The organism is Wolbachia endosymbiont of Chrysomya megacephala (assembly GCF_008245065.1).
Classification (GTDB): Bacteria; Pseudomonadota; Alphaproteobacteria; order Rickettsiales; family Anaplasmataceae; genus Wolbachia.
Genome location: NZ_CP021120.1, coordinates 1,153,428 through 1,211,098, shown reverse-complemented (window position 1 = coordinate 1,211,098; position 57,671 = coordinate 1,153,428). Strand labels below are relative to the sequence as shown.

Sequence of the window (57,671 nt, the reverse complement as noted above, 5' to 3'; positions counted from 1 at the left end):
TTTTTCGTAAATAAAAATGTTTTATAATAATTAATTATTAGAATGAAAATATCATACTTGGCTCTCAAGAAATTTCCTGTTGTGCAGTGGTAAGGTTTGGAGAAAAAGATTGACTTGGCAACGATAATTTACTAGACTAAAGTTTATATTAAAATACAAAATGGGGTTGCGGGTATGGAATCTGGTTTGGATCACAATTACAATAAAATACTTGATATATTAAAAGGTGCTATTAAAGGCGACGATAATCAAGTTAAAGCAAGAAAACACCTTAGAGTAGAAAGATGGTTGAGGGCTTATATTCAATTAATTGAAGATTTTGATGAGGAAAAACTAATTTTTTTTTCTGATATATTCTCTGATAATTCTTGTTGGGATGGAATAAAATTAAAGAATAAAGCTGTTGGTGAAAGGCTAACTGAAGAAAAAAATAAAAATGGAAAAGAAAATCCGCTTGATCTTGCAGATAGATATTACTTGGCATGTAAATATTGTCTAGAAGATAAGATTCCTGGATTATTTGAACAAGTATTTATGAGATTTAAGAGAAGTGCCTTTGAAGAAGATGGATCTGATGATGATCTGAGAAGAGAATTATTGGAAAATATCGAAGAAACTAGCCCTATAGAAGCTTTCTGGTCTTTTCTTATTGATAAGCAGATTGGAAAACTAAACGAATATAAATCAGTTGAAGGTTTGCAAAAATCCATACAGATAAATTCTAATAAAAACTGGGAAGAAGGTATAGAGTTCTTCTATAATAAATTACACAATGATTCCAGTATTTCTAGTCAAGATAAAGATGATCTGTTAATTGAAGCAGCTTTATCTGCAGTAAAGGGTTACAAAGAAGTAGACACCATAGAGTTTTGCCTGTCTAAAATGGATGATGAGCAAAAGAAAAAATTACTAGATAGAGGTTATAAGGAAAATACTTATTATGCAGTGTTGAATGTGCTAGTAGGTCAGTATTACTTTGATTCTTTTATGGAATTAATCCGATTGTGTAGTCAGATTGAATGTGAACGTTACACAACTTTTTTATCTTCATTATCAGATCAAGTACTGAAGAATCCAGATCTGTCTGAAGAAACAAAAAAATGTATGATGAATGTTTGGGAACGTATAATAAAATTAAAAACTCAAGACCGCGGGGAGCAATCTATTTCCTCTATTTTTGTAGACTATTCAGTTACATATACAATAGCAAATTTAATTGTGGATCCAAGTAGACAAGGGGTAAGTAAAGAAGAAATATTAGGGAAGATATTAAAGCACGTAAAAGAAATGAGTGGTGAAGAGATGATAAAGGTTAAAGATTCTGTATTAAGTAAAATTCAGTTATTTCATGGGGGTAAAAAATTGCAGTTAGGAGAACAAGTATTTTCTAAATTAGCTCAAGAAGCTTCTAAAGAATCAATTTTGCGTGAAGCTGGTGATACTTTGCCACAGTCAAGTCTCAGTACGACTGATACCCCATATAATATAAAATCTTTAAGCCATAGCAAATAGGAGTAATATGCCAAGTAATGTCAAGCCGCTTGAGTTGGTACAGCTTCTGTTAATGAGAAATAAATCAAAAGACGAGTTCCTAGATTTTCAAAAAAGGTTCCAATCGTTTATCAATCAATCTCCTTCTTTTTTGCATTCAGTTGGAAAGCCAGGCTTTTTCCCTAGTTTCTTTTTTGGTATGTTTGCTACTGTATTAGACACAGAACTTGCTACTAAAATTGGTATTAAAAAACTTCATTTTCGTTTTGATGATAATAGAACTTTAAAAATAGCTATATTAACTAATGAGGGACTTAAGTGTATAACGATGTCTGATCAAGTTGATGGTAACATGCATCTAAAGTTCTCTCAAGGAGAGTTAGAAAAAATAGCACAGAAATGGAAAATGGGAGCAGAGTTTGATAAACTAGAAAAAGAAGAGCATGAAATAACAATTACAGGAAAAGAAGTAAAGTACGGAAAGGTTGATCCAGCTTTTAGTAAAAAGACTGATTATTCACAAAAAGGTTTTACAGAAATAGAAAAAGATCGTGACCAACAAGACCTAGAGAGCTTAATTTCAAAATTGAGTAATCAAGATTTCGAAGAAGTAAAAAAGAACGCTAGAAGAATGTTTAATTATATTACAAATGTCTATAAGAAATATGAAAAAGAAACTCTATTTAGCGGTAAAGAATCAAGTCATCATGGGTTTTTAGCTGGGTTTTTGATAAATTTTAAGTATCGTTTTCACCTAAAACTTTATCTCGAATTATTTGCTGGAAAAGGTTACGCAGACATTATTTTACTTGTGCGCGGTTCTGATAAGTCGCTAAGCTCTATTCCTATTATTATTGAGCTTAAAGCAGGTACTGGTGAGATAAGTACAGTGATAAAAGCATTGAAGCAAGCACAAGATTATGTTAAGGGCTCTTTTTCTAACTCTATAAGAATGATTACTATAGCTAATGAAGCTATTTGTGTAGGATTAAATTTTGACATGGTTCATCACGAAAATGTTAAAATTGATGTAGAAAATTTTCTTAGTCGAGAAGGTAATTCTGTAATAGAAAAGTTACTTGGCACTGAAGCAGCGAATGCTGAGGTGATAAGAACACAGCTAGAGTATCTTTACTATGGAATTGTTTGGAGCAATGGTGGAAGTGATAATATTAATTATGTCAGCAGAATGATCTTAGGTCAGCTAGTACTTATTTCTAATATTATTAAGCGTGAAAAGTTAGGTAAACATATTTTTATTTATGATCAAAATGATAAAATGGTTACTGGATCACAGAAACGCCCAGAAGCAGCAAAAGAAAGTATTGAGGATTGTGTTACAACTATAGTGCTAACTTTAGGTAAGAAGGTGCTTATACTCAACATAAATGAAAAAAATGAATTTGCATTGAGAGTGCCAGATAATAAAGGAATTCCTATTGAAAATATTAGGAGAATTCAAAACGTCAATGACATAAAGATACAAGAAATAACCTGTAACTTATACAGTACGCCTAGTAATAAGAATCCATTTGATCAGTACTGTAATAAGAATAAGGGAATTACAGTAAATACGTATGACTCATTGGACAAATACAAAAGAGGTAAAGAAATTTTACAAGGTAATTTTACTCGAATTGTGGAAAATAAAAAATTTAAAGCAGCTTTGAGCAAAGCTATAGAATCTGGTAAATATGATGATTACAAAAAACTATTTGAAGAAATTTCTCATATACTACATCCTTTCAAATCATTAATAAGCAATGAGGCTACATTTCAAGCTGTATTGCATGGTTTATTTAGTAGCTACGGAGAAGATAATATAAAAGTTATTACTGAATTTCAAATAGGTGGTGGAGAGAAGTTGGATGTTATTTTGGTTATAAATGCTACTGATCAAAAAAAAGAATACCCCCCAGTTGGAATAGAGCTAAAATTTGCTAAGAAAGGAGAATTGGATAAAAAAGAAAAAGATGCTAAGGACCAGTTGAAAAGATATAAAGAAGGTGAAGCGTATAAGGTAATTACTGATGCTGGCAAAGTGAAACTGATATATGCTGTTTTTAATAAAGGTGCAACAGATGAAGGTTCCCTTATAAAAATTGGTAATGAGTTTGTAGAGGTAGATGTAAGACATAGCTCTGTGGTTGCTTTTGGTCAACAGCCAGGTAGTCTCCAACAACCTTATGTTAAACAAGCAGGTCTATCTCGAGCAGTTAATCAGTGATCTAGTCTTAAGAAATAGTCATCTTAAGTAGGTTATGCTGTCGGGAAGTTTTGTGACAAAGTTATAGAAGGAAAACAAAATGATCCTGATACGAGTACATGGAGTGCTGTTAAAAGTTCGTTTTCCGATACATTTATTACTAAGCATAATATGAATTACATTTATAGTAATCAATCTCCAGTGAATTCCTTAGATAGCTAAGAGCTAAAAGTATGTATTGTGTAAATAGTTACCAAGGCTGGAAGGTTTTGAACTTTTTTTCACAACACTGATGTTCTTGCTAAAATATTTTTGAAAAAGTTAGTTGACTTATAAATAATTCTCTACTAATACTGGCATGTGTTTGTTTATTCTGCTGAAGTGGCTCCGCAGGTTACTGTATAAGCTTCAGCAGTTTCCGTGCTCCTTTAAAGCATCATGCTCTTATAGTAGTGATATCAAGTATAGGTCTTAACCATGTTGATTTATAGTAAAATTAGCTCAAATTTGGAGTCATAAGCAACTTTTAACCTCTCTATATACTCCATTGTTACTCACCATAAAAACTTAACAAAAGCTTAACGACGTGAGCAGTAAAAAGATTATGGTTATTGACTTAATGTTACATATCGCATACAATATATCATATATCTTAGCTTAAGGGGTAAGTATGAGTGAGTCTACTGGGATGGTAAAATCTATCATCAATCTACTAAAGCCAAAATCCAAATCAGAACTATATGATTTCGAATATGAGTCCATTATAGAACATCTATCATCTAAAGAGCATTTATTAAATGAGCTGATGAATGATATGTGGTACTCAGGAGACTTACCATCAGTCAGAAACTATAATGAACCATTATCTTTGATAGATAGCAAACTTGGATTAAGTGAACAAATTTGTGTTTGGTTTGCTCTGGACCATGATCTTACGCCAAGTCAAAAAATTTTAAACAAAAAGTTACTTAGTGCTCTAAAATGTTTAGCTTCTAACTGTGGTTCATTTGATAATACTGAGCCCCTTGAAGAATTTTTACATGATAATAAAAACAATAAAGATTTAAAAGTGATTCTTAACCTAAGAAGAGGAGAATCTCAATCAACAGTATTGCATGCAATTGCAGGAGCAAACATTGGTGGATTTCGTCGCACAGGAAATCAGGCTATAGATTTACTCTTAGAAGCAGGCGCAGATCCTAACATACAAGATAATAAAGGAAAAACACCATTATACCTTGCTGCTGCCAAAGGTCACCACGATAATGCAAACTCTCTTCTTTTGAAAGGAGCTAAACCTAATATAACAAGTAGAAAGGGCAAAACTCCACAACAAATAGCAACTAATAAACTCTGCTATAATATAGAAGAATTATTTTTAACTGATAAACAGAAAAAGTTGAATAAGGAATTGTATGACTTACTTGTACTCGATTCAGACTGCACTAAAAATTTAAAGGAGTTTTTAAGTAAGCATAAAAGAGATTCAGACCTAAAAGTAGTGCTAAATATTAGGCAAGGAATGGGTGAATCAAAAGTGTTTTCGTATGTTGATCGTTTTGCTTGGGATAATGAAGATCTTGCTCAAGAGTTAAGAAAAATATTTCTAGAAGCAGGAGCATTAGATTATGGTATAAATATTTATCGTCAGCAAAAGAAAGGACAGGTCAGTAAATTACTCGTTAATTTAACCTCAAATCAAAAGGAAAAGTTAAATGAGTTTTCTGATAAGGTGTTTCAGGCTCAAAACATGGCTGAACTTGAAGAGATTGTAAACGATGCTATAAAGTCTGGTGTACGATTAAACTATTCTCTTTCACAAGATTTCTTTTCAGGTAATGAGTACACTTTTACCGATTATGTGATGAAAAAAATCAGTGAGTTGGAAAAAAATCCTAAAGTTGCTAGTAATATAATATGTCAATTAGTATCAAAAGGGGCAGTGTTTGGTAATACAGTTGATGCTAACACACTGACATCAGAATTTAAAGAGCATAAAACTAACCTAAAAAAAGCTTATAGAGATTATATTAGCAATTCTCATAAGTTTATTGAAATCGCAAAAAGTGCAACCAATAGCGAGCTAAAAGATGCAAGAGTAGACAACTCCGTTTTTTACTTAGAATATTCTAAAGATAGTAAAATAGACATTATAAAGATAACAGATGGGGCAAGGGATTTAGGTCTAACAGATGGAGATGTAAAGTGTGGAAGAAATATAGTAAAGATCGGTAATAGTGAAGTAGAAATTAAAACTGAAGATGGCATAAGGAATTATACAGATCTTACAGAAGGCAGCAGTATAGTATTAACTTTCTATACTAGTTTGGGAGAATTGGAAGTTAGATTATATCCTGATGAGAACAATAAAAAATTGATAAGAGTAGAAGTGAGCGATGAAGATCTATTTGAAGAAATAGCAAGTCATGAAGAAATAGGGCAAAATTGCTTATTGGGAGGTTTATCGGTTATTGAAGCTATAGATCAAGGTGTTTTTGCTAGATCTGGTGGATTAATGCATCCTGAAGTAATAAGCGAGTCTAACAACAAATGGACAGAACGTGAAGAGTTAAGAAGAGTTTCTGACTCTAGGGGAGAAATTGCTAGGTAAATTATGCAGCTAACCACTTTTGCATCTAGAGTGATTATGCTTTAGTATATAATCAAGTTCTGTAACACTGTTCTAACCCCAACTATGAATTAGATTGTAGGTAAATTATTGAAAATCACTACTTTTTTAGTTAAGTTTGATCAAATTTAAAAGTAGCGTATGCATCATGCAGCTAATACCAACACTCATTGTTGGGAACGCAAATGATAAATTTGTTTAACTTCTCAATTATAGGCAAAAACAGCTCTTTTTCATGTGTTTCATAACTAACGGAAATTGGTATTAGAAAAATTATACTTGCATTAGCTTTTATTCATGCTAATTATGTACATAATATATCTATAGATTGAGGGATTATGATATTAGAATATATTTTAGGAACTAAGCAAGTTCATGCAAATGGTGGATTAGCTACTGAAGAACAGCACATGGAACGTTTTGGTCAGCAAACTCTGGAGCCTAGTCCATCATTGTTAGATCAAGAACAAACTGATGACTGGCATGAGTCCGTTGTTGAAGACAACAATACTGTTGTTGAAAGTTCTTTTATTCCAGAGAATTCAATTTTAATGAATTTAGCAAATCTGTTAACTGAAAGCGAAAAAGTTTCGATTGATGAATTTCATGACAAGATGGAAAGTATAATGAAAGAGTTTCATGAAAATAGATACGAAAGTTCTGCAAAGGTCACTCTAGAAAAGATGGAACGTTTAATAGATGAACATTTGAAAAGAAAAATAAAGCTAAATTTACGCTGTGATCACTATGAACGTAGTGTGTCGAATTTTATATTTAAAAAAATAATTGACATTGCTAATGCTAGCAGTGTTATGCGTATAACTCCTACTACTATATCACGTTATAAGGACAATGGGGAAGAGGCAATAGATGAGTGGGAAGAGGCTTTAGAACCTTTATTCAATATTGTCAATAAGCTACTATTAGCAGGTGCAAAAATAGAGTCTGATTTTTACAATGATAGAATGATAGGTGAAACTATGTGGGGAAGTGATGAGCCTATTTTTACAGAGTGTAAAAAAATTAAGGACAAACTGAAAAGTATCGCATATGAAGGTTTAATAAATAAGAATGAACAAGTTCAAGATGATGATCTGCAAGTAGAAGTAGATAACAATCTTGTTCTTTTTAGGTGGCCAAAAAACAGTATTGTTGAAGTTGGAAAGGTTATGAATAGTAAGGTGAATGAAAACTTTAGTATAGAAAGTAGCATCCTACAGATTGGAGAGAGTATAGTAAGAGTTGAAAATATAGGAGGAAAAAGAAATTATACAGATGTCTTAGGAGATAGCATTGAAATGTCCTTTACCACTGAAGTAGGCGAGATTAGTATTCATCTGTATCCTAGTGATAGTAATATAATAAAAGTAAAGCTTGATGGAGAGAACCAGGAGAAGTTTAACAAATTAAAAGATAAATCAAGTCTAGGAGAAAGCTGCTTTTTAGGAGGAAAAAGTGTTCTACAAGCTGTTAACGATAAAGGTTTTGAAAGAAACGGTAGAATACTTATAGAGTCAGCTGAAACTATTAAACAATCAAATTTTGTAGTGAAAGAATCAGGTGTCCCATCTACTCTTATGAGGCCAATCGATAGTTTAGACCAGCTGCAAAAGGTGGGAGCTTCGAAAGAAATAGTAGTGTGTTAATGAAGTCAACTAAAATTAGTAAACAAAAGAAAGGTCTTGGAGGGTAAAAAAATTGATGTATCTTCAAAGTAAGATTTTCTTAGGTATAAACTATACTCTCAAGGTGAGAAGAAATAGTAGGGGGATAAGTGTTGACTTAATAATTTAGAGATTCTTCTAAAGAAATTATTTTTCTCTCTTGATGTTTATTCTTTTATAGGTATAGCCTTTTGTGTTTGATTGAATTGACTTTTGTGATACCTACAGAATTTCCTTTATCACCCCAACTATGGATTAAATAAAGAGATAAAAGTGCAGCTAAGAAGAGGAAAACAGGGTAAGCTCAAGTATTTTATCAATAATTAAGAGGTTACCCATGAAGAAAGATATTACAGAACTTTACTGTTGCGTCGAGGATTTTTGTCGCACAGTCGATGATAATTTTGCTAATATGCTCCTATCAAAAGGAAGAAAACCCACTAGAATAACGGACTTCGGAAATTCTCACCATAATTCTATTATATCATCAATCCCCTTGCAAAAGTTTCAAAGCTTTTTACCTACTTTATCTGCCACTTTATAAATCTGAGTTTTCTAAATTGCCAACATATGACCGATTTATCGCTCTTAAATCACGGGTTTTATGGATTACTTTTGCAATGGTTCTGCAAACAAGCAAAAATGACAGGTATTGCCTACATAGACACTTCTACAATCGCTGTTTGCCACAAAAAAAGAATCTCCAAGAACAAAGTTTTTGATGGTTTGGCAGAAATTAGTAAGAGCACATATGGTTGGTTTTTTGGCTTTAAATTGCACTTGGTAATTAATGAAATTGGAATCACTTACTCTAACCAAAGGTAACGTTGATGACAGAAAACCTGTGCCAACTCTCACTAAAAGACTGACCGGACTTTTGTTTGGAGATAAGGGCTATATAAAGAAAGAGCTCTTTGAGAAACTCTTTGATAGAGGCCTAAAACTCGTCACTAAAGTAAAAAAAGGTATGAAAAACGTACTCATTTCACTTAAAGAGAAGATTTTACTAAGGAAAAGATCGATTGTTGAGACTGTTTTCGACTCCTTGAAAAACAAATTTGAGATTGAGCACACAAGACACAGATCGCCAACAAATTTCCTAATTCATGTTTTTTCTGTTCTGATTTCCTATTCCATGCAGTCGAAAAAGCCCTCTATTTCTATGCCTTTCTTTGCTGGCTAATCCATAGTTGGGGTTTTATCAGACCCACCACATGATTCAGCGGGAGAAGGGCTATCAGGTTCTTACGCAATAACTTTGGAGTTCTGGAATCGTTTCATATGTATGTTTAAGATTATCACTATTTTTATTACATAGTTAAGTATCAGTTCCTGTAAAACTAGTTTACCTTAATTCTTTGTTTTAAAGTATTGGTTTTCTGGCACATAGTCTTTTCCATTGCCTATTGCTTTTGTAAATTGAGATTCTAAGCCGTAAAACTTCTCCAATTGGTCACTCCATAACATTGGTACTTCTCTTAAATAAGCTAGCTTCAAATCTCTTGGCTGTCTCCCATTTACTATGTCTTCCTTTATTTTTGGAGCTAAATAATTTAATCTCAAAATTTGCTGTATACGTCTTGTACCTATATTAATTTTGGCACTCATCTCTTTAACACTTCTATACTTTCCCTCTTCTAGCTGACGTTTCCATAGGTGAGCTCTCACCACTGCTTTCAGTAGTGCATTATTTGTTTTCCCTTCTGGCTCTACTACTGTGCATTTATTTCCTTTCTTTTTTATTGGTATAAATGTTTCCTCTGACTCAGAATGTACCTCTATTCCATCTTCTCTTATCATTACTCCCTTTATTAACTTTTTCACTACTTCTTTCTGCTTTCCAAAACTTAAATTTTCCCATTTTTCTTCGGTCTTTTCTCTCCAATTTTCATATATCTGCTCCGCTTTCCTCATCACTTCTTTTTCTACTTCTCCTGCTATTACATTTCGGTTTTCTGATTCACAACCTTTTCCCCTTAAATGATTGTTGCATACGTAATATCGATATCTCTTATTCTCCTTTTTTGCATATGTCAGTGTCATATTCACATCACAGCTCTTGCACTTAATTATTCCCCTAAGCAGTGCTTCCTCATATTTTGCTTTTCTATATGGTTGATTCCTTATCAATTCCTGCGCTTTTTGCCACTTTTCTTCTTCTATTATTGCTTCATGCTTTCCCTCATACTCTTTTTCATAATGTTTGATTTTTCCCATATATATTGGATTTGTTATTATTCTCCTTACCGTCGCTTTTTTAAAGATATCTGATTTTGTCCGGTATCCTTGACTATTTAACTCCCTTGCCAATTCTGCCATTGATTTTAGCTCCAAATATCTTTCAAATATGTGCCCTACTATTTTTGCTTCTTTTTCATTTATTATTAATTCGGTTCTGTCGCATCTATAGAGCGAAGTCAGTTTCATTTGTAGGAAAATAGAAAAGAAGTAATATAATCATCTTTAAAAAAGCAAAGATGTTGCGTATTAGTCCAAAATTATTGCCCTATTTCAAAGGATTTAGCTTTTCAGCAGAGATAATAATGTTATCAGTATACATGAAGTGTCGATTTTCTTTGAGCTATCGAGATTTGGAAGAAATGATGAGTATAAGAGGAGCGAAAATTGATCATGCTACGCTACAAAGGTGGATTATCAGATTTGTGCCACTGATAGATGAAGAGTTGAGGAAAAGGAAGAAGCAGGTTGGCAGTAGCTGGAGAATGGACGAGACCTACATAAAATTAAACGGTAAATGGGTTTATCTATACAGAGCACTAGATAGTCTCGGCAATACTGTAGACTTTCTGCTGTGTACTCGTAGAGACAAGTCTGCAGCACTTGCATTCTTTCGTAAAGCCTTTAGAAGGAATAATCTTCCTGAGAAAGTAGTAATTGATAAAAGCGGCAGTAATATTGCTGCTCTTGATGACTTGAATACGGAAATTCCTGAACCTTATAGAATCACGGTTTTTCAAGTAAGATATCTAAATAATATTGTTGAACAAGATCATAGATTTATCAAAAAATTAATAAAACCAATGCTTGGGTTTAAAAGCTTCCATTCTGCAAAGATTACCATCACAGGCATAGAAAATATTCGTATGATTCAAAAAAGACAAATTATTAAAGCTAATGATAATGGTTCTACTTTTGAAAATTTTGCTATGTTAATGGCTCTATAACTCTCATAATTCCAGTTTTTACAATCTTCTTGTACTACAATTTATAGATGCGACAGAACCTACGCATCAAATTAAGAAAACACGCTCAATTTAGACCATTTTTGCCATATTTCTTAGTAAAATCACTGGCAGCTGACACCGAGGTTGAGAAAATTTTTGTAATATAGACTATCAATGATTTTTCAGTAATAATATAGTTTTAGGTGGATATAGTGAACGTTTCATACAGAGATATAGACATTAAGCTAATTAGAACAGGTTGAATTCAAATGTTGAATCTAGAATCTCTGCCAAAACATCTAGCAATTATTATGGATGGTAATGGTAGGTGGGCAAACAATCAAGGAAGGGTAAAAATTGATGGCTATAGAAAAGGCAGTGAGGTTGCATTTGATATTGCTAAGCATTGCACAGTCCTGGCCATACCTTACTTAACTTTGTATGCATTTTCCATGGAAAATTGGCTCAGATCTGAAAACGAAACAGACTACCTATTTAATTTATTTTACTACACTTTAACTAATGAAGATAAAATGAAATTCATTTACAATTGTAACATTAAGTTAAATTTTATTGGCAATTTAAGTCTATTGCCCAGTAAAATATTCGATCAAATCAAAAAAGCAGAAGAAGTGACACATAAGAACGATGGTCTATTACTCACTGTTGCAGTTAGTTATGGAGCAAAGCAGGAAATTATACATGCTATCAACAACGTCATAAAAGGAAATATTGATTGCGTATTGGAAGAGGAATTTGAAAAATTTCTGTATACTAAAGATTTGCCAAAATTGGATTTATTAATTCGCACTGGTGGCGAAAAAAGGTTAAGCAATTTTTTATTATGGCAAGCAGCTTATGCTGAATTGTATTTTTGTGATACTTTGTGGCCCGATTTTTCTTGTCAAGATTTGACCAAAGCACTAGAAGATTATACAAAAAGAGAAAAAAAATATGGTAGATAATAACTTTATGGTTAGAATATTGTCCTCAATAGTAATATTACTCATATTTTCTTTTGCTACATATTTCAGTGATTTATCATTTTATCTACTAATTTTTTCAATTGCAGTTTTATCTTCTTTTGAATGGTATAATCTAACTCAGGGCAATAGAATCTTATACATTTTCGCATTACTATTAATCGCACTACCAAATGCCTCGCTAATATGCCTATATAATCTACCACAGGGAAAATATGCATTAGTATGGCTTATCTTAACTATTTGGAGCATCGATATTGCTGCCTATTTTTTCGGCAAAAATTTTGGTAAAACTAGAATTTGTCCAATCATTAGCCCTGGGAAAACTTGGTTAGGACTTTTTGGTGCAGTCTTAGCTGGAATAGTGTGTACAATTTTTGGCTCAATATTTTTGAGTTTATTTCCAATTTTTTATTCTCCAATAATTGGTTTGATAGTTGCTATTCTAGCCCAACTTGGAGATTTCACTGAGTCACTCATCAAAAGAGTTTACAATGTTAAAGATAGTGGAGGTATTATACCAGGCCATGGAGGAGTACTCGACCGTATGGATAGTTTCATTTTTACTGCCCCTCTCATTGCTATTTACATAAGCTAAAAAAATGAAGTACTATTAACCTTTGGTTCTTTCCTTCTTGCTTATTACTTTCACCTCAACAGATTGAAATTCTTCGGCACTCACTATTTCATCCATTGACTTATTACAATAAGGACAATACATTTCTCCTTCTTTGTGTAAGTATACTATTGGATGACCAGAACCATCATCATTTTCATCACCACGGCAGCAAACTATTACATTATTATCCCTCACTTTTAACATGTCTCTCCTTTAGCTTACAATATTTTACACATCTAACATACTCGTTTGGAAATAAAAAAGACAACAAATACTTATTCTCCATTTTCTACCCTATTTAGATTAATCAATTCACTTTGGACACTTTTTGACACAAAGTTGCTAACATCTCCTCCTAATCTCGCTATTTCCTTTACAAAACTTGATGAGATAAATTGAGTATCCTCAGATGCAGGAAGAAATATAGTTTCGATTTCAGGAAAGAGCTTATAATTTACCCAACTCATTTGAAACTCGTAATCAAAATCCGATACTGCTCTCAGTCCTCTAATAATAACAGAAGCATTTTGCTCTTTGGCAAACTTCACTAGCAACCCATTAAAGGATATAATATCTGCATCAATTCCTGCTCCTTTCACTTCATTTTTAGCCATGCTTGTGCGCAGTCTTATGTCAAAATTAGTATGTTTATTAACATTCTCTGCAACACCAATTATCAACTTATCGACTAGCTTACATGCTCTTTTTATTATGTCAAGGTGCCCAAAAGTTATGGGGTCAAATGTACCAGGATAAATTCCTATTTTGTTACTAATGTTCATTCTTTGTTTCTATACTTCAAAAACTTTTGATGGACATGATAACGTTTTTTATCTAAAAATGAAAGTACGTAGTTGGCCTGATAGCTCAGTTGGTAGAGCAAAGGACTGAAAATCCTTGTGTCGCTGGTTCGATTCCTGCTCAGGCCACATTCTTTTTCTTAATGTTCTATAATATATTATAATATTAATATAATTATTTAGGAAATAATGTATAAATGTTACAATAGAATATTTAATATACTATTAATTACATTTCTACTATTAAGTAATATCGCTTATAGTGAAAAAGTAAACAAAGAATTACCTGCTTTGACAGTGGAAAATGCAGTAAATTATAATATAATTGTTGGTTTATTGCAAACAGATGAATCTCAAAATATCTATGAGATATTCAATAATTTTGGGGTTAAAACTATATTCATTGACTACGACAAAATAATTAATCTAAAAGAAATCCAAGAAGAGTTCGCAAAACAAGATGAAATATTGGCAAAAAAGCTGATACTAGATCGAATAAAAGTTGAAGTTGCAAAATTTATCAAAGAGCAAAAGATAAACAGAATATTTATTTCAGATAACTTTCATTCAGCTCTTAACCCTTACCGCCAGCTTGTGAATGAAGCAATTGTAAAAATAGTAGATGACAATCCTACAATTCATTTGCTTGCCATATGCGGTGGTTTACAAGACATTATGCATGCAAAAGAAATTGAAATAACAAATGTTGTTAATGATGAGAAGAATCATTTAAAATCAGCATCCTATCCACAAAAAGAGAATATACCTCTTCAGCAGATAAAAATTGTTCCAGGTAGTAGTTTGGAAAAAGTGGTAGCTAGATTTTTACTACCTAATCAAAATGGCTGGTTTTCAACTTATTTTCCGAATGCTCATTCAGGTACAGTAAGTAATACTACAGAGAATAGAAGAAGGCTAGAGCTACTTGGATATAAAATTGCAGCGTTTGCCAATGACGGATTAATAGAAGCTATCGAAGATAAGCATAGTAATATTTACTTTCAAAGTCATCTAGAAGCCCTTGTTGTCAAATCAGATAAAAACTCTCGTTTGTCAAGCCAAAAGGTACGTCAGGTTTCAACACTAGTTGCTATAGCGATTATAAATGATTTTCTTCATCGCGTTTAATGCTAAAATAAGGAGAATCATTTAATGTAATGCCAGTACTCTTTCTTCTTGTCATCCCAGTGCTTGACACTGGGATGGCTTTGTTGCACAGCTCTTCGGATAGTGGGTAATGTATAATAAATTCATGAAGCCATATCAAACTTAGCCATGCCTATTTCAGTAAATTTGTTAAGCAAATAACACTTGAGTAGCAGTTCCTTCTCACGATTAATCTCAGATTTATTCCTAAAACTAAATCCAAATATTTGCTTCAGTCGCGAGAAAAAACTTTCTATATAAGATCTCTTCCAATAATTTATCTCTTTTTTCCACCTCTTCATACCATCTTCATCATATGACTTTATGAGCTTGATTGTAGAATTTCTCTCATTCATATAATCCAACTTTGGATGCTCTACTGCATTATTTTGCGGAGGAATCCTTGTCTTTATGTCAAGCTCATCGCACAGTTTGTATAACTTCTTTCGATCTATCTGCATATATCGTGCTTATGTTATACTTGGTATCCACTCTTTCAATAAGATCACAGGCTCCATAGTGGTCGGAATAAACTCCACTACTGTATTTTGCAGCTATAACTTTTTTACTACCTATCTCTAGCATTACATCTTGTTTGCTCATAGCGGCGATACTTTCTATCTGTACCATTTGCCTTACTATGGCCTGGAATATTATTGTAGATGCTGATACCTGTACTATCTATAGCAATTTCAATATCTTCCATATCGTTCTTATCAACTCTGCAGTCGTTGATTTTGATATTAAGCTTTTTAAACCTTCTTGAAGCCTGCGAATAGCTGATAATTTGCAAAATTTTCCCTATTTGCTCAAGATATTTCTCTATAAATCCCACTGTTTGCCTAAGACCAATCCTGAATAGATAGGTTATTATGTGAATTAGAATCACTACTTTGTCGCTGTAGACATTGTTGCCACCTGCTACTTTTGGACTATTTTCGTACCAATTTTCAATGGCATCGTTGATATAATGAAAAACATTTCCCCTTTCTTGAAGAAATTTGTTATATTCATTGCAGTTACTGACTTTCATTCTTATTGGCATATTTTTCCTTTGTCGGCTAAATATCTATTTTATAACAAATTCCATCAGTAACTGCCTGTTCTTTCCTTGAGTGGTGCAACAAAGCCCACTGGAATCCAGTTTTTCGTTTCATCAAATTTAGCATAACTCAAGTTTGCTTATAAATTTTTCTGGATGCCAGTGTCTGGGCACTGGCATGACATTATGGAATTTGAGCTCCAGTGTCAACTACTCTAATGATACCTGATTATGATGAAAGAAATCTAATGATTTATATAAACCCCATAGCATGTCGAACGAAGCTTTTTTTAAGAAAATCTGAATTTTCAACTACCATTAAACCAAGATTTCTCAGAACTTGAGCGCAAAGTATTCTGTTGGAAAATATTCTATTTAGTCCATCAGTTGCAAGTGCCATAGTAAAATTATCAAAGTATCTGTCATATGAAATTTTCTTCAATAGATAATTACTGCCAACATCAATGCCAGAGGATTTTGCAGCAGTTATTTGTCTAATAACACTCTCTACATCTCTCATTCCAAGGTTAAGTCCTTGACCTGCAACCGGGTGGATTGAATGTGCTGCATCGCCAATCAGCAAAATTCTGCTTTTATGCAGCTTTCTTGCAAAAGAAAAACTCAAAGGATAGAATCTTCTTTCACCCTCTAATTCAATTTCTCCCAAATAAGAACCAAATCTTTTTTTGAGTTCTATGACAAATTCCTCTTCGGATAAGCTCATCAGCATTTTTGAAATTTCGCATTTTTCTGTCCAAACTATTGAAGAAGTATAGCCACCTTTCATTGGCAAAATTGCAAATGGACCACCAGGAAAAAACCGCTCTACAGCTAAGTTTTGGTGATGTAATTCATGTTTTACATTAAATACCATGCTATTTTGTTTATAATCAAATTTTATCATTGGTATAGAAAACAACTCTGGCAACCTAGAGTTTTTACCTTCAGCACAGATAAATAGTGACGATATCAATTTTTGATCATTATCAAGAGTAACTTCCATGTATCCTTCGTCACAAGAGATTGTTTTATAGGAACGTGGAGAATATATATTGAGTTTATGCAAAAAATTTTTATTGATTGCATTCCATATAATAGCGCTCTTGATTACATAGCCCATTGGCTCTTCACCAACCATTTTATGGTCATAATGCACAGTAAATGGACTATCTCCATCTAATATGCATATATCAAGTATTGGTTCAGTTTCGCCTTCTAAGAGCCGCCAAATCCCTAATTTTTCTAGTATTTTTTTTGATCCTTGAGAAATGGCAAATGCTCGATTATCATCAACTGCACGTGGTAAACTATTTTTCTCAATTACGGCTACAGATACAGAGTCATTACTCAGGCCAATAGCAGTAATAAGACCAATTAGCCCACTACCTGAAATGATTACATCGTAATTCATTTTATTAACCTAAAATTATATTATACCCATTTTGAAAATAGTTTAAACGAACTTTGTAGACACTGAACTTCTCATTACTATCTTAGTTATAACCAAAATAGTAATAAAATATTAATTATTTTACACTAAATTAGGTCTAATTTTATTAAAGGAGCTAGATTATGACTACAGATTGCAAAAAAGAATTACTAAATTGCATTAGCAAGTACAGAGAAGAACTTGCAGAAAATAAAGCAGCAATTAGACAAACTTTAACTAGCGATAAAATTAATATAAGCGATTACTTTTATAAGGGTGATAAAATCTGTAACAAAGAGCTGTTTAACATAGGAAGTGAGTGTAAAGATAAAAAATATGGTAGTCGACAAGAATATACGTATGATGAGTGGAAGGAAAAAATTGAAAAACCTCATGCTAAAGATTTGCTAAAGATGTTACAAAATGAAATCAAAGGTAAAATATTAAAAAGTTTTGAAGATTATGAAAAATATCATAAAAATTCTACTGAAGCTATAAAAAGAGAATTAGACATAGATTCAAAATTAAAGGCAATACTCAAAGAAAAGCAACAACCAGAAACTGATGAAACTCGAGCATATTATGACGTTATACGAGGTTTATATGAAAATAGAGACATGCGCTCTCAACTAAAGTGCAATGATCTTGATTGTTTTAATAGAACAATAGAAGATAATCTATCTCAAAAACAATCCGAGCTAGCTGCTATAAAGGATGACTTTTTGGATAATACGCAAAATATTTTTCAACATATTCAAGTTGAAGATAGTATTTTTTAGAGAAATAAGATTATGCTATTTTTTTTAATGAAATTTCTTAAGTGGTAGATTATTTTTTACAGCTACATCTGAGGTAGCTGTCACTACCTGAAATGTAACAAATAAAATACCAATCTTAAATATTGCTATATTTCACGATAGTTTCTCAATTTAACGCACATGCTTTTGGAACATTCTCATTTGTCAAATAGTTTCTGTCATGCTACACAATCTGTAATGCAGGTTTTAACTTACTTTTACGCAATATTGATCATTCTTGAAAAGCAATCTAACATTTTCTATTCCTTGATTACGAAGCTTTGATGCAGCTGATTTAGCTACCTGAGCGTTTACAAAAAATGCTACATATCCCTTACTTTCTGCATTGTTTTGTTTTGGGTGACGTTTCTGCATTTCTTTTTCATATTGCCTTTTGTAATGAGGAGTATTTTGTATCAATTGTTCTGACCTCTTTCTTAAGTACTCGACTTTTACCTTCGCAAGCCCAGACTTATGAAGTCCTAAAACTTGTGCTGCTTTTTCTGACAAGTCTATTATTCTACCTTCAACAAATGGCCCTCTATCATTAACTCTTATAACAAGCTTTCTTCCATTTTCTAAATTAGTAACACGAACAAAGCAGGGTAGGGGCAAGGTCTTATGTGCTGCAGAAATCAAGTGACGATTAAACACTTCACCGTTAGCTGTAATTGTGCCATGATCTTCTATTCCATACCACGATGCTATTCCTACTTCCTCATAACAGCTACAGTATTTTGGGTGGTAGGTGATACCATTTATTGTATAGCTATTGCCAATTTTATAATGACCTGCGGTGTGATTACACCTATTGCTAAAACTACAACTACTCATCAAAACGAATATTAGACATAGAAAGGCTAGTTTTTTTATCATTGTACTTAGTGAAATGGTTCGATACCATGAGGATTTTAAATTATACTATAATAAATTTAGTAATAAGTAAACGTCTACTGCCAAATATGCACAGCACTAAAAAAGAAGTAATACATATAATCGGTATAGGTGGAATTGGAATGAGCGCAATTGCTGAAATTCTTCATAATTCCAGTTATAAAGTTCAAGGCAGTGATACGCGATCAAACGACAATATAGATAGGTTACAAAAATTAGGTATAGAGGTCTATATTGGTCACGATGCAAGTAGTATTAGACAAGCTCAAATAGTTGTACATTCTTCCGCAATAAAACCTGATAATGTGGAGCTAGTTGCAGCAAGAAATAACAATAAAACCGTTTTGCATAGGTCAGACATGCTGGTTAAAATTATGAAAGGTAAATATGTGATAGCAGTTTCAGGTTCAAGTGGCAAGACGACGACGACAGCTATGATTGCTTCCATTTTTGATCATTCTGGTGCTGACGCCACTGTAATTGTTGGAGGAATATTAAATTCCTATCAGAGTAATGCAAAACTTGGCAAAAGTGACATTTTCTTAATTGAGGCTGATGAGTCTGATGGAACTATGTTAAAAATTCCTGCAGATATTGCTGTTGTAACAAGTATTAATGACGACCATATAGACCATTACGGTACATTTAACGACATCAAAAATGCGTTTTCTAGATTTGTAAACAACGCGAATTTTGCTATTTTGCCTGATTCTGCAGACATCAATCATGATGCGAGTAATTCTATAAAGTTTTGGTTTGGAAATGGTAAAATTAGAGCTAGCAACATCAAACAACACAATAATAGCATAGAATTTGACGTGCTGATTAGTATAAACGAAAGTAATCGTATTCCATTGTCCACTACTCGAGTAGTTGAGAGTGGTGGAATAAAAGCAGCTCTTGATTCGTCACTTCAATGCTTGAAACTGGATTCTCGTTTCAATGTTAAACAAGATACTATAGAATTTAAGAGGACAATCCCTAGAAAATCTCTACATTCAAAAAAAGTAAATCGTACTAATGCTATTTGAACAAGCTAGCGTAAAAGTAAGCTAAATTTTTTAAGGTACAAAAATAGCAAGAAACAGTTGTTTGAAAAAAATTGGAATTTGATTGGATTGCTGAAAATTGGCTCTCAAACTTTAGACGCATGAGCAAGATAATACTCTTTAACTAATATAGATTAGGTGATTTGGAAGAGATACATCTAGAGCAGCCAGCAAAGTTACAATACATATTACCGCAATAACTAGAAATGAGAAGGATCTATATGGTGATTATAGATTTTTCCAGACCTTGAAAACAATAAATAGACAGTAAATTAGAACTACTGCAAAAAAAACAAGAATAGCTACACTGGTTGCTTGACCATCGTAAACGTAGCTTGTTAAGCCGATAAAAATAGCCATGATAGAAGCTCTAATAAATGAAATTGCAGAAGAAGTTGTGCCTTTCATTTCAGGGAAAATATTTAATGATGCATTGAAAATGACTGCTTGACAAATTCCACAGCCAATACAAAAAATAACCATAGACAGCGTTACTAAGTAGTAAGCACTGGGCATGATTATACTGAATATTAAAAGTGATAGGGATCCAATAGCAATTACGCCTGTACCGGAAATTACACACCAAATTGCTCCAAGTTTCTTTAAGATCTTACTGGAAAACAGGCTAATTAGTGAGAAAGACCCAACCATTGCACCTTGATGTAGCGCATAAATAGTGCTGGATAAACCAAAAGTTTCCATATACAAAAAAGGGCCACAAGTAATGAATGACATATAAGCCGCAGAAAAAAGGCTCTGTGCCAAAGACAACACCATAAATTTTGAACTTGATAATAATTTTTTATAGTCTTTCGTCATTTTTTTTAGACTAAAAATATCACGGTCCTTTTTTGTTTCTGGTAACAGAAAAAGCAGCAAAACCCAAGAGATGAAACAAAGTATTGCAACACTTGCATAGTTACCACGCCACCCAACAATTTTGTTGATGAAACTGCCTAATACTGGTGCAATTGCTATGAGAACTGTGATAATAGAATTCATGATTCCAATAAATTTTACTGCTTCGTTGCCTTTATAGCTGTCTGCAATAATTGCAAACACAACTACAGATGTGCTAACACCAATGCCTTGAATAAAGCGAGAGATTAAAAGCCAAGAAACTGACAGCGCAAAAACACAGCCAACAGCACCGATGAGTAGCAAAGTGTTGCCTATGATCATCATCCTTCTTCTGCCATAGCATTCAGACAATGGACCAAAAAATAACCCTCCTATGCAAACGCCTAAAAAATTATAAGCAATAGTTAATTGAATTGTGCCTTCCGGTACGTTAAAATAGAGTACTATATCAGGAAAACTAGGTACAGAAATATCAATTTCAATGAACTTAGCAATTAGAGATAGAATTAATAAAAACGGTAGTAACACTTAAAATCTTTAATTAATGAATAAAAATATCACATTTAAAGCGTTGAAAGAAGAACATTTGGTTCTGTCGCATCTATAAATTGTAGTACAAGAAGATTGTAAAAACTGGAATTATGAGAGTTATAGAGCCATTAACATAGCAAAATTTTCAAAAGTAGAACCATTATCATTAGCTTTAATAATTTGTCTTTTTTGAATCATACGAATATTTTCTATGCCTGTGATGGTAATCTTTGCAGAATGGAAGCTTTTAAACCCAAGCATTGGTTTTATTAATTTTTTGATAAATCTATGATCTTGTTCAACAATATTATTTAGATATCTTACTTGAAAAACCGTGATTCTATAAGGTTCAGGAATTTCCGTATTCAAGTCATCAAGAGCAGCAATATTACTGCCGCTTTTATCAATTACTACTTTCTCAGGAAGATTATTCCTTCTAAAGGCTTTACGAAAGAATGCAAGTGCTGCAGACTTGTCTCTACGAGTACACAGCAGAAAGTCTACAGTATTGCCGAGACTATCTAGTGCTCTGTATAGATAAACCCATTTACCGTTTAATTTTATGTAGGTCTCGTCCATTCTCCAGCTACTGCCAACCTGCTTCTTCCTTTTCCTCAACTCTTCATCTATCAGTGGCACAAATCTGATAATCCACCTTTGTAGCGTAGCATGATCAATTTTCGCTCCTCTTATACTCATCATTTCTTCCAAATCTCGATAGCTCAAAGAAAATCGACACTTCATGTATACTGATAACATTATTATCTCTGCTGAAAAGCTAAATCCTTTGAAATAGGGCAATAATTTTGGACTAATACGCAACATCTTTGCTTTTTTAAAGATGATTATATTACTTCTTTTCTATTTTCCTACAAATGAAACTGACTTCGCTCTATAGATGCGACAGAACCGGTTTTCTGTCATCAACGTTACCTTTGGTTAGAGTAAGTGATTCCAATTTCATTAATTACCAAGTGCAATTTAAAGCCAAAAAACCAACCATATGTGCTCTTACTAATTTCTGCCAAACCATCAAAAACTTTGTTCTTGGAGATTCTTTTTTTGTGGCAAACAGCGATTGTAGAAGTGTCTATGTAGGCAATACCTGTCATTTTTGCTTGTTTGCAGAACCATTGCAAAAGTAATCCATAAAACCCGTGATTTAAGAGCGATAAATCGGTCATATGTTGGCAATTTAGAAAACTCAGATTTATAAAGTGGCAGATAAAGTAGGTAAAAAGCTTTGAAACTTTTGCAAGGGGATTGATGATATAATAGAATTATGGTGAGAATTTCCGAAGTCCGTTATTCTAGTGGGTTTTCTTCCTTTTGATAGGAGCATATTAGCAAAATTATCATCGACTGTGCGACAAAAATCCTCGACGCAACAGTAAAGTTCTGTAATATCTTTCTTCATGGGTAACCTCTTAATTATTGATAAAATACTTGAGCTTACCCTGTTTTCCTCTTCTTAGCTGCACTTTTATCTCTTTATTTAATCCATAGTTGGGGTGATAAAGGAAATTCTGTAGGTATCACAAAAGTCAATTCAATCAAACACAAAAGGCTATACCTATAAAAGAATAAACATCAAGAGAGAAAAATAATTTCTTTAGAAGAATCTCTAAATTATTAAGTCAACACTTATCCCCCTACTATTTCTTCTCACCTTGAGAGTATAGTTTATACCTAAGAAAATCTTACTTTGAAGATACATCAATTTTTTTACCCTCCAAGACCTTTCTTTTGTTTACTAATTTTAGTTGACTTCATTAACACACTACTATTTCTTTCGAAGCTCCCACCTTTTGCAGCTGGTCTAAACTATCGATTGGCCTCATAAGAGTAGATGGGACACCTGATTCTTTCACTACAAAATTTGATTGTTTAATAGTTTCAGCTGACTCTATAAGTATTCTACCGTTTCTTTCAAAACCTTTATCGTTAACAGCTTGTAGAACACTTTTTCCTCCTAAAAAGCAGCTTTCTCCTAGACTTGATTTATCTTTTAATTTGTTAAACTTCTCCTGGTTCTCTCCATCAAGCTTTACTTTTATTATATTACTATCACTAGGATACAGATGAATACTAATCTCGCCTACTTCAGTGGTAAAGGACATTTCAATGCTATCTCCTAAGACATCTGTATAATTTCTTTTTCCTCCTATATTTTCAACTCTTACTATACTCTCTCCAATCTGTAGGATGCTACTTTCTATACTAAAGTTTTCATTCACCTTACTATTCATAACCTTTCCAACTTCAACAATACTGTTTTTTGGCCACCTAAAAAGAACAAGATTGTTATCTACTTCTACTTGCAGATCATCATCTTGAACTTGTTCATTCTTATTTATTAAACCTTCATATGCGATACTTTTCAGTTTGTCCTTAATTTTTTTACACTCTGTAAAAATAGGCTCATCACTTCCCCACATAGTTTCACCTATCATTCTATCATTGTAAAAATCAGACTCTATTTTTGCACCTGCTAATAGTAGCTTATTGACAATATTGAATAAAGGTTCTAAAGCCTCTTCCCACTCATCTATTGCCTCTTCCCCATTGTCCTTATAACGTGATATAGTAGTAGGAGTTATACGCATAACACTGCTAGCATTAGCAATGTCAATTATTTTTTTAAATATAAAATTCGACACACTACGTTCATAGTGATCACAGCGTAAATTTAGCTTTATTTTTCTTTTCAAATGTTCATCTATTAAACGTTCCATCTTTTCTAGAGTGACCTTTGCAGAACTTTCGTATCTATTTTCATGAAACTCTTTCATTATACTTTCCATCTTGTCATGAAATTCATCAATCGAAACTTTTTCGCTTTCAGTTAACAGATTTGCTAAATTCATTAAAATTGAATTCTCTGGAATAAAAGAACTTTCAACAACAGTATTGTTGTCTTCAACAACGGACTCATGCCAGTCATCAGTTTGTTCTTGATCTAACAATGATGGACTAGGCTCCAGAGTTTGCTGACCAAAACGTTCCATGTGCTGTTCTTCAGTAGCTAATCCACCATTTGCATGAACTTGCTTAGTTCCTAAAATATATTCTAATATCATAATCCCTCAATCTATAGATATATTATGTACATAATTAGCATGAATAAAAGCTAATGCAAGTATAATTTTTCTAATACCAATTTCCGTTAGTTATGAAACACATGAAAAAGAGCTGTTTTTGCCTATAATTGAGAAGTTAAACAAATTTATCATTTGCGTTCCCAACAATGAGTGTTGGTATTAGCTGCATGATGCATACGCTACTTTTAAATTTGATCAAACTTAACTAAAAAAGTAGTGATTTTCAATAATTTACCTACAATCTAATTCATAGTTGGGGTTAGAACAGTGTTACAGAACTTGATTATATACTAAAGCATAATCACTCTAGATGCAAAAGTGGTTAGCTGCATAATTTACCTAGCAATTTCTCCCCTAGAGTCAGAAACTCTTCTTAACTCTTCACGTTCTGTCCATTTGTTGTTAGACTCGCTTATTACTTCAGGATGCATTAATCCACCAGATCTAGCAAAAACACCTTGATCTATAGCTTCAATAACCGATAAACCTCCCAATAAGCAATTTTGCCCTATTTCTTCATGACTTGCTATTTCTTCAAATAGATCTTCATCGCTCACTTCTACTCTTATCAATTTTTTATTGTTCTCATCAGGATATAATCTAACTTCCAATTCTCCCAAACTAGTATAGAAAGTTAATACTATACTGCTGCCTTCTGTAAGATCTGTATAATTCCTTATGCCATCTTCAGTTTTAATTTCTACTTCACTATTACCGATCTTTACTATATTTCTTCCACACTTTACATCTCCATCTGTTAGACCTAAATCCCTTGCCCCATCTGTTATCTTTATAATGTCTATTTTACTATCTTTAGAATATTCTAAGTAAAAAACGGAGTTGTCTACTCTTGCATCTTTTAGCTCGCTATTGGTTGCACTTTTTGCGATTTCAATAAACTTATGAGAATTGCTAATATAATCTCTATAAGCTTTTTTTAGGTTAGTTTTATGCTCTTTAAATTCTGATGTCAGTGTGTTAGCATCAACTGTATTACCAAACACTGCCCCTTTTGATACTAATTGACATATTATATTACTAGCAACTTTAGGATTTTTTTCCAACTCACTGATTTTTTTCATCACATAATCGGTAAAAGTGTACTCATTACCTGAAAAGAAATCTTGTGAAAGAGAATAGTTTAATCGTACACCAGACTTTATAGCATCGTTTACAATCTCTTCAAGTTCAGCCATGTTTTGAGCCTGAAACACCTTATCAGAAAACTCATTTAACTTTTCCTTTTGATTTGAGGTTAAATTAACGAGTAATTTACTGACCTGTCCTTTCTTTTGCTGACGATAAATATTTATACCATAATCTAATGCTCCTGCTTCTAGAAATATTTTTCTTAACTCTTGAGCAAGATCTTCATTATCCCAAGCAAAACGATCAACATACGAAAACACTTTTGATTCACCCATTCCTTGCCTAATATTTAGCACTACTTTTAGGTCTGAATCTCTTTTATGCTTACTTAAAAACTCCTTTAAATTTTTAGTGCAGTCTGAATCGAGTACAAGTAAGTCATACAATTCCTTATTCAACTTTTTCTGTTTATCAGTTAAAAATAATTCTTCTATATTATAGCAGAGTTTATTAGTTGCTATTTGTTGTGGAGTTTTGCCCTTTCTACTTGTTATATTAGGTTTAGCTCCTTTCAAAAGAAGAGAGTTTGCATTATCGTGGTGACCTTTGGCAGCAGCAAGGTATAATGGTGTTTTTCCTTTATTATCTTGTATGTTAGGATCTGCGCCTGCTTCTAAGAGTAAATCTATAGCCTGATTTCCTGTGCGACGAAATCCACCAATGTTTGCTCCTGCAATTGCATGCAATACTGTTGATTGAGATTCTCCTCTTCTTAGGTTAAGAATCACTTTTAAATCTTTATTGTTTTTATTATCATGTAAAAATTCTTCAAGGGGCTCAGTATTATCAAATGAACCACAGTTAGAAGCTAAACATTTTAGAGCACTAAGTAACTTTTTGTTTAAAATTTTTTGACTTGGCGTAAGATCATGGTCCAGAGCAAACCAAACACAAATTTGTTCACTTAATCCAAGTTTGCTATCTATCAAAGATAATGGTTCATTATAGTTTCTGACTGATGGTAAGTCTCCTGAGTACCACATATCATTCATCAGCTCATTTAATAAATGCTCTTTAGATGATAGATGTTCTATAATGGACTCATATTCGAAATCATATAGTTCTGATTTGGATTTTGGCTTTAGTAGATTGATGATAGATTTTACCATCCCAGTAGACTCACTCATACTTACCCCTTAAGCTAAGATATATGATATATTGTATGCGATATGTAACATTAAGTCAATAACCATAATCTTTTTACTGCTCACGTCGTTAAGCTTTTGTTAAGTTTTTATGGTGAGTAACAATGGAGTATATAGAGAGGTTAAAAGTTGCTTATGACTCCAAATTTGAGCTAATTTTACTATAAATCAACATGGTTAAGACCTATACTTGATATCACTACTATAAGAGCATGATGCTTTAAAGGAGCACGGAAACTGCTGAAGCTTATACAGTAACCTGCGGAGCCACTTCAGCAGAATAAACAAACACATGCCAGTATTAGTAGAGAATTATTTATAAGTCAACTAACTTTTTCAAAAATATTTTAGCAAGAACATCAGTGTTGTGAAAAAAAGTTCAAAACCTTCCAGCCTTGGTAACTATTTACACAATACATACTTTTAGCTCTTAGCTATCTAAGGAATTCACTGGAGATTGATTACTATAAATGTAATTCATATTATGCTTAGTAATAAATGTATCGGAAAACGAACTTTTAACAGCACTCCATGTACTCGTATCAGGATCATTTTGTTTTCCTTCTATAACTTTGTCACAAAACTTCCCGACAGCATAACCTACTTAAGATGACTATTTCTTAAGACTAGATCACTGATTAACTGCTCGAGATAGACCTGCTTGTTTAACATAAGGTTGTTGGAGACTACCTGGCTGTTGACCAAAAGCAACCACAGAGCTATGTCTTACATCTACCTCTACAAACTCATTACCAATTTTTATAAGGGAACCTTCATCTGTTGCACCTTTATTAAAAACAGCATATATCAGTTTCACTTTGCCAGCATCAGTAATTACCTTATACGCTTCACCTTCTTTATATCTTTTCAACTGGTCCTTAGCATCTTTTTCTTTTTTATCCAATTCTCCTTTCTTAGCAAATTTTAGCTCTATTCCAACTGGGGGTATTCTTTTTTTTGATCAGTAGCATTTATAACCAAAATAACATCCAACTTCTCTCCACCACCTATTTGAAATTCAGTAATAACTTTTATATTATCTTCTCCGTAGCTACTAAATAAACCATGCAATACAGCTTGAAATGTAGCCTCATTGCTTATTAATGATTTGAAAGGATGTAGTATATGAGAAATTTCTTCAAATAGTTTTTTGTAATCATCATATTTACCAGATTCTATAGCTTTGCTCAAAGCTGCTTTAAATTTTTTATTTTCCACAATTCGAGTAAAATTACCTTGTAAAATTTCTTTACCTCTTTTGTATTTGTCCAATGAGTCATACGTATTTACTGTAATTCCCTTATTCTTATTACAGTACTGATCAAATGGATTCTTATTACTAGGCGTACTGTATAAGTTACAGGTTATTTCTTGTATCTTTATGTCATTGACGTTTTGAATTCTCCTAATATTTTCAATAGGAATTCCTTTATTATCTGGCACTCTCAATGCAAATTCATTTTTTTCATTTATGTTGAGTATAAGCACCTTCTTACCTAAAGTTAGCACTATAGTTGTAACACAATCCTCAATACTTTCTTTTGCTGCTTCTGGGCGTTTCTGTGATCCAGTAACCATTTTATCATTTTGATCATAAATAAAAATATGTTTACCTAACTTTTCACGCTTAATAATATTAGAAATAAGTACTAGCTGACCTAAGATCATTCTGCTGACATAATTAATATTATCACTTCCACCATTGCTCCAAACAATTCCATAGTAAAGATACTCTAGCTGTGTTCTTATCACCTCAGCATTCGCTGCTTCAGTGCCAAGTAACTTTTCTATTACAGAATTACCTTCTCGACTAAGAAAATTTTCTACATCAATTTTAACATTTTCGTGATGAACCATGTCAAAATTTAATCCTACACAAATAGCTTCATTAGCTATAGTAATCATTCTTATAGAGTTAGAAAAAGAGCCCTTAACATAATCTTGTGCTTGCTTCAATGCTTTTATCACTGTACTTATCTCACCAGTACCTGCTTTAAGCTCAATAATAATAGGAATAGAGCTTAGCGACTTATCAGAACCGCGCACAAGTAAAATAATGTCTGCGTAACCTTTTCCAGCAAATAATTCGAGATAAAGTTTTAGGTGAAAACGATACTTAAAATTTATCAAAAACCCAGCTAAAAACCCATGATGACTTGATTCTTTACCGCTAAATAGAGTTTCTTTTTCATATTTCTTATAGACATTTGTAATATAATTAAACATTCTTCTAGCGTTCTTTTTTACTTCTTCGAAATCTTGATTACTCAATTTTGAAATTAAGCTCTCTAGGTCTTGTTGGTCACGATCTTTTTCTATTTCTGTAAAACCTTTTTGTGAATAATCAGTCTTTTTACTAAAAGCTGGATCAACCTTTCCGTACTTTACTTCTTTTCCTGTAATTGTTATTTCATGCTCTTCTTTTTCTAGTTTATCAAACTCTGCTCCCATTTTCCATTTCTGTGCTATTTTTTCTAACTCTCCTTGAGAGAACTTTAGATGCATGTTACCATCAACTTGATCAGACATCGTTATACACTTAAGTCCCTCATTAGTTAATATAGCTATTTTTAAAGTTCTATTATCATCAAAACGAAAATGAAGTTTTTTAATACCAATTTTAGTAGCAAGTTCTGTGTCTAATACAGTAGCAAACATACCAAAAAAGAAACTAGGGAAAAAGCCTGGCTTTCCAACTGAATGCAAAAAAGAAGGAGATTGATTGATAAACGATTGGAACCTTTTTTGAAAATCTAGGAACTCGTCTTTTGATTTATTTCTCATTAACAGAAGCTGTACCAACTCAAGCGGCTTGACATTACTTGGCATATTACTCCTATTTGCTATGGCTTAAAGATTTTATATTATATGGGGTATCAGTCGTACTGAGACTTGACTGTGGCAAAGTATCACCAGCTTCACGCAAAATTGATTCTTTAGAAGCTTCTTGAGCTAATTTAGAAAATACTTGTTCTCCTAACTGCAATTTTTTACCCCCATGAAATAACTGAATTTTACTTAATACAGAATCTTTAACCTTTATCATCTCTTCACCACTCATTTCTTTTACGTGCTTTAATATCTTCCCTAATATTTCTTCTTTACTTACCCCTTGTCTACTTGGATCCACAATTAAATTTGCTATTGTATATGTAACTGAATAGTCTACAAAAATAGAGGAAATAGATTGCTCCCCGCGGTCTTGAGTTTTTAATTTTATTATACGTTCCCAAACATTCATCATACATTTTTTTGTTTCTTCAGACAGATCTGGATTCTTCAGTACTTGATCTGATAATGAAGATAAAAAAGTTGTGTAACGTTCACATTCAATCTGACTACACAATCGGATTAATTCCATAAAAGAATCAAAGTAATACTGACCTACTAGCACATTCAACACTGCATAATAAGTATTTTCCTTATAACCTCTATCTAGTAATTTTTTCTTTTGCTCATCATCCATTTTAGACAGGCAAAACTCTATGGTGTCTACTTCTTTGTAACCCTTTACTGCAGATAAAGCTGCTTCAATTAACAGATCATCTTTATCTTGACTAGAAATACTGGAATCATTGTGTAATTTATTATAGAAGAACTCTATACCTTCTTCCCAGTTTTTATTAGAATTTATCTGTATGGATTTTTGCAAACCTTCAACTGATTTATATTCGTTTAGTTTTCCAATCTGCTTATCAATAAGAAAAGACCAGAAAGCTTCTATAGGGCTAGTTTCTTCGATATTTTCCAATAATTCTCTTCTCAGATCATCATCAGATCCATCTTCTTCAAAGGCACTTCTCTTAAATCTCATAAATACTTGTTCAAATAATCCAGGAATCTTATCTTCTAGACAATATTTACATGCCAAGTAATATCTATCTGCAAGATCAAGCGGATTTTCTTTTCCATTTTTATTTTTTTCTTCAGTTAGCCTTTCACCAACAGCTTTATTCTTTAATTTTATTCCATCCCAACAAGAATTATCAGAGAATATATCAGAAAAAAAAATTAGTTTTTCCTCATCAAAATCTTCAATTAATTGAATATAAGCCCTCAACCATCTTTCTACTCTAAGGTGTTTTCTTGCTTTAACTTGATTATCGTCGCCTTTAATAGCACCTTTTAATATATCAAGTATTTTATTGTAATTGTGATCCAAACCAGATTCCATACCCGCAACCCCATTTTGTATTTTAATATAAACTTTAGTCTAGTAAATTATCGTTGCCAAGTCAATCTTTTTCTCCAAACCTTACCACTGCACAACAGGAAATTTCTTGAGAGCCAAGTATGATATTTTCATTCTAATAATTAATTATTATAAAACATTTTTATTTACGAAAAAATAGACCTTGTTGTAACTAAAGAAACGTCTATTTTAGTGCTGCAAAAATTTGAATTATTGACTCTTTCTAAAATTGCAAAAAAGGTCGTATATTTGCGAGAACAAGCCGCATAGAAATAAGGTTATAAAAATAGAAGGTTTAAATTATTTTCATAAGCTTAGGCAAAACAGTTCGTACGTAGGTTTAGTAAAAGTGAGCCAATATAGCTGATTTCAGCGTATAATGAAATTATTATCTAGAAAAGTTCGTATGTATCGTTTGGTAGACCAATCCATTCCAAAACAAACTCTTCTCACGTCTCTTGATTTTGAGCACTGGAAATGGTTAATTTGCTTGAGATCTTAATCATATATCTTGCCAAATTAATAGTATTTTACTTGCGGAAGAATTAATAAGCGTATGATAAAAACAGAATTAAAAAAAAATGAAAGATCAGATTGACCTTATCAAGAGGCTCTTATTGAAAATTATTGCAAGTCTAAAATTTTCTATAATATTACTGGCCCTTTAATTTAATCAACAAGTAGTAAAATCTTTTATAGATATTAATCCATTTTTACCTTTTAGTGGACTTATTTATTAATATTAAATTTTGCATTTCTTATAATATTATTTACAGTCTCAATATCATTATTAAAAGAGCGATATGCATTTTCTACTGAAGTTTTATCATCAACGAAGTAGTGATAAGGATTTCGCATGGTTCTGTCGCATCTATAAATTGTAGTACAAGAAGATTGTAAAAACTGGAATTATGAGAGTTATAGAGCCATTAACATAGCAAAATTTTCAAAAGTAGAACCATTATCATTAGCTTTAATAATTTGTCTTTTTTGAATCATACGAATATTTTCTATGCCTGTGATGGTAATCTTTGCAGAATGGAAGCTTTTAAACCCAAGCATTGGTTTTATTAATTTTTTGATAAATCTATGATCTTGTTCAACAATATTATTTAGATATCTTACTTGAAAAACCGTGATTCTATAAGGTTCAGGAATTTCCGTATTCAAGTCATCAAGAGCAGCAATATTACTGCCGCTTTTATCAATTACTACTTTCTCAGGAAGATTATTCCTTCTAAAGGCTTTACGAAAGAATGCAAGTGCTGCAGACTTGTCTCTACGAGTACACAGCAGAAAGTCTACAGTATTGCCGAGACTATCTAGTGCTCTGTATAGATAAACCCATTTACCGTTTAATTTTATGTAGGTCTCGTCCATTCTCCAGCTACTGCCAACCTGCTTCTTCCTTTTCCTCAACTCTTCATCTATCAGTGGCACAAATCTGATAATCCACCTTTGTAGCGTAGCATGATCAATTTTCGCTCCTCTTATACTCATCATTTCTTCCAAATCTCGATAGCTCAAAGAAAATCGACACTTCATGTATACTGATAACATTATTATCTCTGCTGAAAAGCTAAATCCTTTGAAATAGGGCAATAATTTTGGACTAATACGCAACATCTTTGCTTTTTTAAAGATGATTATATTACTTCTTTTCTATTTTCCTACAAATGAAACTGACTTCGCTCTATAGATGCGACAGAACCGAACATTTTTCACTATTATTAAAATGGGTAGAAATGCCCCATATAAAGAAGTGGTGGGATACGGATATAAATTGGACACCAGAGTTAATTGAGAAAAAATATAGCAACTACGTTAAAGGATTCAAACGTTTGAAATTTAAGACACAAATTATTGAAAAACCAATGCACGCATTCATTATTAATTGTGATGGAGTTGATATTGGTTATATTCAATATTACAACAAACATGATTTCCCACCTAAACAGATCTATAACACTTTAGAACTTCCAGAAAGTTGTGCTGCTATAGACTGGTATATCGGAGAGCTGAATTATGTAGGTAAAGGAGTTGGTTCACAAGCTTTGAATATATTTTTAAACAAATTTGTCTTTAAAGTTTATGAGAATGCCTTTGTCGACCCAGGTATAGCAAATGTTTGTGCAATCCGTGTTTACGAAAAAGTTGGCTTTAAAAAAATTATGGAAAGTAATAGTGCGATTTTAATGATTAAGGCAAGAATTCCTGAGAACCATTCAAGATGAGTGTTTTTTCAACAATCTACCTAAATTACTAAAAGTGGCTTATAAAAATATACAAGGAGCTTTATACAAACTTAACATAATTTAGTCATAAAAATATCATTATTAAGTCCTATATAAGAACAAATTTTGGCACTCAGTGAATCTTTTTTAACTAACTATGAACTTGATTAATTGGAAAATAAATTTTACTTGCTTTTACAATACCTTAAAATCTAATATCACTTTATCAGCAAAGATATCACAATAGGCTAGTATGTTCTTCACTCTTTTCCTCAAAATATTACCTATTTACATTACAATACTTATTGGTTACTTAGCAGGAAGATATCTTAAAATTGATAGAAATACTATATCTCAAATACTCTTTTATATAGCTAATCCAATAGTGATTTTATACGGAGTATCTCATACAGAAGTTAATTTAAAAGTAATTTCTCTGCCGATTTTGATATGGTTTATAGGTAGTACTATGTCCTTATCAGTGTATTATCTTTCTTCTTTTTTATTTAAGGACAACACGAGAAACATATTAGCGTTTAGCTCGGGCAGCACAAGCATGGGTTATTTTGGTCTACCGATTGCCATGGCTTTATTTGATGAAGATTCAGTGTCTGTGTATGTTGTCTGTTACATAGGAATGGCACTATTTGAAAATAGCTTGGGATTTTATATAGCTGCAAATGGTATCTATACTGCAAAAGAATGCATATTAAAGTTACTCAAACTTCCTTCATTATATGCGATGATTCTAGGCTTCTTTTTAAGTATATATGATATACAAATACCCACTTTTTTGACGGATGTTATGATAAATATCAGAAGTACATTTATCACATTAGGAATGGTGCTGCTTGGAATAAGTATTGCACAAATTACAAATTTTAAAGTAGATTGGAAGCTTGCTTTGACCACTATTGTAGCAAAGTACATATTCTGGCCGTTATTTGTTTTGGGAATTGTCTTACTAGACAAGCATGTTACAGGTATATATGATGAAAGCATCTATAAAGCACTGATGTTACTGGCTATTATTCCAATTTCTGGATCCAGTATAATACTTGCTAATATTTTAAATTACCAACCAGATAAAGCTACTTTATTGCTCCTAATTAGTACTGCAGTGGGACTATTTTATGTTCCACTTATAATATCATTATTTTTTACTAAACTTGTCCCTTTTTAATCAAAAATTTAAGCGCTAGGCCTATTCACAAAACTTGAATTTAGACTAGACTTCTTGGATAATCATAAAAGAAACTAATCCTTTTTTTCCTCTCCTTTCTTATTTTTTTACACAGAATAGGAAGTTATCAATTGATGGAATTTTTACACTACCGACAATGTTGCAAAAAACATAAAAATAAAACTAGAGAAAACCATTTCTCGAAAACTTCTGTGTCCAGAACCAAGAGTCCGATTTACTTATAGCGCTAATAATCAATTAACCATCGGCTTTAAGGAATGATATGAACATATTATTTCAAGGAAAAGTCATGAGAAACAAGAGATTAGCTATCCAAATTAGCTGTAGCTATGAACCTAATCGGTTAGCAGAACAATGCTTATCAGATGCTTATGAAAAGGTAGTGTCAAAGGAAATAAGTCAAAAAAACTTAAAACATAAAAATGGGATTCAAGGAGGGTCAAATGGTAACAGTATGTTTATATGCGAGAGTTTCTTCGGGGAAACAAGTAGAAGGAAATACGATAGAAAGTCAAATTGCAGCTTTAGAGAAGCAAATTAATCTGGACGGATACAGATTGTTAAGTGAGTATAAATTTATTGATAACGGCTACAGTGGATCTCATTTAGTCCGCCCTGATTTAGAAAAATTACGTGATAAAGTAACAGAAGGTAAAATTGATAAGATTTACATTCATTCTCCTGATCGTTTATCTAGAAAATATGCATATCAAATGGTGCTGATTGAAGAATTTGAAAAAGCAGGAGCAAAAGTGGTTTTTTTAAATTATGAGATTAACGGTAACCCAGAATCTCAATTACTGTTACAAATGCAAGGTATGATAGCAGAATATGAACGTGCGAAAATTATGGAACGAAGTCGTCGTGGTAAAATCTATGCAGCTAACAAAGGCTATGTAAATGTAATGGGAGGAGCTCCTTATGGTTATCGTTATAAAGATAAGCATATGGGAGGAGGACAAGCTTTATTTGAGATTAACGAAAAAGAAGCTGATGTCGTTCGTAAAGTATTTTTGTGGATAGGCAGAGAAAGAACAAGTATTGGGGAAGTATGTCGTCGGCTAAATACTATGTCCATTAAGACACAAAAAGGAAAAGAACGCTGGAATAAAGGTACAATTTGGAGTATGTTGAAAAACCCTGCTTACAAAGGACAAGCAGCTTTTGGTAGAAGAAGGTTAGGAGTAAGATTAAAGCAAGTAAGACCACAGAAAGGCTCTTGTGAGCAGCCAAAAAGTAACCACTCTGTCTATCCTGTTGAAAAAGCAAATTGGATTTATATTAAAGTGCCAAATATAGTAGATGAAGATATATTTGATATTGTTCAAGAACAATTAGCTGAAAATAGAAAAGTAGCAAGGACAAGAAAAAGAGGAGCAAAGTACTTACTACAAGGTTTAGTCATATGTAAGCGTTGTAATTACGGATGTTACGGAACTTGCATGAGAAGTAGACGAGAAGAAGAAGGTGGTCATTATGCATATTACCGTTGTAGTGGTAAAGATTCTTACCGTTTTGGTGGTAATAAGATTTGTGACAATAAACCCATTCGCTCAGATGCATTAGAAACAGCTGTGTGGGAAGAGGTTAAGCAGTTATTGAAAAATCCAAACAGGATTTTAGAAGAATACAAGCGTAGGCTTTCAGAACTAAAAAAATCATCATTGGATCAAAAAAGTGACCTGCTAGAGAAACAAGAAAATAAATTAAAACGTGGTATTGCTAGACTTATCGATAGTTATGCTCAAGAATATATCAATCAAGAGGAATTTGAACCACGAATTAAAGCAATGAAACAAAGCTTAAAAACAATTAAAGAAGAGAAGAAAAAGATATTTTATCAAAAGGAATTAGAACAGGAGGTAACTCTGGTTGTGGCCAATTTAGAAGACTTTTCTTCCAATATTACGTTAAACCTTGATAACGCAGACTGGTTAACTAAACGTGATATTATCAGAACATTGGTCAAGAGAATTGAAATTAACCTTGAGGACGTAAATGTGGTATTTCGCGTAAAAGAGCTACCGAACTCTTCTGGACATAATGGAAAGGAAAATAAAAATTTGCAACATTGTCGTAGGTGTATTCGCAATAATGTCAATAGCAGTAAGATTTCCTACACCTTTTAGCAGGTCTATAGTTGAATTTGGATGTTCTATGAGCAGCAACAAATAAATGTAACTTGCCTTTTTCTATATGATGCTATTAACCGAATAGGTATTCGTTTGACATTTCCATATCTTTGTTATCATTAGTAATACTAAAGGGAAAACTAAACTTAATAAGATTTGGAAGCATATTGTTGTTCTATGATTCACGTAATGCTGCTATGCCTTCGTTGCAGACGTTGTCATAAAGTAAATTAAATTCTTTAATATTTGAAAAACTACTACCCCTTAGCGCACTCATTAATATTATTCCACTTTCAACATCAATATCATTAGAAATTAAATCAAGTTTAATAAGATTTGGAAAGTTACCATTCTTTAACAATTTAGTGATTGCTATTGAGCCTTCTGCGCCAATAATGCTAGAAGTTAATTTACACTCAGTAATATTTGGAAGATTAATATTCTCTAATGCTTCATTTAAAACTTCTCCGCACTGAGCATCAATATAACAATTAGATAAAGTCAAGCTTGTAATATTTTGCTTTTTCTGTAAAAAGTTTACTAGCTTTTCCATATATACATATAGATTATTTAACTCTAAGGTGTTACTATTAACATATTGATTAAAGTCAACTTCCATGGTTTCTGTAAGTTATAGAGCTGCTAATTATAGCATAAATTTAAATAATTGTCAACCTTATGAACAACTAACTTTACTTCTTTTTAACCTGATACCTATGCTTTGTTTCAAATTTCCATCAAAAAGTAACATTACCCCCTCCAGTCAACCTTTCTGCTTCATTTCGTGAAATCAATGCCTCAATAAATTCATCTAGTTCACCTTCTTTTATAATCTGTTCTAGTCGATGTGAAGTGAGATTAATTCTATGATCTGTTATTCTTGATTGTGGAAAGTTATAAGTTCTTATACGTTCAGAGCGATCTCCAGAACCAATTTGGCTTTTCCTCATTGTTGACCTTTCCATTTCTTTTTTTTGTCTTTCAATTTCGTATAGCCTTGCTCTCAACACTTTGAGCGCTTTAGCCTTATTTTTGTGCTGCGATTTTTCATCTTGCTGTATTACAACTATCCCTGTTGGCAAGTGGGTGACCCTTACTGCGCTGTCAGTTGTATTCACTGATTGCCCTCCAGGACCACTGGATCTATAAACATCTATGCGTAAATCTTTTTCTTCTATTTCAAAGTCAACCTCTTCTACTTCAGGTAATATTGCAACAGTAGCTGCGGAAGTGTGCAATCTTCCTGAGGATTCAGTTTCTGGCACTCTTTGTACTCTGTGCACCCCTGACTCAAATTTCAGTCTTGCAAAAACTTCTGTTCCATTAATGAGTGCAGAAGCTTCCTTATAGCCACCTATACCTGTATTAGAAATACTTATTGGCTCAAACTTCCAATTTCTTCTTTCTGCATATTTTTGATACATACGAAATAACATCGCTGCAAATAATGCTGCTTCTTCTCCGCCTGTGCCTGCTCTAATTTCTAATATTGCATTTCTTGAGTCATCTTCATCTTTGGGTAATAATGCCAACTTTAGTTTTGCTTTTACTTTCGGTAATACTATCTTTTGCTTCTCAAGAAGTTCTTCTTTTGCTAACTCTTTTATATCACCATCGCTGTTCTCATCTTTCATGATTTCTTCTAAATCTGAAATTTCCTCTTTTAATATATTATATTCATCGATTATCTCGATAATTGGTCTGAGTTCAGAGTATTCCTTTGAAAAACTAACGAATTCTTTTTGACTCAAATTGGTAGGGTTTTCCAGATTTCTCTCTACATCAGAAAACTTTTTTTTTAAGTCTTGTAAATTATTCTCTATATCCATATAGTACAGGTCTAGTTTTCAGCTGTTTAAGTAAGTAATATATACTGAAATAAAAAATTTCTTATATCAAGCAATAACACTATAATTGTCTCGAATATTTCTACCTAAGTATAATGGCAAAACAGATAACATCAATCTGCAGCTTCATATTTGGAGCTTCAGACAAAAAATCATTACCAGATGAGTCGGCTCCAGAGATTGCATTTGCTGGTAGATCAAACGTAGGAAAATCAAGTTTAATCAACTTGCTGATAAACAGCAAAAAAGCTGCAAGAGTTTCTTCTAAACCTGGATGCACTAGACAAATAAATTTTTACTCTATGTACAATGATAAGTTTAGGATTGTCGACCTACCGGGTTATGGCTATTCTTGTGCAAGCAAGGAAGAAGCAGTACAATACTTAAACCTAATTGAGTACTATCTAATTCACAGGAGAAATCTAAAAAGAGTGTTTGTGCTTATAGATAGCAAGGTAGGATTAAAAGAAATAGACAAAGACTTTGTTTATTGGTTAATATGTAATAATATTAACTTTAATATTGTGCTAACAAAAATAGATAAAGTGAATCAGGAAAGTCTAGATGCTATTCTAGAAAATACTCAAAAGTGGGTTAATAATGAACATGTATCAATTCATCAAATAAGCATTCGTGTTAAGCATAAAATCACCAAGGTAAGAGATGAGTTTTTCAAATTTACAAGATAAAAAAATGAAAAGTGATGAATCTTTAAATGGTAAGATGCCATTGAAGGAAAAAACAGAAATATTATTTGAAGTTCTGTCTAACATACCTAAATTTGTAGGCGAAACTTTTATCATCAAATGCAGCAGTGTAATAATCTCAGATGAAACGCTGCTTAGTGCTTTTGCGCATAATGTTGTTCTGTTGAAACAGCTTGGTATAAATCCGGTGGTAGTTCATGACGGAGAATATGAAATTAACTTAGTGTTAAAAATGCTAGGTATGAATGATAAGTTTATAAATGGTGTCAGACTTACAGACAAAAGCACTATGAAAATCATTGAAATGGCACTGTGTGGTTCAATTAATAAAAAAATTGTTCAGCATATAAATTCTGCTGGTGGTTCAGCTATTGGACTATGTGGAAAAGATGGCAACCTCATAAAAGCTGAAAAGATAAGCACTACGCTTAGGGAAAATAGATTAAATAATATTGAAAAAATACTAGACATGGGATTTATCGGTAGACCAACTGAAATCAATCCTGATATATTATTCTTTATTGAAGAATCAGATTCTATACCAGTTATTGCACCTATCGGTTATGGAAAAAATGGAGAAACATATCATATTGATACTGATAGCACTGCAAGTGCAATTGCACTTGCAGTTTACGCATCTAAAATGATAATCTTGAGTGATACAGATGAAGAAATAAACAAAGTTGGCAATGGAAGAGTCTTGATTAAAAATTTAAAAGAATCGATTGATTGTGGAAAAATTAAAGGAGAAAAATTTGTTGAAAGGCTTATGTCATATACTAAAATGGTAGAAGAATGTGCAGGGGTTGTTCACATAGTTGATGGTAGAGTACCTAACATTATACTTGATTTATTTACTGAGAATAATTCAGGTATATCAATAATGGATGATTAATAGCTGTACTGCTTATAACCATATGAACATTGAAAATTTGGGAATAGCTTATGTCAAATTCCTATTCTCTTTTCCAGTTTTTTTAGGGTTTTTTTTTCTTGCAAGCATAATAGTTTCGTATACATAATGAAACCAAATGGTATTTTTAGCTTGATAACAGAGGAAAATAAAGAGGGCTTGGGTGTAACACTCAAATAATGATTTACCTTATGGATACCGCTAGAAAAGTTGACTAAGGTATACAATTCTCTCTGCGTCAAGTTACTCAAGATATCGAATCTACAAACGCTTTGGATTGAGTGTGTTTGGTCAATTTGAGTGCTTTAAATGAAAGGCGAAAATTGAGCATACTACGCCTCTGTACACAGTATCTTTAATGCAAATGCCCATGTGATTCCACAGATAATTTCTGTTTTTTGATTCTATCTGTCCATTTACCATTTTCCATATCTTGTTTATTGGTTGCTTTTTTTTCTTGTTCAACAATTGCCTTATCTATCTTCTGATGAATTGCATCAATTGCATTTTTTTCTTTGTATACTTCGCTTTTTCCTTCAACAATTAAATTGGTAAAAATATTTACAACAAACTGCACTTGATTATGATTAACCTGACCTTTTATCGAAGAAGGTAAAGAGTTTAATTCCATCAATACTTCTGATGCTGTTTTATCTTGAGTGGAAAGCCCTAAATTATCTGCTACTTCACTTATTAATAACTCTCTGTTTTCTTTATTATCTTCCAATTTAGTATAATCACGCAGTAGATCCATAACTGAAGATACTCTGACTTCAATAATATCATCAACATCTTCACCTCCTAGAGCAACTCCTGATCCCAATAACCTCTCTCTGAGATTTTTCTTTAAAAGATTGGTAAATTTTTCATTTGCATCCGATCCTGTAGTAGATATTGTACCATCTAAATAGTTGTTTACTTTGATTTGAGTACCTAAGCTATGCTCTATTTGTATTTTTGCCTCAGGTTTAAATCCTAATTTTGCACAGAATTTCTGAAAATATTCTTTAATAGTGTCAAACAAGGTCTTGCCATTGTCTTTATAGTTTTTCAACTCTTCAGGAATAGTAAGTGATAATTTACCATCTCCATATTTTACAAGGTCTTCACCATATTGAGACTCAAGTGTAAATTCTAATGAGCTGGATAGGTCACATATTTTCTCTTCCGGATTGTCAATCGTGGTTATAGGTATTGCCATATCAGACGTCACTTTTATGCGGTTGTGGTCAGTGCAGTAAATGTTTAGCACTTTTTTAGGACTGTGTGGAGTTAAATTACAACTACTGAGTGCGGCATGAGATTCATTAAATATACCAGCCCCATACCCTGCTTGATTACAATTGGTGACTAGCTCTTCTAAAATAGCATTACTTGGAACTTCTGCCCCAGCGTACCTGAACATTTCCTTGAAAATTTCCTTTGCTAATGCACGGTAATCTTTTTTGGAGAATAGATGATAAGAGCTTCTCCCTGCGTTATAAAATCTCTCAAATTCCTTTCTATATTCATCAATTTTTTTTTCATCAGCAACTGTAGGGCTATTACAATGATTTTCCCAAACTTCAGATAGTCTATCTTGATCAAGCTCCTTAAGTACTGGTTCCATAAAAGCTTTACCTTCTTCAGAAAGGTTATCAAAATTATCACGGTTAAAAATCTCATTTTTATAATCTTTAGCTCCTTCCTTAAATGCAATAATAAAATTTTTATCTATTTCTTTTTCATTAATAATAAAATTCATTCTTTGAAAATCTAAGAACATTGTTTCACCGGAATTCGCTAATTTATTATCTTGATCTGCTCTTAATTTACTAAAATTGAATTCTTTAGCTGTGGCCTTTAATCTAACTACCGGACTCTTCTTTGCCTCTTTCATAATTAACACCTTACTATAAATATGCTGTAAGTTGTACCATATAATGATGAATAATTTTATAATATATAAAAAAGTCGATAGTCTATTTCTTTATTTTAGGGATATAGGAAAGGCGTAGATTTCTCTTTTCATTTGTAGCATGCTGCATTAATATTTACGTATTAATCTAGAAAATAGTGATGAATAATATTGTAATTGTTGGTCTGCAATGGGGTGACGAAGGCAAGGGTAAAATAGTAGATTATCTTTCTGAGAATGCAGATGTAGTTGTGAGATTTCAGGGAGGAAATAATGCAGGGCACACTATAGTAATAGATGATGAGGTTTATAAATTAAATTTACTGCCCTCTGCTGTTTTGAGAGCGGACAAAATATCTATTATAGGAAACGGTGTTGCTCTTGATTCACATGCTCTAGTCTCAGAAATAGAGTCATTGAAAGTTAAAGGAGTAGACGTAAACTATAACAACTTGATAGTATCCGAGAGCTGTCCATTAATACTTAGCGTACATAAGGACAAGGAAAAGCTATTTGAAGATTTAAACGGAAATCACAAAATTGGTACAACAAACAAAGGGATAGGGCCATGTTATGAAGATAAAGTTGGCAGGAGAGCTATACGCCTTTGTGACTTAGAAAACACAGATGAGCTCAATCAAAGAGTGGATGCTCTCCTGAGTTACCATAATGCTATCAGAAAAGGACTTAACTACCAGGTAGTTAAAAAAGAAGAAATATTAAAGGAAATTCAAGAGATTTCAGAAAAAATTCTTTTATATAAAAAACCTGTGTGGAAGATACTAAATGATTTTATGAAAGAAGGTAAGAAAATAATATTTGAAGGCGCTCAAGGCGCATTTTTAGATATCGACCACGGAACTTACCCTTTTGTTACTTCAAGTAATACCGTAGCATCGCAAGCGATAACAGGCTCAGGATTATCCTACAATGCTCAAATTATTGGTGTAGCAAAAGCGTATACAACAAGAGTGGGTAATGGTCCATTTCCTACTGAACAAAATAACGAGATTGGAGACAGCTTATTTTCTATAGGTAAGGAACTTGGAACAGTAAGCAATAGAAGAAGGCGCTGCGGATGGTTTGACGCAGTTTTAGTGCGCCAGGCCGTACAACTCTCTGGAGTTTCAAGCATTGTATTAACCAAATTAGATATTCTTGATTCTTTTGATACTATTAAAATAGGCACTGGTTATAAGTATGGCGGAAAAATGTATGATTATTTACCCGCATCACATTCAATACAAAAAGAATTAGAGCCAATATATGAAGAATTTCCTGGTTGGAAAGAGAAAACTCAAGGCAAAAGGTCAGTTAAGGAATTACCTGCAAATTTGATGAAATATGTGAGAAAAATAGAAGAATTAATAGGTGTACCAATTCATCTAATTTCAACTAGTCCCAATAGAGAGGATGTTATTAAGCTTAAAAATCTATGAAAACGTCTTGTTAACTTTTATCTAATAAAAAACGATACTTGTGTGACTTCAAGCAATCTATTATGCAAAGTAGCAGCGTAAACGTACAGTGAGCAGTGTGATTTTTCTTAAATACATGTTGATTGTTATAATATAAACATAGTTAAAGGAGGCGTATTATGATTGCAGGTTTGACTAAGGGAGACAAAGCAGTAAGAGCGGAAAAAACAAGTGATCAGCCGAGAGAACTGTCAGTTGCAGAATATGTAGTTAAGTCAATACATGACTTGCAAAAATTGCATAATAGATTATGTTCATCACAGGGCAACAATTGTGTTAATGATAGAGAGAAGTTTGTCCAAGATAGTGATGGGCTTGGTATATTTCAATTTCTCAAAAGCTATATTAATGATGCAGAAAAAAATGAGCCTTCCATTAAGAACCTTACTATAATGAAATTTCTTCGCTCAATTATAGAAGATAGGGAACTGTATAAAAAGTTATGCAGTTTCGATGATTTTCTCGATTGTGAGTTAGAAAATTTGAGAGATAAGATAAGCTTATTAGCGCTTTTGAGAGAAAAGATGGACTTTGCTGATATACAAAAAGCTTATGATAATTGGCGTTTTAATGATCTAATAGGTGATAATGATTTTAAGCGAATGTACGTGGATCAAGCAGTAAAAGAAAGAGAAAAGCCTGTTAATGAGGACTTTGAGAAAAATATAGGTAAATACATAGAGTTAGTAAAGGAAGGAAAAGAAGTTGCAAGTAGGTATTTTGGAAAATGGAAAGAGGACTTTCAAGTTTACTGTGAAGAAATTGACAATAATAATAAAGTTTTGAATATTAACCTTACTCATTACGACAATAGTGAGCCAACAAAGATTAGTGACGTTTTACAGCAAGAGAAAGATATTAAAGAACTGAATATCTATTGCAATAAAAAACATGAAATACACGCTCGTAAAAAAGATAAGAAAAGATATTATGAATTTAAAGAAGGTGCATATTATGAAATGACAAGCACTTGGCCTGCAAAAGATGGATCAGGAATGTGTACCATGATTATGAATGTGAGTAGAGATGGCATAACTGAAATACTAAAATTTAATGGTGAAGATTTTGTTTCATCGAAGGAGATTCTAGAATTAATAAAGCAAAACGATGAATTATATATTCAAGGTCTCTCCTTATACGATGCTGTAATGGAATCACTAGAAGAGAATAGGGCTACTCCTATTAATCTTTACAATGAATCTATGGTGGCTTATCAAGGTAAGGAACCAGAGGGGAAGTTAGATCATAAAGTTGATGCTGATAATAGCCTTCCTTCTTCTCCTTCTATTAATAGCAATGCATTGGAAGCCAATTTACAGCACACTGAAACTCAACCAGAAATTGCTTCACAACAAATAACTGATTTACAAAACAGTTTTAGAAAAGAAGAGCGAAAAAACACGGAATTGCAAACTGAACTGGCACAAAAAGATGAAAAGTTAGCAAGTGTGTTAGCAGAGTTACAAGAGAAAGCACAAGAACTTAAAAATGTATGTGAAGCAAAAGGAAAGCTAGAGGGTAAGCTAAAAGGTGTTAATACAGAAAAGAAGGAGTTAGAAGACAAATTAAAAGAAGCAGCACACATAATGAAGGAAAAGGAGCAGTATATAAGCAATTTAAAACTTCAAGTGCAAGAGTTGAAAGATGAGTATAAAGCACAATTGGAATCTTATGAACAAGGGATATGCAAACTAGCATGGGAAGTTGAAGAGTTAAGAAGCAAGCTAGAGTGTGAGAATGAATGGGATGATAAAGTTGTAGAAATAGCTGATGGACTGGGAGAAAAAATTCATGCTGATGAACAAAGAAGCCTCAATAATCAATTTTATACTCCAACAAGAAATATTTTTAATGAGACTAATAATGAGTCTTGTGTTCCACTGGAAGAAAAGATGACGTTACTCAGATCTTCAAGCTCTGATGGCGGATATGGTAGTGATAATGGTTTATCTTCTAACATGAGTTCTATTGAACAAAGAAGCTTCAATCATCAATTTTATACTCTAGCAGGAAACGTTTTTAGTGAGCCTGATAGTGCCTCACAAAAGAAGACAGAGTTATCCAGATCTTCAAGTTTTGATAGTGGACTTGATAGCGATGAGGAAAATTGTGATAATGATTTATCTTCTAAAATAACTTCTATTGAGAAGGTAGTAGAGAGTAGAAGCGTAGGTAGCTCGCTTTCCTCTTGCATTGTTAAGGAGATGATTGGAGTTAAGTTGCAAGAGCAATACTCAAGTAGAGTATAAAAATCTCCTGTATTGATAATAATTTAAAATCTATAGTAGACTGAAAAAGATTATTAAATTATAATACGACAATGATAAAAGAAGACAAATCAAAAACAATTTTTGAAGTGGAAGGGGCAGTAACTGCTTTACTACCTGCAGCAGAATTTAGAGTGAAGCTGGACAATGAACATGAGATTATCTGTCATGTATCAGGAAGAGTGAGAAGAAGTAAAATACGTATTATTATAGGCGATAGAGTGTTAGTTGAGATGAGTATTTATGATAGGAATGCAAGAAAGGGTAGGATAATAAAAAGGCTAAAGTGATAGAACAATCTCTAGATAATCTTATTCTTGCTTCATCATCAGAAAGGCGAGTAGCCTTACTCAAACAAATAAATATTAAGCCAGGTTTGGTTTTGCCAGCAGATATAGATGAATCGCCTTTGAAGAAAGAACTGCCAAAAGATTACTCAATCCGTATGGCAAAAAGTAAAGCCGAGAAAATACAAAGTGCAAATCCAAATTACTTTGTGCTTGGTGTGGATACAGTTGTTGCTTGTGGTAGAAGGATATTGCTCAAAGCTGAAAACGTTGAACAAGCAGAAAAATGCGTTCGCTTGTTATCAGGAAGAAGGCATAGAGTATACACCAGTGTGTGTTTATTAATTCCTGATCAATCTAAACAGCATATTAGGACTGTAGTTACAATAGTGAAATTTAAGCGTCTCAGCGAACAAGAAATTAAATATTATTTAGCATCAGAAGAGTGGAAAAACAGGGCAGGGGGATGCAACATACAAGGCCTTGCGGGAATGTTTGTATTATTTTTACGTGGTTCTTACTCTTCTGTAATAGGGTTACCATTACATGAAACCAATTGCTTGCTAAGTAATTACTTTAACCTATACTAATACCACTGTCCTTTTTTTGTTTTTCTTCAGCAATAAGTTTAGCCCAGATTCTATTTCTATTTGCTAATGCAATTCTATTGCGATCAGGACTATCATTGCATTCTGTTAAAGTATCTTTTCTTTCCTCTTCTACTATTCCAGCTTTCAGTTGTGCTGCATCTTTTTCTAGCAATTTATATAGTTCGCTATTTTTGTCTATAGTCAGATTAGTATTATCATTTTCTTGTTCTGCTACTTTTCTTTCTAATAACTTACGTACAGGGTCATATTTTTTACCTTCTTTTACTTCTTTCAACATACTTTCTGAGAATAAATCTTTAGTAGCCTGGTCTCTCAATCCTTTATTCAATTTTTCCAATGTATCTTTTGGTTCAATGGTTTCTAATTTCCTCTCTAATTGTTCAGGATTTACCTGAAAATTATCGTGGCTAGTGTAAGTTGGAGATGAGTAACCTGAGTCGTTTATTTCTTCCTCCGCTGCATTGTCTTTTAGCAATCCAGCTGCTAATAAATGTTCTTTTGTTTGTTCACTCATTTTCTTTTGATTTACTGGTTTTAGCGGGAATTTCTGAGTTTCTTTATCCAACCTACTGGTAAATTCCGTAAGTAGGGTATAATCTCTTTGTTCAACATTCATTAGGCTCGCTTTTAACTGTCCAGAATTTACTCGAGATTGTTCATGATTAGAGTGAGTTGGAGATGAATAGCCCGAATCGTTTGTTTTTATATCTGTTGAGCTGTATTCTAGCGATTCATTTTCTTGTTCGGTTTCTTTTTGTTCATCGTTTCCTCTTTCTTCGTTTTCCTTAGTGCTAAGATAATCTTTTTCTTGTTTATAATCTGATTGAGGTTTTGAAAGCGTTATATACTCATCTTCGTTATCGCTCCAACCATCTTCGAAGTCAGAAAATTCTTCACCATACTTACTTGCACTACGTAATAACTCATTTTTTGCTTTCCATGCAAGAATCGAAGCTACATCATTTAGTGATTGCTTATTTCCAGTATTGCTTGATTCTTTAGCGTTTTCATACTTAAATGCACCTTTAACTTTTTTGAATGCAACGTCTTGTGCTGCTGCAGTGCTTTCATTAGTTGTAGGATCAAAAATTGCACCTTTTTGCCGATTATTAGATATTTGCTCACTTTCATCTGATCTTCGGCTTCCAGATGCAGTATATCCAAACGTAGTAAATGTAGACTGCCTATCGTTTTGATTTTGGCTTACAGATTTGGTGAAAGCAGTACTGTTTGAATGATCAGAATATGGAGAATTGTAGTTATTTCCACTATTAATCCGTATTGGCTGATACTCACCTTTTTGCTGATTATTAGGTAATGAACTAGTTCTAGTTGGCAGTGACGGTGGAATCTTTTTAGCAGATGCGTTATTAGAATGTGTAGTGCTAGTCGTTGCATGCTTAAACTTAACTTCTTGATCTTGAGTAGCTTGAACGCCAACACCTTTACTAATATCATTTTCTATGAAAGTTTCAGATGATTGTTGATTCTCTTGTTCTTGTCCTTTCTCCTTGAATTGTATTTGATATAGGAATAAGCCACCTATTTTTACATCTGTGTTTGCTTTTAATTGTTCCTCAGTAACACCATTACGTTCAGTGAGATCTACACCATCTTTATCAATCTTGATTTTGATAGTACATTTTTTGCCATTTTTGTCATGCCAATTCAAAGTCATTTCATATGAACCATCGGTTACAACATAATGCCTTATTCTTTTCTCTCCTTCTTCGGCAACAAAACCGTGCATTCCGCTCTTTCCATCACTATGCAGCGTTGAAAATCCCGAAATTCCTTTCTTCTGACAAAAGTCACTATTTAAAAACTCGCTGATTTTAAACTCTTTTTTGTCATCTCCCAGTGTAATACTTGCGTGATCGCCATATATTGAAACTCCTGCGATATCATCAACATACTCTTTTAACCTTGCTTTAACTTCACTTTCAAGCTTTTGTTCGGCTTTCTTTATCTTGTTCTGCTCTGGAAGAATAACTTCATAAGCTTTATTTTTGTCTTCATCTGTCTCCAAATTCCAGACGGAGTGCTCTATTAGAAACTTTACTACATTAAAACCAACTCTGGAATTATAAATTGGGTCGTCTTCCTTTTTTATTTCATCGAATAAAGTAAAAAATCCTCGAATGAATTCATGATATTGTTGTGTGCTTTGAGTATTCATATTTTCCCTCACTAATAACCCTCTGCCTTTTAGCCTTAGCTAGTACAATTATTACGGGAATTGATTTAGTTTTTATTAAAGAAGTTGTATTGCTAACGTGATGACATGAGCTATTTTATGTTCACATCAAGCAATTTAAGTTGTCATTCCAGTCTGGAATCTAGATTTTTCTAGACTTGATCCTATAGTCAAATTCATAACTACAAACGTTGTAGTATAAGAGTAATTTTCACCAAAAAGTATGTCATTTGAGTAGCTGACACTGGGATGGCTTTGTTGCACAGCTCTTCGGATAGTGGGTAATGTATAATAAATTCATGAAGCTATATCAAACTTAGCCATGCCTATTTCAGTAAATTTGTTAAGCAAATAACACTTGAGTAGCAGTTCCTTCTCACGATTAATCTCAGATTTATTCCTAAAACTAAATCCAAATATTTGCTTCAGTCGCGAGAAAAAACTTTCTATATAAGATCTCTTCCAATAATTTATCTCTTTTTTCCACCTCTTCATACCATCTTCATCATATGACTTTATGAGCTTGATTGTAGAATTTCTCTCATTCATATAATCCAACTTTGGATGCTCTACTGCATTATTTTGCGGAGGAATCCTTGTCTTTATGTCAAGCTCATCGCACAGTTTGTATAACTTCTTTCGATCTATCTGCATATATCGTGCTTATGTTATACTTGGTATCCACTCTTTCAATAAGATCACAGGCTCCATAGTGGTCGGAATAAACTCCACTACTGTATTTTGCAGCTATAACTTTTTTACTACCTATCTCTAGCATTACATCTTGTTTGCTCATAGCGGCGATACTTTCTATCTGTACCATTTGCCTTACTATGGCCTGGAATATTATTGTAGATGCTGATACCTGTACTATCTATAGCAATTTCAATATCTTCCATATCGTTCTTATCAACTCTGCAGTCGTTGATTTTGATATTAAGCTTTTTAAACCTTCTTGAAGCCTGCGAATAGCTGATAATTTGCAAAATTTTCCCTATTTGCTCAAGATATTTCTCTATAAATCCCACTGTTTGCCTAAGACCAATCCTGAATAGATAGGTTATTATGTGAATTAGAATCACTACTTTGTCGCTGTAGACATTGTTGCCACCTGCTACTTTTGGACTATTTTCGTACCAATTTTCAATGGCATCGTTGATATAATGAAAAACATTTCCCCTTTCTTGAAGAAATTTGTTATATTCATTGCAGTTACTGACTTTCATTCTTATTGGCATATTTTTCCTTTGTCGGCTAAATATCTATTTTATAACAAATTCCATCAGTAACTGCCTGTTCTTTCCTTGAGTGGTGCAACAAAGCCATCCCAGTGTCTGGGCACTGGGATGACAACAAAGGGGCTACTTGAACAGAGGCTATTTAGGTAACAAGAGGTGACAAGAAAAGAAGCGCTGGTTTCATACGTACCTGAACACTTATCCTGCATGTAATAAACATGATCAAAAAGCTATTCATACAGTACACATCTCTCCGTTAATTTATCAATAAGTTTTTTATCCACGTGGAATCAAAGGGTATAATATCTTATAGCTTATTGTTTACACCTATTTCAGCATAAAAATTATTGTGGGGCTTGATTTTATACATATCACTACACATAATAGGTTTTAGTGTAAATTAGTAATATGCATCCAATCATATACTTACTTAACCTGTTACTTGATCTTTACAGCTTCGTTCTAATATGCTCAATTGCTCTCGATTTGTTGATTAAATTGAATGTAGTTAACATGTATAATGAGATTGTAAGCAGCATAATGCAAACTTTAAACAGACTCACTTATCCTCCACTAAAGGTTATCAGAAGGTATATACAACCATTCAATGGATTAGATTTATCCGTGATGATATTGATAATAGCAATTCACTTTGTAAAATATACAATTACTTATTACTTTAAGTAGATGTTAAAAAAACAGCTAAAATCAGCGATATACTTGTCACTATTAATGTATATATATATATCGGTTTTTAGCTATAATTATAAAGATCCATCCTTAAATACAGCTACAAATCAGGAAGTAACAAATTTGGGCGGAGTAGTAGGTTCATATTTAGCTGATATATTGGTTCAATTTCTTGGACTCGCTAGTATTACAATAGCTACAACCATAGTTTACTTTTTAATTTTCAGAGCATCATTGCTGAAAATTATCTACCTAACGTTAATCAATGTAGCAATATATGCTATATTGTCGCAACTTTCGCTTGGCATTACTGCTAGATACATGCACGGTGGAATAGTCGGTAATGCTCTAATTGACCACTGCCCGTTTTACATATTCACAGTAGTAGCATCAATAGGTATTGTAGGATTGATTGGTTGGAAGAGAACGGTTTATTCTTTGCTTTTCCTATGTAAAAAAATATTTTCCCTTTTTACAAAGGTTCTGTTTTTCAGGTTACGTAAAACTACTGATTATTCAATAGCACCATTAGTAGTAGAGGAAAAATATATAACCACTAAACAACAACCGAAAGAAAGAAAGAAAAAAGCTGCCGAAGAAATTGTTAAACCACCTTCTAGCGAGTTTGAGTTTCCAAGCATTCACTTACTTTCCAAAGCAGAAGAATCTTTGCAGAGAAAACAGTTGAATGCATTAGAGAGCAATAAGAATTTATCTCTGCTCGAACAGGTTCTGAGTGATTTTGGCGTGCAAGGAAAAATTATAAGTGTATGTTATGGACCGGTTGTGACTTTATACAAACTTGAACCACAAGCAGGTACAAAATCTGCAAGAGTGATTGGTCTTGCAGATGATATTGCACGTTCAATGAGTGCACTTTCTGCACGTATTTCAATAATTCGTGGACAAAATGCCATGGGAATAGAATTGCCAAACAAGGAGCGAGAGATTGTAATGCTGCGTGATTTACTTGAATCGCCAGAATACCAAAATGCAAACTTAAATCTTCCAATTGCGCTTGGCAAGGAAATAAGCGGAAAACCAGTTATTGCAGATCTGACTAAAATGCCCCACTTGCTTGTTGCCGGAACTACAGGGTCAGGTAAGTCGGTTGCAATTAACACGATGATTCTGTCGCTTGTTTATCGACTAAGTCCTGATGAATGCAAGATGATAATGATCGACCCCAAAATGCTCGAGCTTTCAATATATGATGCAATACCGCATCTAATAACGCCAGTGGTAACAGAGCCAAAAAAAGCTGTTATTGCTCTTAAGTGGATAGTGAAAGAGATGGAAAATCGCTATCGCATGATGTCATATTTAAATGTGCGCAATGTAATAAACTATAATCAAAAAATTACAGAAGCGATGAATAGCGGAATAGAGTTGGAGCGCGTTGTACAGATTGGCTTTAACTCAACAACGGGTAAACCTTTATTTGAAAAAATACCACTTAAAATGGAGACATTTCCGTATATTGTGGTGATCGTAGATGAAATGGCAGATTTAATGCTTGTTGCTGGCAAAGATATAGAATGCTCTATTCAACGTTTAGCTCAGATGGCTCGTGCTGCAGGAATACACATCATAATGGCAACACAACGCCCATCTGTAGATGTGATAACAGGTGTGATAAAAGCAAACTTTCCAACGAGAATTAGTTTTGCTGTTACTTCTAAGATAGATAGCCGTACAATACTTGGTGAACAAGGGGCCGAACAGTTACTCGGTATGGGTGATATGCTTTATATGGCCTCTGGTGGTAAGATTATTCGAGTGCACGGTCCATTTGTAAGTGATGATGAGGTGCAAAATATAGTTGATCATCTGAAAACGCAAGGTGAGCCAAACTACATGGAGGAAATCACTCAAGAAGATGAAAATTCTTTCGCGGAATCAGAAGGTGAAACAGAAGATGAAGAGAACGATCTATACAAGCAAGCAGTGGCCATCATTCAGAGAGATCAAAAGGTTTCAACTAGTTACATTCAAAGGCAACTTAGAATAGGCTATAACAGAGCTGCAAATATTGTTGAAAGAATGGAGAAAGAAGGTATTGTCAGTGCTCCGAGTTACTCAGGAAAGAGAGAGATATTGGTAGAATAACCCTTAACTTAAACCAAAGAAAGTTATTTTAAGATCAATAGATCTCTTGCATAACTGGAATTCAAAAGTTCCAGCGCATGACCAGATATTTCTTATTGGATCCCAGTTGTATAGTGTTTAATACTAAATTAACTACTAAAAACGTACAATAGTAATATATTAATTAGCTAGGGGGTTAAAAATGGGTATAACCAAATTTGTATTCGGTTTTGATAAATCGGATGTAACAGCATTGCAGGAAAGTCAAAATATTGATGCTAAAAAGTTTCAAGAAGTATTTAGCGCATTAAAAGAATGGCAAGAAGCTCAAAAGATAGATGCTAAACAGTTTGAAGAGGTATTTAGTGCATTAAAAGAGTGGCAAGAAGCTCAAAAGATAGATGTTGAGCAGTTTGAAAAAGTTTTTGGTGCATTAGAAGACAAGATTGGTACTGAGCAGTTTCAAGCTATGCAAGAGCACTTAAGCGGCTTGCAAGAAAAATTTACAGGCTTAGAAGAAAAAGTAGAAACATTTGCAGACATGGTAGGGGGACAAGAACAAGCAATACTAACTTGTGCCATAGTCAGTGCTGTTGCTGCAATAGCTGTAACTAGTTTTGTTGCATTCTGTATCTATCAGGGAGTTAAGCTTGATAAAGAGAAGAAAAACGACTTGTCTCAAGATATGCCAAGCGGAAAGTTTAATAATGTGAATGATACCGAAAAACTGAAGAATAACTTACAGCAAGGAAGAGTGTAATGCTCTTCTTGAAAGGGTGTTACGTAAAATTTGTAACACCTTAAATTTCCTTTAGATTATGTAGGTTTTGGTAGTAAATTTTTTAGAAAGATGTTTGTATTATAAAGTTGGTAGAGATTCTGATTTACTTGAAGTTTGTTAATTGGTATCTTTTAAAGCACAATATTCACTATAGTATGCTTAAGATCTTTTCTAAAGTTTTATTTATATTAATACTTTTGGTTTCTAGTTTCTTTACTGTACATAATGTTGAAGCGAAGTCTAAGGTAAAGTTCAGTAAGAGGTACATACCTCCTGGTAACCCTGGTGGTGCAAACTTTCATGCAGACGAGGATTTTGCTGAGTCATATAAACTGTATGAGAAGCGTAGGGAGCTCCTCAAGAAAAAAAAGTTACAAGATCTAGCTATGAATAAAGAAGATCTAATCAAAAAATTAAAAGAAAAAAAAATTGCTAGCCTTGATAACGAGCCAAACAACGTGGGAGCTTGCATAGTTGAAGATGGGGAGGATGCTATGATCAATCAGCATGGTATTAATCTTGCACGTTTAAAGGGTGCTGTATTTATAGATCAAGAGCCAGTTTCTCAGTATGAAAGTAAGCAGCATAAAAAAAGTGAACAACAAAAAGGGAAAAAAGTTACTTCAACACGAGAAAAAAAAGTTTCCCCTATAAATGTTACTATAAAAGAAACTCCATCAAGAAGAACGTGCTCTCATGATTCTATTACTGATCTAAATAGAACACCACAGCATAGTTTAAATGGTTCAAGTTCATTTGGCAGTGTAGTTGACACAGTAAAATAGTGTCACGATTAATAATATGCTAGATAGAGACCTGACATTGAGTGATGATGCATATGAGTCATCGCCGGTTTCCAGGCATAAAACTCATACTGTAAAAGTTGGACAAGTGAAGATAGGTGGAAATAATCCTATAGTTGTTCAATCCATGGCACTTGGTGCACATATAGATTCTGACAACATAAAAAGCAGTGCTCAGAAATATGCAAAAGAAGTAATAGAACTAGCGCATGCAGGTTCAGAATTGGTGCGAATTGCTTTGAACTCAGAGGAAGTAGCAAAAGCAATACCTTATATAGTAGAGGAAATAAATAAAGAAGGCTTTGATGGTAAGATATTAGTAGGCTGTGGACAATATGAGCTCTACAGGCTGATTCAGGATTATCCAGACAACATTAAAATTCTGGGTAAAATTAGGATAAATCCAGGTAATATAGGCTTTGGTGATAAACGTGATGAAAAATTCGAAAAAATTATAGAGTATGCAATAACGCATGATCTTCCTGTCAGAATTGGAGTAAATTGGGGTAGTCTTGATAAGTACCTTTCACAAAAATTAATGGATGAAAACTCCTTATCTAGTAATCCAAAAACTTCTGATGTTATATTACGTAAGACGCTTGTAATGTCTGCTCTTGGTAGTGCAAAAAAAGCTGAAAAGATTGGCCTTAATGCAGAGAAAATAATCATTTCATGTAAAGTCAGTAGAGTGCAAGATTTAATTTTAGTTTATACGGCACTTGCACAATCTTCCAATTATGCGCTGCATTTGGGTTTAACCGAAGCTGGTATGGGTAACAAAGGCGTAGTAAATACCACAGCAGGGCTTACTTATTTATTGCAAAATGGTATTGGAGACACTATCCGGGCTTCTTTAACTCAGCGCCCTGGTGAATCACGCACTAATGAGGTGGTAGTATGTCAGGAAATACTGCAGTCTATAGGTTTGCGCTACTTTAACCCTCAGGTGAGTTCATGTCCTGGTTGTGGACGCACAAGTAGCGATCGTTTTCGTATATTAACTGAGGAAGTAAATGGCTACATAAAAACTCATATGCCGGTATGGAAGAAAAAGAATCCTGGTGTAGAGTATATGAACGTTGCTGTTATGGGATGCATAGTAAATGGTCCTGGAGAGAGCAAACATGCAAATCTGGGGATCAGCCTGCCTGGGTATGGAGAAAAACCTGTTTCAGCAGTCTACAAAGACGGCAAATATTTCAAAACTTTACAAGGTGATAATATTTTTGAAGAATTTAAGGAAATTATTAGTGATTATGTGGAGAAGCATTACACATAAGCCTTTCACAAGTTTGTACTTAGACTACATTCTGTAAATTAAATGCAAAAATGGTATCTATTGAGTGGATGTCAAATTAGACAATAAAGAACGCCAATTTAAAAACTAGATAGTATCTGACAGGGTTCCTTTTGCCTTTTTTCTATTTGAGAAATTTTTTAATATTGAGATTGACTCTAAGTAGTATAGAGATGTTATTCCAGTATCAAGGACTGAAGTTTCCTGATCTACAATATTTGTACAGTTATGAAATAGACGTAATTTGACATAAAAAGCTTTACTTTTTGAAATTTTGGGTTACGTTTAATTTAACATATTTCAGTGGGGAATTTATTGTAGGTAGAAAGGAAGCTTTAAAAATATTAGGTTTTCAATCAAGCGATGCGCCCAGTGAACAAGAAATTAAATCAGCGTATAGAAAATTAGCCTTGAAATATCATCCTGATAAACATTCAGGTAAAAATGAGGTTGTGAAGAAACAAAATGAAGAAAAATTTAAGCAGCTAGGTTCTGCATATGAATTTCTTACTAAGGAAAGCATAGAAGAGGTTACAAATCTAACTGACGAAAATTTAAATGAAATTAATTCGCCTGGAGATTTGAGGTTTTACTTAAGTAGGGCTCTATATAATCAGGATATAAAGTTTCTTGAAAAGCTTTTTTCCAAATTCAAAAGCAGTAAAGATGGAAGATTTGGTGATTACATTAATGAAAAACTTATTTATATTTACTTTCCATTATCTATTGCTTTAATGCAAGCTAAAGATTCAAGAAATTATAGTATTTTGAAACTTCTTTTAGAAAATGGTGCTGATCCTAATATAAAGCTATTACATAATGAAGCTTCGTTATACTATTGTAGGGTTATCGATGACAGCAGAATTGTAGAGTTATTGTTACAATATGGTGCTGATCCTAATATGTTAGATAAAAATGGTAAAAATCCGTTGTTTAAAGCGTTTTTGTGTGATGATGATCATACTATGGAAATACTTTTGAAATATGGTGCTAATCCTAATATGTTAGATAAAAATGGTCGAGTTCCATTATATCAAGCAATCAATTGTGACAACGATAAACGCGAAAAATATGTAGAGTTGCTTCTAAAGTATGGTGCTGATCCTAATCAGAAGGTTAATGGCTCCAGAGTTATAGAGTGTGCTCCATATTTCACTAATAATGGTGTAATGAATTTGATTAAAACGCTTACTCTGCCATACGGTAACAATGATAAAGTTAAAAGGTTGATGGCTGAGTACGGTGGAGTTGATAGACGTTATCTACGTGATCAAACGATACTGACTTGTTGTTGCTTAATAGTCGCTTCTGCTACTTTTTTTAGTATAGCTTCTCCTGTGCGCTATGTACCGACAGCAATATTTGCACTTGCTGCATGTTTTTTTATTAAAAATGCTGTACATGCTGCATTTTTTGCAAAAGAACCTTCTACTGAGTTTACCGAAGCTAGAGCTTGTCCAGAGATTAGTAAAAGAGGCTATAATATCTAAAGTTTTAGTACTGGGTAAAGACGAGAAAAAAGCACCCAGCAGACCTAAGTCAAAGGGAATGGACAAGAATAGAAAGCTATTCCAGAGTATCATACAGGAAAGTAAGAAAAAAATATACTATAGTTAAAAAAATGTGATGGGATACCAAGGAGAAAATTTAAAAATCATATAAAGGAAGAATATGGTATGGATATTGAGATTGTCAAAAGGCCTTCATGTAGGTTCTAAGTCAACAAAGACACACCGCCTTAGCTACTACCAATGAGGGGTTTAAAGTACAGCCAAGAAGGTGGGTTGTAGAAAGGACTTTTGCTTTAGGAATAGAAGACTATCGAAAGAATAAGATTTACTCACTGAAAATTTCATATATCTGGCTATGAGTAGAGTTATGTTAAGGAGAGAAATATGCTTGAATTCGCGAACAAGTTCTAATCATTAATGTTATACACGTTCTTTTCTTTTTCTATTCTCTCTTGTTCTTCAATACAATACATAGCAAGCGGATTAGCTTTAAGTCTTTCGACTCCTATTTCTTCTCCCGTTCCATCGCAGTAACCATAAATGCCTAATTTTATTTTTTCCAACGCCTCCTTAATT

General features: G+C 33.1%; 41 protein-coding genes, 1 tRNA gene and 7 pseudogenes (1 of these 49 only partly in view). 28 read left to right on the top strand and 21 right to left on the bottom strand.

All coding sequences use genetic code 11. The features are described 5' to 3' along the window. Positions 1–174 precede the first annotated feature (174 nt). The 5 genes and pseudogenes from CAI20_RS05765 (at position 175) to CAI20_RS05745 (ending at position 9,173) form a co-directional block, all read left to right on the top strand. Positions 175–1,512 (top strand): hypothetical protein, encoded by a 1,338-nt coding sequence (locus tag CAI20_RS05765; RefSeq protein WP_149168925.1) that lies wholly within the window; start codon positions 175–177, stop codon positions 1,510–1,512. Between the two features lie 7 nt (positions 1,513–1,519). After that, the gene (locus CAI20_RS05760; protein ID WP_096097234.1) at positions 1,520–3,718 is read left to right on the top strand and encodes a hypothetical protein; all 2,199 of its coding nucleotides are present in this window, start codon (positions 1,520–1,522) and stop codon (positions 3,716–3,718) included. Between the two features lie 649 nt (positions 3,719–4,367). Then, positions 4,368–6,308: an ankyrin repeat domain-containing protein gene (locus CAI20_RS05755; RefSeq protein WP_149168924.1), complete on the top strand. Its 1,941-nt coding sequence runs from the start codon at positions 4,368–4,370 to the stop codon at positions 6,306–6,308. A gap of 356 nt (positions 6,309–6,664) precedes the next feature. Then, positions 6,665–7,972 (top strand): hypothetical protein, encoded by a 1,308-nt coding sequence (locus CAI20_RS05750; protein WP_019236482.1) that lies wholly within the window; start codon positions 6,665–6,667, stop codon positions 7,970–7,972. Between the two features lie 355 nt (positions 7,973–8,327). After that, positions 8,328–9,173, top strand: a pseudogene (locus CAI20_RS05745) (IS982 family transposase). A gap of 239 nt (positions 9,174–9,412) precedes the next feature. Here CAI20_RS05745 and CAI20_RS05740 read toward each other — a convergent pair. After that, positions 9,413–10,381, bottom strand: a pseudogene (locus CAI20_RS05740) (recombinase family protein); the annotation flags it as partial. A gap of 86 nt (positions 10,382–10,467) precedes the next feature. On the opposite strand from CAI20_RS05740, the gene CAI20_RS05735 reads away from it, so the two are divergent. The 3 genes from CAI20_RS05735 to CAI20_RS05725 all read left to right on the top strand — a co-directional run bounded on the left by CAI20_RS05735 (position 10,468) and on the right by CAI20_RS05725 (position 12,756). Continuing rightward, positions 10,468–11,175: an IS6 family transposase gene (locus CAI20_RS05735; protein WP_149168876.1), complete on the top strand. Its 708-nt coding sequence runs from the start codon at positions 10,468–10,470 to the stop codon at positions 11,173–11,175. A gap of 269 nt (positions 11,176–11,444) precedes the next feature. After that, positions 11,445–12,140, top strand: coding sequence for a polyprenyl diphosphate synthase (uppS, locus tag CAI20_RS05730; protein WP_007302838.1), 696 nt, complete (start codon positions 11,445–11,447; stop codon positions 12,138–12,140). Then, a complete protein-coding gene (locus tag CAI20_RS05725) occupies positions 12,130–12,756 on the top strand; it encodes a phosphatidate cytidylyltransferase (protein ID WP_007302837.1) in 627 nt (208 codons plus the stop codon). The genes uppS and CAI20_RS05725 overlap by 11 nt, the downstream gene beginning before the upstream one ends. 15 nt (positions 12,757–12,771) lie before the next feature. Here CAI20_RS05725 and CAI20_RS05720 read toward each other — a convergent pair whose 3' ends face one another. Beyond that, on the bottom strand, positions 12,772–12,981 hold the full coding sequence (locus CAI20_RS05720; protein ID WP_007302836.1) for a zinc-finger domain-containing protein: 210 nt from the start codon (positions 12,979–12,981) through the stop codon (positions 12,772–12,774). A 71-nt stretch (positions 12,982–13,052) separates the two neighbouring features. Then, entirely contained in the window at positions 13,053–13,559 is a 507-nt protein-coding gene (coaD, locus tag CAI20_RS05715; protein WP_007302835.1) for a pantetheine-phosphate adenylyltransferase, read from the bottom strand. A gap of 74 nt (positions 13,560–13,633) precedes the next feature. On the opposite strand from coaD, the gene CAI20_RS05710 reads away from it, so the two are divergent. Together CAI20_RS05710 and CAI20_RS05705 are read left to right on the top strand one after the other, a co-directional pair. Further along, positions 13,634–13,706, top strand: a tRNA-Phe gene (locus CAI20_RS05710). A gap of 60 nt (positions 13,707–13,766) precedes the next feature. After that, the gene (locus CAI20_RS05705; protein ID WP_007302834.1) at positions 13,767–14,705 is read left to right on the top strand and encodes a gamma-glutamyl-gamma-aminobutyrate hydrolase family protein; all 939 of its coding nucleotides are present in this window, start codon (positions 13,767–13,769) and stop codon (positions 14,703–14,705) included. 122 nt (positions 14,706–14,827) lie between these two features. Here CAI20_RS05705 and CAI20_RS06940 read toward each other — a convergent pair. Together CAI20_RS06940 and ubiH are read right to left on the bottom strand one after the other, a co-directional pair. After that, a pseudogene (locus tag CAI20_RS06940) lies at positions 14,828–15,768 on the bottom strand (IS5 family transposase). A gap of 250 nt (positions 15,769–16,018) precedes the next feature. After that, positions 16,019–17,176, bottom strand: coding sequence for a 2-octaprenyl-6-methoxyphenyl hydroxylase (ubiH, locus tag CAI20_RS05685; RefSeq protein ID WP_007302833.1), 1,158 nt, complete (start codon positions 17,174–17,176; stop codon positions 16,019–16,021). 161 nt (positions 17,177–17,337) lie between these two features. Between ubiH and CAI20_RS05680 the strand changes: the two genes are divergently transcribed. Beyond that, positions 17,338–17,973: a hypothetical protein gene (locus CAI20_RS05680; RefSeq protein ID WP_149168936.1), complete on the top strand. Its 636-nt coding sequence runs from the start codon at positions 17,338–17,340 to the stop codon at positions 17,971–17,973. 225 nt (positions 17,974–18,198) lie between these two features. Here CAI20_RS05680 and CAI20_RS05675 read toward each other — a convergent pair whose 3' ends face one another. Then, a complete protein-coding gene (locus CAI20_RS05675; RefSeq protein WP_012481726.1) occupies positions 18,199–18,867 on the bottom strand; it encodes a septal ring lytic transglycosylase RlpA family protein in 669 nt (222 codons plus the stop codon). A gap of 26 nt (positions 18,868–18,893) precedes the next feature. Between CAI20_RS05675 and CAI20_RS05670 the strand changes: the two are divergent. Beyond that, positions 18,894–19,722: pseudogene (locus CAI20_RS05670) on the top strand (Mur ligase domain-containing protein); the annotation flags it as partial. A 440-nt stretch (positions 19,723–20,162) separates the two neighbouring features. Here CAI20_RS05670 and CAI20_RS05665 read toward each other — a convergent pair. The 9 genes and pseudogenes from CAI20_RS05665 to CAI20_RS05630 form a co-directional block, all read right to left on the bottom strand. After that, complete coding sequence (locus CAI20_RS05665) at positions 20,163–21,323, bottom strand: multidrug effflux MFS transporter (RefSeq protein WP_149168935.1); 1,161 nt, start codon at positions 21,321–21,323, stop codon at positions 20,163–20,165. Between the two features lie 120 nt (positions 21,324–21,443). Continuing rightward, positions 21,444–22,151, bottom strand: coding sequence for an IS6 family transposase (locus tag CAI20_RS05660; protein WP_149168876.1), 708 nt, complete (start codon positions 22,149–22,151; stop codon positions 21,444–21,446). An 82-nt stretch (positions 22,152–22,233) separates the two neighbouring features. Beyond that, a pseudogene (locus tag CAI20_RS05655) lies at positions 22,234–22,743 on the bottom strand (transposase); the annotation flags it as partial. 355 nt (positions 22,744–23,098) lie between these two features. Beyond that, positions 23,099–24,406, bottom strand: a complete 1,308-nt coding sequence (locus tag CAI20_RS05650) for a hypothetical protein (RefSeq protein ID WP_019236482.1) — start codon at positions 24,404–24,406, stop codon at positions 23,099–23,101. Between the two features lie 356 nt (positions 24,407–24,762). After that, on the bottom strand, positions 24,763–26,703 hold the full coding sequence (locus CAI20_RS05645; protein ID WP_149168924.1) for an ankyrin repeat domain-containing protein: 1,941 nt from the start codon (positions 26,701–26,703) through the stop codon (positions 24,763–24,765). A gap of 649 nt (positions 26,704–27,352) precedes the next feature. After that, positions 27,353–27,625, bottom strand: a complete 273-nt coding sequence (locus CAI20_RS06730; RefSeq protein WP_246111585.1) for a hypothetical protein — start codon at positions 27,623–27,625, stop codon at positions 27,353–27,355. Positions 27,626–27,651: 26 nt separating this feature from the next. Then, complete coding sequence (locus CAI20_RS05640) at positions 27,652–29,550, bottom strand: hypothetical protein (RefSeq protein WP_246111584.1); 1,899 nt, start codon at positions 29,548–29,550, stop codon at positions 27,652–27,654. Positions 29,551–29,557: 7 nt separating this feature from the next. Continuing rightward, complete coding sequence (locus tag CAI20_RS05635) at positions 29,558–30,895, bottom strand: hypothetical protein (RefSeq protein ID WP_149168925.1); 1,338 nt, start codon at positions 30,893–30,895, stop codon at positions 29,558–29,560. A 936-nt stretch (positions 30,896–31,831) separates the two neighbouring features. Then, on the bottom strand, positions 31,832–32,539 hold the full coding sequence (locus tag CAI20_RS05630) for an IS6 family transposase (protein ID WP_149168876.1): 708 nt from the start codon (positions 32,537–32,539) through the stop codon (positions 31,832–31,834). A 50-nt stretch (positions 32,540–32,589) separates the two neighbouring features. Between CAI20_RS05630 and CAI20_RS05625 the strand changes: the two genes are divergently transcribed. The 3 genes from CAI20_RS05625 to CAI20_RS05615 all read left to right on the top strand — a co-directional run bounded on the left by CAI20_RS05625 (position 32,590) and on the right by CAI20_RS05615 (position 36,480). Continuing rightward, positions 32,590–33,147 (top strand): GNAT family N-acetyltransferase, encoded by a 558-nt coding sequence (locus CAI20_RS05625; protein WP_149168934.1) that lies wholly within the window; start codon positions 32,590–32,592, stop codon positions 33,145–33,147. 253 nt (positions 33,148–33,400) lie between these two features. Further along, complete coding sequence (locus CAI20_RS05620) at positions 33,401–34,330, top strand: AEC family transporter (RefSeq protein WP_007302828.1); 930 nt, start codon at positions 33,401–33,403, stop codon at positions 34,328–34,330. A gap of 443 nt (positions 34,331–34,773) precedes the next feature. Next, positions 34,774–36,480: a recombinase family protein gene (locus tag CAI20_RS05615; RefSeq protein ID WP_149168933.1), complete on the top strand. Its 1,707-nt coding sequence runs from the start codon at positions 34,774–34,776 to the stop codon at positions 36,478–36,480. Positions 36,481–36,658: 178 nt separating this feature from the next. On the opposite strand, the gene CAI20_RS05610 is transcribed toward CAI20_RS05615, so the two are convergent. Together CAI20_RS05610 and prfA are read right to left on the bottom strand one after the other, a co-directional pair. Beyond that, positions 36,659–37,102 (bottom strand): leucine-rich repeat domain-containing protein, encoded by a 444-nt coding sequence (locus CAI20_RS05610; protein WP_012481725.1) that lies wholly within the window; start codon positions 37,100–37,102, stop codon positions 36,659–36,661. A 118-nt stretch (positions 37,103–37,220) separates the two neighbouring features. After that, the gene (prfA, locus tag CAI20_RS05605) at positions 37,221–38,312 is read right to left on the bottom strand and encodes a peptide chain release factor 1 (RefSeq protein ID WP_007302826.1); all 1,092 of its coding nucleotides are present in this window, start codon (positions 38,310–38,312) and stop codon (positions 37,221–37,223) included. A gap of 110 nt (positions 38,313–38,422) precedes the next feature. Here prfA and yihA point away from each other — a divergent pair, with 110 nt between their 5' ends. Both yihA and argB read left to right on the top strand, forming a co-directional pair. Continuing rightward, complete coding sequence (gene yihA / locus CAI20_RS05600; protein WP_369800778.1) at positions 38,423–39,019, top strand: ribosome biogenesis GTP-binding protein YihA/YsxC; 597 nt, start codon at positions 38,423–38,425, stop codon at positions 39,017–39,019. Beyond that, positions 38,994–39,932: an acetylglutamate kinase gene (argB, locus tag CAI20_RS05595; protein ID WP_017531630.1), complete on the top strand. Its 939-nt coding sequence runs from the start codon at positions 38,994–38,996 to the stop codon at positions 39,930–39,932. Before yihA ends, argB begins: the two co-directional genes overlap by 26 nt. 373 nt (positions 39,933–40,305) lie before the next feature. Here argB and CAI20_RS05590 read toward each other — a convergent pair whose 3' ends face one another. Further along, positions 40,306–41,829, bottom strand: coding sequence for a hypothetical protein (locus CAI20_RS05590; protein WP_149168932.1), 1,524 nt, complete (start codon positions 41,827–41,829; stop codon positions 40,306–40,308). Positions 41,830–42,008: 179 nt separating this feature from the next. On the opposite strand from CAI20_RS05590, the gene CAI20_RS05585 reads away from it, so the two are divergent. The 4 genes from CAI20_RS05585 to CAI20_RS05570 all read left to right on the top strand — a co-directional run bounded on the left by CAI20_RS05585 (position 42,009) and on the right by CAI20_RS05570 (position 46,469). Further along, positions 42,009–43,286 carry an adenylosuccinate synthase gene (locus tag CAI20_RS05585; RefSeq protein ID WP_149168931.1) on the top strand — a complete coding sequence of 426 codons (1,278 nt, stop codon included), beginning with the start codon at positions 42,009–42,011 and terminating at the stop codon, positions 43,284–43,286. Positions 43,287–43,444: 158 nt separating this feature from the next. Next, positions 43,445–45,574 (top strand): hypothetical protein, encoded by a 2,130-nt coding sequence (locus tag CAI20_RS05580; protein WP_149168930.1) that lies wholly within the window; start codon positions 43,445–43,447, stop codon positions 45,572–45,574. Between the two features lie 71 nt (positions 45,575–45,645). Further along, positions 45,646–45,882 carry a translation initiation factor IF-1 gene (gene infA, locus CAI20_RS05575; RefSeq protein ID WP_007302820.1) on the top strand — a complete coding sequence of 79 codons (237 nt, stop codon included), beginning with the start codon at positions 45,646–45,648 and terminating at the stop codon, positions 45,880–45,882. Then, positions 45,879–46,469 (top strand): Maf family nucleotide pyrophosphatase, encoded by a 591-nt coding sequence (locus CAI20_RS05570; RefSeq protein WP_007302819.1) that lies wholly within the window; start codon positions 45,879–45,881, stop codon positions 46,467–46,469. Before infA ends, CAI20_RS05570 begins: the two co-directional genes overlap by 4 nt. Here the strand turns inward: CAI20_RS05570 and CAI20_RS05565 are convergent. Together CAI20_RS05565 and CAI20_RS06935 are read right to left on the bottom strand one after the other, a co-directional pair. Next, the gene (locus CAI20_RS05565) at positions 46,456–48,669 is read right to left on the bottom strand and encodes a hypothetical protein (protein WP_149168929.1); all 2,214 of its coding nucleotides are present in this window, start codon (positions 48,667–48,669) and stop codon (positions 46,456–46,458) included. The genes CAI20_RS05570 and CAI20_RS05565 overlap by 14 nt on opposite strands. A 315-nt stretch (positions 48,670–48,984) precedes the next feature. After that, positions 48,985–49,925 (bottom strand): annotated as a pseudogene (locus CAI20_RS06935) (IS5 family transposase). A gap of 408 nt (positions 49,926–50,333) precedes the next feature. On the opposite strand from CAI20_RS06935, the gene CAI20_RS05545 reads away from it, so the two are divergent. From CAI20_RS05545 to CAI20_RS06720, 7 genes and pseudogenes are all read left to right on the top strand, one after another. Beyond that, positions 50,334–50,612, top strand: a complete 279-nt coding sequence (locus CAI20_RS05545) for a YggT family protein (RefSeq protein WP_012481756.1) — start codon at positions 50,334–50,336, stop codon at positions 50,610–50,612. Beyond that, positions 50,613–52,724, top strand: a complete 2,112-nt coding sequence (locus CAI20_RS05540; protein WP_012481755.1) for a DNA translocase FtsK — start codon at positions 50,613–50,615, stop codon at positions 52,722–52,724. It begins immediately after the preceding gene. A 181-nt stretch (positions 52,725–52,905) separates the two neighbouring features. Then, the gene (locus CAI20_RS05535; protein WP_007302667.1) at positions 52,906–53,463 is read left to right on the top strand and encodes a hypothetical protein; all 558 of its coding nucleotides are present in this window, start codon (positions 52,906–52,908) and stop codon (positions 53,461–53,463) included. 176 nt (positions 53,464–53,639) lie between these two features. After that, positions 53,640–54,269, top strand: coding sequence for a TRP75-related protein (locus CAI20_RS05530; RefSeq protein WP_012481754.1), 630 nt, complete (start codon positions 53,640–53,642; stop codon positions 54,267–54,269). 16 nt (positions 54,270–54,285) lie between these two features. Then, positions 54,286–55,566 (top strand): flavodoxin-dependent (E)-4-hydroxy-3-methylbut-2-enyl-diphosphate synthase, encoded by a 1,281-nt coding sequence (gene ispG, locus CAI20_RS05525; RefSeq protein ID WP_063631130.1) that lies wholly within the window; start codon positions 54,286–54,288, stop codon positions 55,564–55,566. A 332-nt stretch (positions 55,567–55,898) separates the two neighbouring features. Beyond that, complete coding sequence (locus tag CAI20_RS06725; protein WP_405054865.1) at positions 55,899–57,074, top strand: ankyrin repeat domain-containing protein; 1,176 nt, start codon at positions 55,899–55,901, stop codon at positions 57,072–57,074. Positions 57,075–57,178: 104 nt separating this feature from the next. Beyond that, positions 57,179–57,513 (top strand): annotated as a pseudogene (locus CAI20_RS06720) (IS5-like element ISWpi1 family transposase); the annotation flags it as partial. Here CAI20_RS06720 and CAI20_RS05515 read toward each other — a convergent pair. Further along, on the bottom strand, positions 57,503–57,671 hold the final stretch of the coding sequence (locus tag CAI20_RS05515) for a TraR/DksA family transcriptional regulator (protein WP_007302671.1). 209 nt of this gene lie beyond the right edge of the window; the window shows 169 of its 378 coding nt (coding positions 210–378); its start codon lies off the right edge, out of view; its stop codon occupies positions 57,503–57,505. The pseudogene CAI20_RS06720 and the gene CAI20_RS05515 overlap by 11 nt on opposite strands.

Coding starts and splice junctions, on each gene's coding strand:
- CAI20_RS05765 (WP_149168925.1), top strand. CDS start 175: ATGGAATCTGGTTTGGATCACAATTACAATAAAATACTTGATATATTA.
- CAI20_RS05760 (WP_096097234.1), top strand. CDS start 1,520: ATGCCAAGTAATGTCAAGCCGCTTGAGTTGGTACAGCTTCTGTTAATG.
- CAI20_RS05755 (WP_149168924.1), top strand. CDS start 4,368: ATGAGTGAGTCTACTGGGATGGTAAAATCTATCATCAATCTACTAAAG.
- CAI20_RS05750 (WP_019236482.1), top strand. CDS start 6,665: ATGATATTAGAATATATTTTAGGAACTAAGCAAGTTCATGCAAATGGT.
- CAI20_RS05735 (WP_149168876.1), top strand. CDS start 10,468: ATGTTGCGTATTAGTCCAAAATTATTGCCCTATTTCAAAGGATTTAGC.
- uppS (WP_007302838.1), top strand. CDS start 11,445: ATGTTGAATCTAGAATCTCTGCCAAAACATCTAGCAATTATTATGGAT.
- CAI20_RS05725 (WP_007302837.1), top strand. CDS start 12,130: ATGGTAGATAATAACTTTATGGTTAGAATATTGTCCTCAATAGTAATA.
- CAI20_RS05720 (WP_007302836.1), bottom strand. CDS start 12,981: ATGTTAAAAGTGAGGGATAATAATGTAATAGTTTGCTGCCGTGGTGAT.
- coaD (WP_007302835.1), bottom strand. CDS start 13,559: ATGAACATTAGTAACAAAATAGGAATTTATCCTGGTACATTTGACCCC.
- CAI20_RS05705 (WP_007302834.1), top strand. CDS start 13,767: ATGTATAAATGTTACAATAGAATATTTAATATACTATTAATTACATTT.
- ubiH (WP_007302833.1), bottom strand. CDS start 17,176: ATGAATTACGATGTAATCATTTCAGGTAGTGGGCTAATTGGTCTTATT.
- CAI20_RS05680 (WP_149168936.1), top strand. CDS start 17,338: ATGACTACAGATTGCAAAAAAGAATTACTAAATTGCATTAGCAAGTAC.
- CAI20_RS05675 (WP_012481726.1), bottom strand. CDS start 18,867: ATGATAAAAAAACTAGCCTTTCTATGTCTAATATTCGTTTTGATGAGT.
- CAI20_RS05660 (WP_149168876.1), bottom strand. CDS start 22,151: ATGTTGCGTATTAGTCCAAAATTATTGCCCTATTTCAAAGGATTTAGC.
- CAI20_RS05650 (WP_019236482.1), bottom strand. CDS start 24,406: ATGATATTAGAATATATTTTAGGAACTAAGCAAGTTCATGCAAATGGT.
- CAI20_RS05645 (WP_149168924.1), bottom strand. CDS start 26,703: ATGAGTGAGTCTACTGGGATGGTAAAATCTATCATCAATCTACTAAAG.
- CAI20_RS05640 (WP_246111584.1), bottom strand. CDS start 29,550: ATGCCAAGTAATGTCAAGCCGCTTGAGTTGGTACAGCTTCTGTTAATG.
- CAI20_RS05635 (WP_149168925.1), bottom strand. CDS start 30,895: ATGGAATCTGGTTTGGATCACAATTACAATAAAATACTTGATATATTA.
- CAI20_RS05630 (WP_149168876.1), bottom strand. CDS start 32,539: ATGTTGCGTATTAGTCCAAAATTATTGCCCTATTTCAAAGGATTTAGC.
- CAI20_RS05625 (WP_149168934.1), top strand. CDS start 32,590: ATGAAACTGACTTCGCTCTATAGATGCGACAGAACCGAACATTTTTCA.
- CAI20_RS05620 (WP_007302828.1), top strand. CDS start 33,401: ATGTTCTTCACTCTTTTCCTCAAAATATTACCTATTTACATTACAATA.
- CAI20_RS05615 (WP_149168933.1), top strand. CDS start 34,774: ATGGGATTCAAGGAGGGTCAAATGGTAACAGTATGTTTATATGCGAGA.
- CAI20_RS05610 (WP_012481725.1), bottom strand. CDS start 37,102: ATGGAAGTTGACTTTAATCAATATGTTAATAGTAACACCTTAGAGTTA.
- prfA (WP_007302826.1), bottom strand. CDS start 38,312: ATGGATATAGAGAATAATTTACAAGACTTAAAAAAAAAGTTTTCTGAT.
- argB (WP_017531630.1), top strand. CDS start 38,994: ATGAGTTTTTCAAATTTACAAGATAAAAAAATGAAAAGTGATGAATCT.
- CAI20_RS05590 (WP_149168932.1), bottom strand. CDS start 41,829: ATGAAAGAGGCAAAGAAGAGTCCGGTAGTTAGATTAAAGGCCACAGCT.
- CAI20_RS05585 (WP_149168931.1), top strand. CDS start 42,009: ATGAATAATATTGTAATTGTTGGTCTGCAATGGGGTGACGAAGGCAAG.
- CAI20_RS05580 (WP_149168930.1), top strand. CDS start 43,445: ATGATTGCAGGTTTGACTAAGGGAGACAAAGCAGTAAGAGCGGAAAAA.
- infA (WP_007302820.1), top strand. CDS start 45,646: ATGATAAAAGAAGACAAATCAAAAACAATTTTTGAAGTGGAAGGGGCA.
- CAI20_RS05565 (WP_149168929.1), bottom strand. CDS start 48,669: ATGAATACTCAAAGCACACAACAATATCATGAATTCATTCGAGGATTT.
- CAI20_RS05545 (WP_012481756.1), top strand. CDS start 50,334: ATGCATCCAATCATATACTTACTTAACCTGTTACTTGATCTTTACAGC.
- CAI20_RS05540 (WP_012481755.1), top strand. CDS start 50,613: ATGTTAAAAAAACAGCTAAAATCAGCGATATACTTGTCACTATTAATG.
- CAI20_RS05535 (WP_007302667.1), top strand. CDS start 52,906: ATGGGTATAACCAAATTTGTATTCGGTTTTGATAAATCGGATGTAACA.
- CAI20_RS05530 (WP_012481754.1), top strand. CDS start 53,640: ATGCTTAAGATCTTTTCTAAAGTTTTATTTATATTAATACTTTTGGTT.
- ispG (WP_063631130.1), top strand. CDS start 54,286: ATGCTAGATAGAGACCTGACATTGAGTGATGATGCATATGAGTCATCG.